The sequence below is a fragment of the Streptomyces sp. NPDC102274 genome (genome assembly GCF_044766385.1).
In the GTDB taxonomy this organism is placed as follows: domain Bacteria; phylum Actinomycetota; class Actinomycetes; order Streptomycetales; family Streptomycetaceae; genus Streptomyces.
This window is the reverse complement of record NZ_JBIWLW010000047.1, coordinates 1-48,482: the sequence shown is the minus strand read 5'-3', so window position 1 is coordinate 48,482 and position 48,482 is coordinate 1. Positions and strand designations below refer to the sequence as shown.

At 69.7% G+C, this 48,482-nt stretch carries 44 protein-coding genes and 2 pseudogenes; 31 read left to right on the top strand and 15 right to left on the bottom strand.

The window, feature by feature from the left end:
• The first annotated feature begins 493 nt into the window (after positions 1-493).
• From ACIRQP_RS37615 to ACIRQP_RS37595, 5 genes are all read left to right on the top strand, one after another.
• Positions 494-754, top strand: coding sequence for a hypothetical protein (locus tag ACIRQP_RS37615; protein WP_403898961.1), 261 nt, complete (start codon positions 494-496; stop codon positions 752-754).
• A gap of 71 nt (positions 755-825) precedes the next feature.
• A complete protein-coding gene (locus ACIRQP_RS37610) occupies positions 826-1,701 on the top strand; it encodes an endonuclease/exonuclease/phosphatase family protein (RefSeq protein ID WP_403898958.1) in 876 nt (291 codons plus the stop codon).
• A gap of 30 nt (positions 1,702-1,731) precedes the next feature.
• Entirely contained in the window at positions 1,732-2,616 is an 885-nt protein-coding gene (locus ACIRQP_RS37605; RefSeq protein WP_403898955.1) for an endonuclease/exonuclease/phosphatase family protein, read from the top strand.
• On the top strand, positions 2,613-3,326 hold the full coding sequence (locus tag ACIRQP_RS37600; RefSeq protein WP_403898952.1) for a DUF6302 family protein: 714 nt from the start codon (positions 2,613-2,615) through the stop codon (positions 3,324-3,326). The genes ACIRQP_RS37605 and ACIRQP_RS37600 overlap by 4 nt, the downstream gene beginning before the upstream one ends.
• Before the next feature lie 59 nt (positions 3,327-3,385).
• The gene (locus ACIRQP_RS37595; protein WP_403898949.1) at positions 3,386-4,639 is read left to right on the top strand and encodes a transcriptional regulator; all 1,254 of its coding nucleotides are present in this window, start codon (positions 3,386-3,388) and stop codon (positions 4,637-4,639) included.
• Between the two features lie 129 nt (positions 4,640-4,768).
• On the opposite strand, the gene ACIRQP_RS37590 is transcribed toward ACIRQP_RS37595, so the two are convergent.
• The 10 genes from ACIRQP_RS37590 to ACIRQP_RS37545 form a co-directional block, all read right to left on the bottom strand.
• Positions 4,769-5,872, bottom strand: a complete 1,104-nt coding sequence (locus ACIRQP_RS37590) for a class I SAM-dependent methyltransferase (RefSeq protein WP_403898946.1) — start codon at positions 5,870-5,872, stop codon at positions 4,769-4,771.
• 100 nt (positions 5,873-5,972) lie between these two features.
• Complete coding sequence (locus ACIRQP_RS37585) at positions 5,973-6,548, bottom strand: nitroreductase (protein WP_403898943.1); 576 nt, start codon at positions 6,546-6,548, stop codon at positions 5,973-5,975.
• Positions 6,545-7,819, bottom strand: coding sequence for a cation:proton antiporter (locus ACIRQP_RS37580; protein WP_403898941.1), 1,275 nt, complete (start codon positions 7,817-7,819; stop codon positions 6,545-6,547). The genes ACIRQP_RS37585 and ACIRQP_RS37580 overlap by 4 nt, the downstream gene beginning before the upstream one ends.
• 58 nt (positions 7,820-7,877) lie before the next feature.
• The gene (locus ACIRQP_RS37575; RefSeq protein ID WP_403898938.1) at positions 7,878-8,744 is read right to left on the bottom strand and encodes a dimethylarginine dimethylaminohydrolase family protein; all 867 of its coding nucleotides are present in this window, start codon (positions 8,742-8,744) and stop codon (positions 7,878-7,880) included.
• Between the two features lie 108 nt (positions 8,745-8,852).
• Complete coding sequence (locus ACIRQP_RS37570) at positions 8,853-9,287, bottom strand: GFA family protein (protein WP_403898935.1); 435 nt, start codon at positions 9,285-9,287, stop codon at positions 8,853-8,855.
• Complete coding sequence (locus tag ACIRQP_RS37565) at positions 9,287-10,117, bottom strand: DUF3865 domain-containing protein (protein ID WP_403898932.1); 831 nt, start codon at positions 10,115-10,117, stop codon at positions 9,287-9,289. The genes ACIRQP_RS37570 and ACIRQP_RS37565 overlap by 1 nt, the downstream gene beginning before the upstream one ends.
• Positions 10,114-11,430: a JmjC domain-containing protein gene (locus ACIRQP_RS37560; protein WP_403898929.1), complete on the bottom strand. Its 1,317-nt coding sequence runs from the start codon at positions 11,428-11,430 to the stop codon at positions 10,114-10,116. The genes ACIRQP_RS37565 and ACIRQP_RS37560 overlap by 4 nt, the downstream gene beginning before the upstream one ends.
• Positions 11,431-11,498: 68 nt before the next feature.
• Entirely contained in the window at positions 11,499-12,647 is a 1,149-nt protein-coding gene (locus ACIRQP_RS37555) for an inosamine-phosphate amidinotransferase 1 (protein ID WP_403898926.1), read from the bottom strand.
• A gap of 105 nt (positions 12,648-12,752) precedes the next feature.
• On the bottom strand, positions 12,753-13,799 hold the full coding sequence (locus ACIRQP_RS37550) for a fatty acid desaturase family protein (RefSeq protein ID WP_403898923.1): 1,047 nt from the start codon (positions 13,797-13,799) through the stop codon (positions 12,753-12,755).
• A gap of 136 nt (positions 13,800-13,935) precedes the next feature.
• Entirely contained in the window at positions 13,936-14,118 is a 183-nt protein-coding gene (locus ACIRQP_RS37545; RefSeq protein WP_403898920.1) for a hypothetical protein, read from the bottom strand.
• 498 nt (positions 14,119-14,616) lie between these two features.
• Here ACIRQP_RS37545 and ACIRQP_RS37540 point away from each other — a divergent pair, with 498 nt between their 5' ends.
• The 15 genes and pseudogenes from ACIRQP_RS37540 to ACIRQP_RS37470 all read left to right on the top strand — a co-directional run bounded on the left by ACIRQP_RS37540 (position 14,617) and on the right by ACIRQP_RS37470 (position 32,351).
• A complete protein-coding gene (locus ACIRQP_RS37540; protein ID WP_403898917.1) occupies positions 14,617-15,495 on the top strand; it encodes an amino acid--tRNA ligase-related protein in 879 nt (292 codons plus the stop codon).
• A gap of 29 nt (positions 15,496-15,524) precedes the next feature.
• Positions 15,525-16,397: a TauD/TfdA dioxygenase family protein gene (locus ACIRQP_RS37535; protein WP_403898914.1), complete on the top strand. Its 873-nt coding sequence runs from the start codon at positions 15,525-15,527 to the stop codon at positions 16,395-16,397.
• Between the two features lie 52 nt (positions 16,398-16,449).
• The gene (locus tag ACIRQP_RS37530; RefSeq protein ID WP_403898911.1) at positions 16,450-17,586 is read left to right on the top strand and encodes a hypothetical protein; all 1,137 of its coding nucleotides are present in this window, start codon (positions 16,450-16,452) and stop codon (positions 17,584-17,586) included.
• A 536-nt stretch (positions 17,587-18,122) separates the two neighbouring features.
• Positions 18,123-19,988: an ABC transporter ATP-binding protein gene (locus ACIRQP_RS37525; RefSeq protein WP_403898974.1), complete on the top strand. Its 1,866-nt coding sequence runs from the start codon at positions 18,123-18,125 to the stop codon at positions 19,986-19,988.
• Positions 19,989-20,055: 67 nt separating this feature from the next.
• Positions 20,056-21,531 (top strand): NUDIX hydrolase, encoded by a 1,476-nt coding sequence (locus tag ACIRQP_RS37520; RefSeq protein WP_403898908.1) that lies wholly within the window; start codon positions 20,056-20,058, stop codon positions 21,529-21,531.
• Positions 21,532-21,612: 81 nt separating this feature from the next.
• Positions 21,613-22,059, top strand: coding sequence for an HIT family protein (locus ACIRQP_RS37515; protein WP_403898905.1), 447 nt, complete (start codon positions 21,613-21,615; stop codon positions 22,057-22,059).
• A complete protein-coding gene (locus ACIRQP_RS37510; protein ID WP_403898903.1) occupies positions 22,056-23,090 on the top strand; it encodes a phosphotransferase enzyme family protein in 1,035 nt (344 codons plus the stop codon). Before ACIRQP_RS37515 ends, ACIRQP_RS37510 begins: the two co-directional genes overlap by 4 nt.
• A complete protein-coding gene (locus tag ACIRQP_RS37505) occupies positions 23,074-24,465 on the top strand; it encodes an MFS transporter (RefSeq protein ID WP_403898900.1) in 1,392 nt (463 codons plus the stop codon). Before ACIRQP_RS37510 ends, ACIRQP_RS37505 begins: the two co-directional genes overlap by 17 nt.
• A pseudogene (locus ACIRQP_RS37500) lies at positions 24,462-25,274 on the top strand (protein-L-isoaspartate O-methyltransferase); the annotation flags it as partial. The gene ACIRQP_RS37505 and the pseudogene ACIRQP_RS37500, both read left to right, overlap by 4 nt.
• Positions 25,275-25,908: 634 nt before the next feature.
• A pseudogene (locus tag ACIRQP_RS37495) lies at positions 25,909-26,031 on the top strand (GNAT family N-acetyltransferase); the annotation flags it as partial.
• A 182-nt stretch (positions 26,032-26,213) separates the two neighbouring features.
• Entirely contained in the window at positions 26,214-26,846 is a 633-nt protein-coding gene (locus ACIRQP_RS37490; RefSeq protein WP_403898897.1) for a M15 family metallopeptidase, read from the top strand.
• A gap of 38 nt (positions 26,847-26,884) precedes the next feature.
• Complete coding sequence (fxlM, locus tag ACIRQP_RS37485; RefSeq protein WP_403898894.1) at positions 26,885-29,092, top strand: methyltransferase, FxLD system; 2,208 nt, start codon at positions 26,885-26,887, stop codon at positions 29,090-29,092.
• Between the two features lie 140 nt (positions 29,093-29,232).
• Positions 29,233-29,991 (top strand): PIG-L deacetylase family protein, encoded by a 759-nt coding sequence (locus ACIRQP_RS37480; protein ID WP_403898971.1) that lies wholly within the window; start codon positions 29,233-29,235, stop codon positions 29,989-29,991.
• A gap of 55 nt (positions 29,992-30,046) precedes the next feature.
• Positions 30,047-31,192, top strand: coding sequence for an NUDIX domain-containing protein (locus tag ACIRQP_RS37475; protein WP_403898891.1), 1,146 nt, complete (start codon positions 30,047-30,049; stop codon positions 31,190-31,192).
• 181 nt (positions 31,193-31,373) lie between these two features.
• On the top strand, positions 31,374-32,351 hold the full coding sequence (locus tag ACIRQP_RS37470; RefSeq protein WP_403898888.1) for an endonuclease/exonuclease/phosphatase family protein: 978 nt from the start codon (positions 31,374-31,376) through the stop codon (positions 32,349-32,351).
• Between the two features lie 116 nt (positions 32,352-32,467).
• Here ACIRQP_RS37470 and ACIRQP_RS37465 read toward each other — a convergent pair whose 3' ends face one another.
• Genes ACIRQP_RS37465 through ACIRQP_RS37455 form a run of 3 tightly spaced genes read right to left on the bottom strand, consistent with a single transcriptional unit; the run spans position 32,468 to position 35,596 of the window.
• Positions 32,468-34,192 carry a hypothetical protein gene (locus ACIRQP_RS37465; protein WP_403898885.1) on the bottom strand — a complete coding sequence of 575 codons (1,725 nt, stop codon included), beginning with the start codon at positions 34,190-34,192 and terminating at the stop codon, positions 32,468-32,470.
• Positions 34,189-34,506, bottom strand: a complete 318-nt coding sequence (locus ACIRQP_RS37460) for a helix-turn-helix domain-containing protein (protein WP_403898883.1) — start codon at positions 34,504-34,506, stop codon at positions 34,189-34,191. Before ACIRQP_RS37460 ends, ACIRQP_RS37465 begins: the two co-directional genes overlap by 4 nt.
• A 4-nt stretch (positions 34,507-34,510) precedes the next feature.
• Positions 34,511-35,596, bottom strand: a complete 1,086-nt coding sequence (locus tag ACIRQP_RS37455; protein ID WP_403898880.1) for a tyrosine-type recombinase/integrase — start codon at positions 35,594-35,596, stop codon at positions 34,511-34,513.
• 276 nt (positions 35,597-35,872) lie between these two features.
• On the opposite strand from ACIRQP_RS37455, the gene ACIRQP_RS37450 reads away from it, so the two are divergent.
• The 6 genes from ACIRQP_RS37450 (at position 35,873) to ACIRQP_RS37425 (ending at position 42,457) form a co-directional block, all read left to right on the top strand.
• Positions 35,873-36,721: a hypothetical protein gene (locus ACIRQP_RS37450; RefSeq protein WP_403898875.1), complete on the top strand. Its 849-nt coding sequence runs from the start codon at positions 35,873-35,875 to the stop codon at positions 36,719-36,721.
• A gap of 47 nt (positions 36,722-36,768) precedes the next feature.
• Complete coding sequence (locus tag ACIRQP_RS37445; RefSeq protein ID WP_403898872.1) at positions 36,769-37,548, top strand: PIG-L deacetylase family protein; 780 nt, start codon at positions 36,769-36,771, stop codon at positions 37,546-37,548.
• 347 nt (positions 37,549-37,895) lie between these two features.
• Positions 37,896-38,420, top strand: a complete 525-nt coding sequence (locus tag ACIRQP_RS37440) for a 2'-5' RNA ligase family protein (RefSeq protein ID WP_403898869.1) — start codon at positions 37,896-37,898, stop codon at positions 38,418-38,420.
• Positions 38,421-38,533: 113 nt separating this feature from the next.
• Positions 38,534-39,637: a tyrosine-type recombinase/integrase gene (locus ACIRQP_RS37435; protein WP_403898866.1), complete on the top strand. Its 1,104-nt coding sequence runs from the start codon at positions 38,534-38,536 to the stop codon at positions 39,635-39,637.
• Between the two features lie 22 nt (positions 39,638-39,659).
• Entirely contained in the window at positions 39,660-40,016 is a 357-nt protein-coding gene (locus ACIRQP_RS37430) for a helix-turn-helix domain-containing protein (RefSeq protein ID WP_403898967.1), read from the top strand.
• Positions 40,017-40,234: 218 nt separating this feature from the next.
• Positions 40,235-42,457 (top strand): site-specific integrase, encoded by a 2,223-nt coding sequence (locus ACIRQP_RS37425; protein ID WP_403898863.1) that lies wholly within the window; start codon positions 40,235-40,237, stop codon positions 42,455-42,457.
• On the opposite strand, the gene ACIRQP_RS37420 is transcribed toward ACIRQP_RS37425, so the two are convergent.
• A complete protein-coding gene (locus ACIRQP_RS37420) occupies positions 42,454-43,059 on the bottom strand; it encodes a 2'-5' RNA ligase family protein (protein WP_403898860.1) in 606 nt (201 codons plus the stop codon). The genes ACIRQP_RS37425 and ACIRQP_RS37420 overlap by 4 nt on opposite strands.
• Positions 43,060-43,781: 722 nt before the next feature.
• Here ACIRQP_RS37420 and ACIRQP_RS37415 point away from each other — a divergent pair.
• The 3 genes from ACIRQP_RS37415 to ACIRQP_RS37405 all read left to right on the top strand — a co-directional run bounded on the left by ACIRQP_RS37415 (position 43,782) and on the right by ACIRQP_RS37405 (position 45,701).
• Positions 43,782-44,459 (top strand): restriction endonuclease, encoded by a 678-nt coding sequence (locus ACIRQP_RS37415; protein ID WP_403898857.1) that lies wholly within the window; start codon positions 43,782-43,784, stop codon positions 44,457-44,459.
• A gap of 38 nt (positions 44,460-44,497) precedes the next feature.
• Positions 44,498-45,241, top strand: coding sequence for a restriction endonuclease (locus ACIRQP_RS37410; protein WP_403898854.1), 744 nt, complete (start codon positions 44,498-44,500; stop codon positions 45,239-45,241).
• A 238-nt stretch (positions 45,242-45,479) separates the two neighbouring features.
• On the top strand, positions 45,480-45,701 hold the full coding sequence (locus ACIRQP_RS37405) for a hypothetical protein (protein WP_403898851.1): 222 nt from the start codon (positions 45,480-45,482) through the stop codon (positions 45,699-45,701).
• A gap of 172 nt (positions 45,702-45,873) precedes the next feature.
• Here the strand turns inward: ACIRQP_RS37405 and ACIRQP_RS37400 are convergent, their stop codons facing one another.
• Positions 45,874-47,265 carry an IS1380 family transposase gene (locus ACIRQP_RS37400; RefSeq protein WP_403898848.1) on the bottom strand — a complete coding sequence of 464 codons (1,392 nt, stop codon included), beginning with the start codon at positions 47,263-47,265 and terminating at the stop codon, positions 45,874-45,876.
• A gap of 171 nt (positions 47,266-47,436) precedes the next feature.
• Between ACIRQP_RS37400 and ACIRQP_RS37395 the strand changes: the two genes are divergently transcribed.
• Positions 47,437-47,820 (top strand): DUF6262 family protein, encoded by a 384-nt coding sequence (locus ACIRQP_RS37395; RefSeq protein WP_403898964.1) that lies wholly within the window; start codon positions 47,437-47,439, stop codon positions 47,818-47,820.
• Between the two features lie 326 nt (positions 47,821-48,146).
• Positions 48,147-48,482, top strand: a 336-nt coding sequence (locus ACIRQP_RS37390) for a transposase (protein ID WP_403898845.1), incomplete at its 3' end; no start/stop codon positions are given.

Here is a 48,482-nt window from a genome sequence, read left to right as displayed (position 1 = left end):
CACGACCGGGTCAAGATCCCCAACCCCAGCCGCTCCAGACGCGACACCAACACGAACGGCCCAACGACCTGCCTGCCTTAAAAGCAACGGCATTGGAATGCATGACCTGGGGGGTGGTGTCAGTGCGCCGTGAAGCGTTGTGAACTCGTGCGGAGGTGAGAGACCGTCGCCGCCGTCCTGTCGCAGCAGGGCGGAGAAGCTGGGGGCAGCCTGATCCGGGAGATGCCGGTGAGGGTGAGAGCGGCCCTGACAAAGCCGGGACGGGCCAGAACTGCCAGATGGTTCGGGTCCGGCAAGCGTGATGGAGAGGAGTACGAGAGGAACCAGCGTTTACGTCTCTCAACCCCCCGCCGGCAGATGAAGAAGCTGGATGAGGAAGCGCTCGCCGAGTACAACCGCGCCCGCCGCAAGTGGCACGCGAACCTCGGCCCTCTGGACACCTGGCAGATGCAGGCCCTGCACGAAGACCAGCACCAAGCCGGGAGGCGGACGAGTGTTCGTCGAGCTGGGCCACCACGCCGCCGCCGAGCTCGGTCAGCCCGGTGCGCTGGACGCGACGGCGAGCCTGTGGCGCAAGGACCAAGGTCACTGCAGCCGTATCGACCGGATGTACCGCACGCCCGATCTCGCTTCGGCCCTGCGGTCCTTGGAGGTCGTCGCCGACGACACGGTCGCCGAGGTCTCCGACCACGCCCTGGTCGTGGCCGAGTTCGACCGCGCGGCCTTCCGTCGCGCCCTCACCCCCGTCCGATGAACCCCACAGCTAGGTCCGAGCACCACCGCGAACAACGAACAGGGAGCAGCTGCCTGTGACCGATGAACTGCGTGTCGCCTGCTGGAACATCGAGCACAACGGCCGAGGCCGGCACGGAGCCGACGACCACCGCGAACTGGCCCGCGACATCCTCGCCGCCGTCCAACCGCACATCGTGCTGCGGGGAACTGACCCGTGCCTGGGACAACGGCAAGGCCGACCTGTACGCCGAGGCCAACCGGCTCGGCGGCCTCTTTCCGTTCATGGGCGCGCCGCGGGAGGGGGGCAGCCGCAACCCGGTCGGCGTGATGGTCGACCCCGCCCTGTTCCTCGTCGACGCCGAGTGCGAGCACGACCTGCCGTGGAAGCCGATCTGCAATCCCCGCGTCCGCCTCAAGGGGTGCGCGAAGCAGCTCGACCTCGCCTCGGCGCACCTGTGCCACTTCGACCCGGGCATGCGCGCGACCGAGGCAAGGAGGATTACCACCCTCGCCGACCACGGCCGCAGCGCGCTGGTCGGGATGGACGCCAACAGCTACCCGCACCGGACGGCGGACGAGTCCGTCGTGCTCCCGGACTGGGAGCAGGTCGAGGACCCGGTCCACTACCAGCACCGCACCATTGAGCGAGGCGGGCGGCGCGTCTCGGACACCCGTCCGGACGAGATCCTCTCCGGCGGCAAGCCGGTCTTCGTCGACCTCGGCCTGCACGCCGCAACCGTCCTCGGCCAGCCCGGAGCGCTTGCTGCCACGGCGAGTCTGAAGCGCACCGACCAGGGGCCAGCCCAGCGCATCGACCGGATGTATGCGACCCCCGATCTCATCCCGGCCCTACTCCACTTCGACGTCGTGGCGACCGACGAGGTGCGCGAGGTTTCCGACCACGCCCTTCTGGTCGCGCGGTTCGACCTCGCCGCTCTCCGCCGCATCCTCACACCCACCCGCTGACACCCCTGGGGGACGAACATGCTCATCAACGTGGCGATCTGCAATTTCGAGAACAACGGCGGCGGCGACCGCGCACTGTGGCAGCGGATGCACGACCGGCTGGGATCGCTCGGCCTGCATCTGCTCCTGCGGCAGGAGATGTGGGGCGCCCAGGACAACGGCAACGAGCTCGCGGACGCGGCCGAGGCCGTCCTGGGCATGGCCGGCCTGATCGGCCCCGAGTGCTGCACCGCCCTCTACCACGACCCGGATCTCTTCACCCCGGTCGGCGAGTTCCCGAAGACCGGCCCGATGTGGGTGCTCCCGCCGACCGTGCGCAGCCTGCAGCTCGCCGGCACGGCCCTCGACGCGGTCCCGCTGATCGTCGGCTCCTACCACCTCAACTACTGCTCCACCACCACGCGGCTGTCGGAGGCCGAGTGGCTGACCAAGTGGAACGACAAGTGGGTCAAGGTCGACGGCCGACGCGTCCACTACCCGGCGCTGCTCGGCGGCGACAACAACAGCTACCCGGTCCCGGGCATCCCCGGGGACCCGGCCCTGCCCGTCCTGGAGGAGATCCCCGACGAGCCCCACCGGGCGCACCGCTCCTACATCGGACCGGACGGCGTGCGCCGGATGGACGACCGACCGGACGACACCCTGCGCACCGGCGGTCTGCAGGACGTCGCCCGCCATCTCGCCACGACCGCAGCCGACACCACCGCGGTCGCGCCGACGATCGACGCCTGCGACACGCACGGGCCGGACTCGCGCATCGACAGGATCTACGCCAGCAAGCAGCTCCTGCCCGCCGTCCGTGCAGTCGAGGTCATCGACATGAAGGGCCTGTCCGACCACCACACGGTCGTGGTGCGCCTGGACCGGGACACGCTCACGGACATCCTCAACAACCCGATCACCCGGGTGGCGTGACCGATGTCCACCACGCAAGGCCCGCGCTCGGCATGCCCCGCTTCCTGCTCACGCGAATCGCCGTGCCACTTTGCCGCCCCTCGCCCGAGGAGTGCGCCGAGGAGTACGCCTGGTTCCGGGAACGCCTTGCTGACCCGGACCTCCTCGACTGCGCGGTCGGTGTGAAGGTGGACGGCGCCGTACTCCTCGCGGTGCCCGTCGGCGGCAGCCGCAGAGGCGGCTACTTGTCCGTCGGCACCGTGGCCAACGCCGTGCGCGTCCGGGCGGCCCTTCGGGGCCTGCCCGGGTTCCCCCGCGTCCGGCTGAACCTGTCCGTGCACCGCGATACCTGCCACACCGTCAACTGGGGGGCACGTCCACCCTGGGACGACGCGGCGCGCGGCAGGCACTTCGGGTACGCGCCGTCCGCTATCGACGCCTTCCTCCGCACCATCACGGCGCGGGCCCTGCAACCGGAGCGCGCGGAGAACGAGGCTGCCGTGCGCGACGCCTCGGCCTGGGAGCAGGACCCGCTGCTGTCGACTCTCCGCGACGTCGGCGGCTGCCTGGCCGTGATCTTGACGGGCGTTCTGATCTCCGCGTTGGTCACGGCAATCCGAGATGCCCGTCCACTGCCGGGCCCAGGCGCCGCCCCCTCATCCCCCGCGCTCGTCCCAGCCAGTGCAACCTCGAGGCCTTCCCTGACCCCACCGGGACGGGCGGCACGATGATGAGTCCGAGATCAGAGAATGCGGAGCGCAACGAGGTGTTACTCAGGCACCTGAAAACTTTGAACTGGTCGATCAGCGGCTTCGCGCGCCGGATCGCCATGCGCTGCGAAGCGATCCGCCTTCCTTACACGGTGTTCCCGAGCACCGTCTCGCGGTGGTGCAAGGGCGCGACTCCCGGTGCCGACCTCGCGGCCGCCGCGTGCCACGTATTGTCGGCAGCGCTCCACCGGACTGTGACGCCCGAGAGCTTGGGCTGGCCGTCCGACACCAGCCTGGTCGCGGCGCAGTCGTTGGAGTACCTGGATGTCCCCCACGCCGTGCGCATGCTGTCGAAACTGTGGGCCCTGGACGCAATGCGCCGGCGCAACGTCGTCAAGAGCGCGTTCTCGGCGAGCGTGTTCGGGCCCGCCTCGCGAGAGGCTCTTGTGATGCCGGCAGACGCCGTCATCGGTGGACGCGGGCCGCACAAGGTCACTGCGGCGGATATCGATCTGCTGGACGAACAGACCCGGCTGTACGGAAAGTTGGACTCCCAGCACGGCGGCGGCAAGTTCCGCGGTGTGTTCGCCTCCATGATGGACACGCACGCCACGCCGATGCTGAACGGGAGCTTCTCCGCGCGGACCGGGCGTCGGCTGTACGGCAGCGTGGTGGACGCGGTGCTCGCGATGGCCTCGATGGCCTATGACGATCAACTCCCTGGGTTGGCACAGCGCTACGACCTCCAGGCGATGCGGCTGGCCCAGGCGATCGGCGACCGCGCCCGCATCACCCGGGTCCATATCCACCAGGCCCGCCTGGCCGCCACGCAGGGCGGCCAGGCGGATGTGCTGTCTCACGCGCGCAGTGCGGTGCTGGCGGCCGACGGAACGCCCGCGCTGGTCAGGGCTTATGCGTGCGTGACCGAGGCTCGGGCATGGGCGCTCAACGGAAGGCCGGATCACGTCGTGGCCGCAGTGAAGCGGGCCCGTGAGTTCTTCAGCCGCTCTCAGATCGGCACCGGTCCGGCCTGGCTGGAGTGGTTCGACCGCCGCGAGCTGGAGGGGCAGGCGGCCTGGGCGTTCGCAGTGGCCGAGTTGGCTGAGCAGGGAGTGCAGGCGCTGAAGGAGGCGTCGGTCGTTCCCTCGGACCGGACTCGCGACACCGTCGAACTCCTCATTACCGAGGCTGAGTTGGCACGGCTGCGCGGCGATGCCGCCGAGCACGGGGTTCTGGCGCGGCGTGCCTCCCAGCTCTCGCAGCATCTGATGAGTCGGCGGCTCGCTGAGCGTCTCAGCCGACTGAGTGCCGACGAGCCGCTCCACGACTTCTGAGCCCTGGCGCGCCCGAATGTCCAGGCGGTCGAGGGTTCTACGGGCATAAGCCGCGGGCGTTCGGCCTGTCCTGGCTCCGGGCTCACATGTCGGCTCGTTCCGAACCGCGTTTGCGTCTGGTCCTGCCCATCAGCCTGTCGGGAAGAGGGTTCGATAGATCGGATGGGCCCTGAAGGAGCCTCCGTGATGCGGAGACGCCAAGGAGCCGTGGTGCTCCTGCCCGTCCGCGGTGTGCAAGGTGGCGGTGAGCTGATAGTCCGGATGAACGCCGTCGTCGCTGAGGGAAGCGGCGAAGGTGAGATCCAGGACGTCTCCGGGTACGACGGGCACCGGGCTTTCGAAGAGCGGCAGGTAGATGGTGGCCCAGTTTGTCTTCATGCGCAGGGCATCGAGCGGTTCTTCGTCCGGCAGACACCAGAGGTTGAGCCAGGTGAGCACGCCGTCCATGTGGCCGGGCCGCGTGATCGCCAAGCGCGTTGTCGTGCGCTGGTCCGTCCGCAGCTCGCCGTTGAAGTCGAGCACCTCAACGGACGCGCCCTCGGAGAGGAGCGCGCTCGCAGAGGGGCTTTCGACCCTGAGCCGTACGTCGAAGGGTGTGCCGTGCCAGTCGAAGATGCTCTGCAGGTACGGAAGGGATGCCTCGGCGAACGCGACCGGCTGTTCGGGGAACAGATCGGATAGGCCGACCGCTGCTGCCAGGGTCACCGCACGATGCGGCACGACCACGCCTCCGGGATCCAGGTGGCGGTTCCGGGCGTCGGCCAGGACGGCCGCCGCGCCCTCGGCGCCGGCCAGGGAGCCGATGATCTCCGCAACGCAGACGTCGGCTCTGGGCGCGAACTGCAGGTTGGTCGACTCGCCGAGCAGGAGCGTGATCCGGTCCTGTAGGTCGAAGGCCGACAGATTCACGGCCGCCTTGTGGAACGCGTCCTCTATGACCTCGATGGCCACCCCGCGCCGTGCTCCTGCCTGCACGCCTTCCCGCGCCCAGAGAAGGTCTTGTCCGGTCCCGATGTCCAAGATGCGGCTGCCCGGCGCCAGTTGAGACAGGGCAGCACGGAAGCGCTCGTTGCGTTCGTCATCGGTGGTCATGGTGGTGTAGAGGAACGGATCGTAGATGGGGTATTCGCCGACGCTCGGCCATAGGGCGGGGCGGCCCTCTCGCTCGGGTTCGGGGTCCACGCACACGCGCAGGGTGTGCCCGTGCGTCTTGATCTCCTGGATGTTGAGCATGATCCGCCTTTCGCGGTGGGTCTCAGCGTGGCTCGGCTCGGCTTGGCGCTGGGGTGTGGCTCTCAGGTCGTTCTGCAAGGCCGTGGGATGTGTAGAGGTCTCAGCCGTCGGCTACGTCGAGCCAGGTGATCTTGGATGTGGTGTCGAGCGGCAGTCGTTCAGCGGCGCCGCCGGACGTGGAACAGGTGCCGACGTACAGCCAGCCGAGCAGTTGCTCACCATCGGCGAGGCCGAGGTACTTGCGGACCTGGGGCGCCTGTACGCCCGCACCGGTACGCCAGATAGAACCCCAGCCGTGGCTGTGCAGGAGCAGCGACAGCGTCGTCACCATGCCCGTGGTGGCGGCCAGTTGTTCCCACCCGGGGACCTTCGGATGGTCGGGACGGGGGCAGTGCACGATCGAAAGGAGCAGGGGCGCGCGCAGCGGCTTCGCGGCGGCGCGGCGGGCCTGCTCCGGTGAGGCGGCGGCTTCGCCGAGCGCGTCACCAAGGCGGACCCGATCGTCTCCGGACACCGGGACCAGCCGCCAAGGCCGCAGTCGTCCGTGGTCGGGTGCGGTGGCCGCGGCCTGGACGAGGCGCTCCAGTTCGTCGCGGTCGGGCGCGGGCTCCGTCAGGCGAGCGGCGCTGCGTCGGCTGAGGACCGCTTCGAGAACCGGGTTCGGCGGCGGGGTCATCCGGCGATCCCCCTGGCGCTGTCGCGTTGCGGATCCGCAGCCGGGTTCGGCGGGGTCATCCGCGGGTCGTCGCCGGCAACGCGCCTGAGTACCGGGGCGGTGGCGGCCGTGGTGATGACGGTCATGATCACCAGGAGGGTGAACAGCTGCTCGGTGATGACGCCGCTCTGGAGTCCGATGCCGAGCACGACGAGCTCGGTCAGGCCCCGGCAGTTCATGAGTGTGCCGACCGCGGCCGACCAGCGCCAGTCGGAGCCGGTGAGCCGCGCGGCGCCGGCCGCGCCGCCCCACTTGCCGATGACGGCGACCGCCAGGATCGCCGCTCCCCAGCCCCACTGTCCGGCCGGCAGCGACGAGAAGTCGGTGTGCAGGCCGGTGTCGACGAAGAACAGCGGCAGCAGGAGCGGCAGGACGACGGCGCGGATGCGGGCGGCGCTGCGCTCGATGGCCGGAAGGCCGCGGGGTGCGGCGGCGCCGAACAGGAAGGCGCCGAACGCCGGGTGCACGCCGATCTGGTCGGTGGTGTAGGCGCTGAGGCACAGTCCGGCGAAGAGCAGGACCAGGACGAGGTCGTCCGAGGTGCGTCCGGCGCGCTTGAGCAGGGCGTGCAGCACGGGGCGCAGGAGGGTGAGGCCGGCTGCGAAGGCGGCGGTCAGGGCGAGGGTGGTCAGGGCCGACAGGACGGAGCCGGAGGTGGACAGGGCGACGACGGCGGTGAGCAGGCACCAGGCGAGGGCGTCGTCGGTGGCGGCGCAGGCCAGGGCGAAGGCACCCAGGCGCGTGTTCTCCAGGCCGCGGTCGGCGAGGATCCGCGCGAGGACCGGGAAGGCGGTGATGCTCAGGGCGACGGCGACGAACAGGGTGAACGGCAGCCGGCCGACCCCGGGGGGCGCGAAGTGCAGGTAGAGGGCCGAGGCCAGGCCGGCGCCGAGGGCCATGGGCAGCAGGACGCCGCTGAGGCTGACGGCGGCGACCGCGCCTCGGGCGGTCCCCAGGGAGCGGAGATCGAGTTCCAGGCCGATCAGGAAGAGGAACGCCAGGAGGCCGAGGTTGCCCATCGCGGAAGTGATGGGCAGGACCGAGGTCGGAAGAAGGTGGTGCTGAACGCTGGGGGCGAGCCAGCCGAGCAGCGAGGGGCCGAGCAGGATCCCGGCCAGGATCTCGCCGATGACCGGCGGCTGGCCGAGTAGCCTGACGGCGCGGCCGCCGGCCTGGCAGGCGAGGACCACGACCGGGACAGCGAAGAGCAAGGGCAGCAGCGGGTCGGACACGGCAGCTCCAGGAGTCGGGGACGTAGGGCCGCGCGGCGGCCGGGCGAAGTGGAGCGGATCAGGCGCGGGTCAGCGGCAGGGTGGTGCAGCGCAGGGAGCCGGGGATCCGGGTGACCTCGGAGTAGTCGACGGTGAGGACCTCGAGGCCGCGCGCAGCGAGCTGCGCGGCGATGCGGTCGCTGCCCGCGGCGACGACCACGGCGCCCGGTGCGATCGCCAAGACGTTGGCCTGGACGGCCCAGGCCTCGTCGTCGCTGACGTCGACCAGGTCGAAGTGCTGCTCGAACCAGCGCAGTTGGTCGGGCGGGAAGGCGCCGCGGTGGATGAGCGCGGTGTCGGGGGCGACGATGGTGAAGTGGTCGTCGAGGTGGACGATGCCGTCGACGGCGAAGCGGACCGGGCGAACCTCGCGCTCGACGCCGTGGTGGGCCAGTGCCCGCTGCAGTGCCCGGACGCCGGTGGGGGACGTCTCCTCGCCGAGGCCGACCAGGACCATGCCGGTGTGCAGCATGACATCACCGCCCTCGATGGTGCCCTCGTCCAGGTGGACGACGTGGGGGACGTCGGCGAGGAGCGGGGCGAGCGCATCGGCCTCGGGAAGACGGTGCTCGGAGTTCAGGCGTGCCACGACGAGAACGTGGTCGATGACGACGGCGATGTCGCGGGGGTAGTGCTGAGCCGAGCAGCCCGGCGCCTCGCCGAGGAGGGTCACCTCCGTTCCGCGGCTGCGCAGCAGGTGGATCAGGCCGTCCTGCTGGGCGCGGACGGTGGCCGGGGTGTACGGCCTCCAGGTGCTGGTGGCCTTCTGGCGGGCCAGGACGGGATGGACGTCGGGGCCGTCGAGGTCGGGGGTGACATCGCCGGCGTAGCGCATGGCGACGTGGCGCAGGGTGCCGTATTCGCTGGTGGCATGCGGGGTGAGCACGATGAGTCCTCCTGGGCCTGATGCTGGACGGGTCGGACGGCGCAGACGGTCCCAGGCTGGACGGGGGCCGGCAGGTCAGGCTGCCGGCCCCCGGAGGTCTCGCGTGCGTCAGCCGACGGGACTGTTCTGGGTGTCCGGGACCTGGGGCAGCCAGTGCACGGAGTTGTCGCGGAACGACTGGTTGACCGGGACGAGGTCGGGACCGGTGGTGTCGTCCAGGGCCGTGACGACGATGCCGAGCTCGGGGACGTCGCTGTCGATCGCCGCGAGGCGGCTGCCGCAGTCGGGACAGAAGCCACGCTTGGCCTCGCCCTCGAACGTCTCGAACCAGGTCGGCTCGCCACCCTCGCCGGTCCAGGTGACATCGTCCGGGGCGAAGCCGGCCCACCACATCATCGGCCCGCCGCCGAGCTTCTGGCAGTGCGGACAGCTGCACGTGTGCGGGTAGACGGCCTTGCCCTTGACGGTGAAGCGGATCCGTCCGCACAGGCATCCGCCGGAGCGCCCCTGGGCTGCGGCGACGATGTCGGGGGTGGCGTTCATCAGTTCATCTCCCGGGCACGGTGGGCGAGTTGAGCCCACCAGTGTGTCATCCCCTCGGCGATCGTCAGGAAGCCGTCGAGGGCCTGCGGCAGGTCGATGTGGAAGAGTTCACTCTCCTTGATGAACCTCGCCAGGCCCTCGATATGAGCGGCCTCGACGCTGAGGCCGCCGACCTGGGCAGCCTCGTGCTCGTCGTCGAGGTGGAGCTCGCAGTAGTAGTGCAGGGCCTTCAGCTCGCTGCCGCTGCGCTGGATGGTCAGCTCGCCGTAGCGGTTGGTGATGTCCCGCAGGATCTCGGTCTCGGCGATGGCCACGGCCTCGGTCGCGTAGTAGGCGCCGGCGATGTGGCTGGGCATGTGCGAGCCGACCATCCACTGGTGGAGGTTGACCAGTGTCTCAGTCTCGGGGGCGGGGACGTGGCCGTTGACCAGGAGCCCGAGGTCGGACAGGAGCGCGTTGGTGTAGAGCACGTAGTGCGCGGGCACCTTGCCGCGCTCGCCGCCCTCCTCCAGATGGTTGCGGCGCAGCTCGTGCGCGAGCTCGGGGCAGAAACCCTCCACGCCGGTGGCGGCCGCCCTGAGGAACTGGGCGTTGTAGCGGGCGAACACCGAAAGTTCCTCGATGTACATGCGGGCCTGGGCCTCGTTGAGCTCGGCGGCGCCGACCTGGTCGGCGATCTTCCCGTAGACCCAGTCGATCATCGGGGACAGATGCGCGGTGACCAGGGCGTTGCCGGAGGTGAACCGGCCGAGCAGAGTGCCGTGGACGGCGCTCTGCGTCTCGGGGTTCGTCTTGAGGTAGGCGTGGATGAGGCCGTTGTCGGGGGTCATGCGTCGGTGTCCTCCGTGTCGGCGGAGCGGGGGGTCAGGTGCAGGCCGCCGGTGGCTCCCAGGGCCCGGACGGCCGTGAGGAGTTCCTGGTTGTCGGGCAGGACGATCGTGGCGCCGTCGTTGAGCGCGGATACGGTGTCCCGGTCCAGGGCCGCGACGTCGAGGGCGATGCCCGTCTGGTGGCCGCGCAGCAGGACGGATTCGACGCCGTCGCCGTGGATGGTGGTTACCTGGTAGGGGGCGATCAGGGTGATCTCAGCGCCGGGCGTCACCTGCTGGGGGTCGAAGGCGTCCGCGGCTTCCTGGCGGGCGAGGTCGCCCTCGACCAGCTCCCAGCCTCCGTTACTGCGCAGCGTGGCCCACCGCTGTTCGGCGTGCTCGCGGGCCTCCCCGCGGACTCGGTCGGCGGCGACGTGCAGCAGGTTGCTGCCGACGGCGGACAGGCGCTCGGCGACGGCGCCGGGCCCCGCGGCCGAGTCCGCCATCTCGGAGGGCTCGTTGAGCGGGTCGTCGGGCCCGTCGCCGGCCAGTTGGGCGAGGACGTCGGGGATGATGCGGCTCTGCAGGATCTGCGCGTACGGGTAGGTGTAGAGCGGCATGGCCACCGAGACGGAGAACGTCTCCTGGGTGCCGACGTGGAAGACCCGGCGGGGCAGGAACAGCGCGTCGCCCGGCTCCAGCAGGAAGTGCTCGGCCTGCTCCAGCAGCGCCTGGTAGTCACCGAAGGTGGGCTCCTTGCCGCCGGTGAGCTTCTCGTACTGCTCGGCGGGCCAGCAATAGAAATGCTTGGCGTTGGGGCCGAGATGGATGAGGAAGGCGTCCTCGTAACCCTCGTGGATCCCGAAGGCGGTGCCGGCATAGTTGCCGGCGAAGGCGACCTGTTCGGCGCCGCCCAGCGGCAGACCCCACCCGTCGATGAGGCTCTTCAGGAAGGTGCCGAGGCCGGCGGCCAGGGTGGGGCTGACCGTCTCGAGGTTGTTGATGACCAGGCTGAACCGGTCGGCGCCGACGAGTTCCTGCATCCACGGCACGAAGGCATCCGCGTCCCCGCTCCAGGCGGTGGCGGTCAGCGCTTTGGGGAGGAGGTCGTCGCGACGCTCCTCGCCGACGTAGACGCGCGCGTGCGCCTTGATGTCGGCGCCGGCGGCATGGGCCCGGCGGATGATCTCGAACCCCGCCAGGACGTCCTCCGCGGTGGCCGCGATGGCAGGGATGATGCCCTTGAACAGGTAGGGCGTGGTTCGGGCGGCGGTGTGCTCGGGGAACGTGCCGGTCCAGAAGACATCGTCGGGCGGCCAAGCGTAGGTGTTCATCGGGATCTCCTGAAGGTCGGGCAGGCTGACGTGATCGGGGTTGCGCGAGAGGGCTCCGGGCCCCGGGGTCAGATGAGGTACTCCTCGGGGCCGCCGCGGCGGACGGTGTCGAGCGTGAAGCAGTGGAATCCGCCTCCGAACAGGCGCCGGTGGCGGTGGCGGACCGGGACGACGGTGAATCCGCGGCCCTCCAAGACGTCGATCAGCTCGGGGTAGAGGGAGTTGACGATGACGGTGTCCTCGTCGACGGACAGGAGGTTGATGTCCATGTACCTGCTGCCGATGGGGATGACGAAGCCGAGGTCGCTGTAGTCCGGGAAGTTGCTGTCGTCGGTCTCCGGCGCGTAGATCACGTCCCAGGACTGCATGGCCTCGGGCAGGTACTTCAGGTACTCCGGGGAGCGCAGCAGCATCAGGCCGGGGCGCAGCGGGACCAGGACGCTGTCGATGTGGTTGTCCGCCATGGCGTTCAAGCGGTGGAACCGCAGGTCTCGCAGGTTGTCCCGGAGCCAGCGCAGGGCGAGTTCGTGGTTGTGGTTGGCGACGTTGACCAGGACGTCGCGGCCCAGCCGCATGCACTGTGCGCCGTCGAAGACCATCTCCAGGCCCAGGCCCTCGATCACGCCGGCCATCTCGCCGTCGGTAGCGCGGGCGACGTCCAGACCCTGACGGGTGAAGTAGCCGGTGTCGAGGGAGTCGCGGGCCAGGGCGGGCCGGGGCATGCTCAGCCAGTTCGCGCCCCCCGCCTCGTAGTAGCGGTAGAAGACCGGCTTGAGCAGGTCGTTCTCGAAGGTCCTGGCGCGCACGTGGGGCGCGGTCTCCACGATGGTCTTGCCGAGGATGATGGTCTGGTCGCGGACGTTGAGCGGCGGGGTGGCCCGGGCGTCCCAGTGCGGGGAGCGGATGTCGACGTCCTTGCCCGGCGCCGCGGGCCGCAGGACATTCACCCCGCATCCGGTCAGGGCGTCGGCCAGGCCGGCGAGGTCTTCGTTGAGCTCGTCGACGAGCTGCGCGGGAATCGGCAGGAGCTCCTCCCCCGACGGGCTGGCGTGCCGGCCGAGGACGGGAGCGACGTTGTCGTAGAAGAACAGCCGCCACGAGGTGTCGGTGTGGTGGTCGGTGTAGTGCTCGGCGCGCCCGAGGACGACTTCGTCGAGCCGGGTGAACTCGTCGTAGCTGTTCAGGGCTGGCGGCGGGGCAGAGATGGGCTGGGGCATGGTGGGCCGCCTCCTCGGCGGCGGGCGACGGCGCTCCCTGTCCGGGCGCGCGTGCGTCCCGGAGGGTCAGTGCCGTACGGGTTCGGTAGGCGGGTTCGGGGTGGATCAGGCGGCCCGGGCATGCCGGTGCAGGGGACAGGCGGCGCTGGGCGCGGCGTGCAGGCGGGTGATGATGTCCTCGATCACGCACGGCTGGTCGGAGGTGGAGCGGCGGCGGAAGAAGTAGCCGGAGCACCAGGGCACTTCGTCCCAGCGCGGCAGGTGCGCCGAGGTCAGGGCGCGGGCCTCGGGCAGGCGCCGCCAGGGGATCTGCGGGCACCAGTGGTGGATGGGGTGGAACATGTCGTCCCAGTGGCCGCCGAGCAGGTGCCGGGTGAGCCAGTGGGAGGTCCAGCCGCGGGTCTGCAGGAGGACGTCATCGTTCTCGATCAGGCCGGCGTGGTTGCCGAGATCGGTGATCCAGGTGACGACGGGCCGTACCAGGACGAGGGGGAGCAGCCAGTAGATCAGGAGGTACGGCACGCCGCCCACGGGCCACAGCGCGGCGACGACGCCCGCCCACAGCAGGGCCCGGGCGGCGAGTGCCCGCTTGGTCTCCCCCGGCGCGCGGGTGACCAGGGTTAGCACGGCGGTTTTCGGCAGCCGCCACAGGGCGTTGCGCACGATGACCCGTAGGACGAAGGAGCGGCGGCTGGGCGCCTGTCCGGCGGCGCGGATGTTGCCGGCGCGGTAGGACTGGAACATCGGGTCTTCGCGGGAGCCGAGCTTGGCGTGGTGCACGTAGTGGCTGCTGCGGTACGGCTCGAAGCTCTCGCCGAGCAGGCCGGTCAAGAGGTAGCCGATGAGCCGGTTGCCGCGGCGGGTGGCCATCAGCTTGGAGTGCACGCATTCGTGTCCGAGGTTGGACAGGTGGCGCTGGCGGACGCCGATGTAGCAGATGGCGAGCAGTGGGCCGACGACGTGGCCGACGGTGTGGCCGGCGATCGCCGCGGCGGTGATCGCGACGAGGTCCCAGGCGACGTCCCACAGGCCGATCGTCGGGCGTCCGCAGAGCTTCTCCAGGTCGGCGATGAGCTGCTGCCCGAGGGCCTTGCGCACGGGGCCGGAGGCTCCGGTGCCGTTGCGGGTCCTGCCAGCGGCGGGGCTGCCCATCAAATCCTCCAGTCGATGCGGTGCGGGCGGGTAGGGAGGTGCCGTGCTCCGGCGCGCCCGTGGGCGGGCAGCGGACTGGCGAGCACACCGTTGGCGGGCGCGCCGGAGGACGACGGAAGGGTGGTTCAGCCGCGGGTCAGGCGGCGATGAGGGCGCCCGCGTCGGGGCGCATCCCCAGCTTCAGCACGGGGGCGTCGGGGCGCATCCCCAGCTTCAGCACGGGGGCGTCGGGGCGCATGCCGAACTTCAGCTCGGAGGCGTCCGGGCGCATGCCGGCCTTCAGGTCGGTGTCCGGGGTCATTCCGGCGGTAGCGGTCATGGAAGTTCTCCCTCTTCGGTCGCGGATGACCCGCGAGTCCGTGTGATCGGGCGATGGAGCTGCCGGGCCGCAGTCGGGTGATGTGCTGAACTGTCGGCTCGGCACGCCGCGGGCGCACGCCGGTGGAGGAAGTCGCGCCGAAGCACGTCCTCTCCAACCGTGGATGAGCGTTGCGTGGCGCGTCGCGCTGGGCGCTTGGCCAGTCACGCTAGGGCTGCGCCGGAGGGAGCCGCAACGGCTCTGGGCGTTGCGCCGGTTGCACGGGACCGTTGCGTCACCGTTGCGCGCACACATCATCTGAGCTGCGAAAACGCGGAAGTCTGCTCCTGAACGAGCGGCAGATCGGGCCCGTTGGACTCTGCGAGCCCGGTGGAAGGGGTTCTGCTGCTCGCGTCGCCGCGGCTAGCTTGTGGCCCCGCCAAGGAGCCGCGCACGAGGGTCCGTGGCACCCCGCTTCCCTCCATCTGCCGTCGGAAACACCGACCTTGAGGAGCACACGTGCTCAACCCCGTCGTCATGAAATCCGACCTGCTGTTCAGCCTCCGTGACACGCTCCGCACGGAGACCTTCGTCGAGGTGGTCACCCCGACGATGCGCAAGGCCGACCTCGGCACGGGACGCCGTCTCCCGGTCGACCTCGACGGGGGGCGGTTCCTGCGGGCGATGATCGGCCCGGCCCTGCGGGTGAACATGGAGCACCACCGGCGGGTCTTCGAAATCGGTCCGTGCTTCCGGCCCGAGAAGCCGGACAAGTTGCACGCGCCCGAGTTCCAGATGCTCGACCTCTACGCCGCCGACGAGGACTTCGAGTTCCTGTTCGCGCTCGCAGAGAAGCTGATCGTTCCACACATCCGCTACACCCCCCAGCGGGTCTCCGTCGCCGGCCACATCCGCGACCGGTTCGGCATCGACCTGCGCCATGAGCCCCTCGGTGATCTGCCCCTGCGGATGGCCGCCCACCTGACCCTGGGTGCCGATGTGCCGTTCAAGTCGGTGCTCGGGCAGTTCGTGGAGCGCGAACTGGAGACCCAGAGCAAGGACGCCGCGCTGTTCCTGACCGAGTACCCGGTCGGCGGGGACGAGCCGTGCGCCCGTCTCACTCCGGGCACGGCAGCGGTCCTCAACCGCTTCGAGCTCCTGGTCGACGGCATCGAGGTCGTTCACGGCTACGAGGATGAGCCCGACCAGGCCGCCTTCGTCCAGCGGGCCCGCGCGGTGGACCTGTACGACGACGAGCAGGCCCTGGCGTGGAAGGCGATCGACGCCGGACTCGTGCCGACCGGCAGCGTCGGGCTCGGCATCGGCATCGAGCGGCTGTGCATGGCCGCCACCGGCATCAAGGACATCAGCGTCTTCCAGCAGTCGGCCCAGTTCTGACCGCCATCACCGTCCGGAAAGGAGCCGCGATGTCCTTGTCGCTGCGCCCGCTCGACGACAACGGCTTCGGCGCAGTCGTCGACTGCAACCTCGCGACCGACGCCGAAGACCTCGCGCCTCAGCTGGCGCGAGCCCTGCACCAGCACCGGCTGCTGGTCGTGCCCCGGCAGCACCTGACCCACGCCGATCTCCTGACGGTCGCCTCCTGCTTCGGAACGGTGGACACGAGCGTTGACCGCCGGTACGCCGTCGGCGGCTTTCCCGGGCTGACCGTCATCAGCAACATCGTCGAGGGCGGCGAGCACATCGGCATCTACGACGGGGACGACGAGGAGGAGTGGCACACCGACAACAGCTTCAAGCCGGAGCTGACCGCCGCGACGCTGCTGTATTCGGTCATCACCCCCGAGCTGGGTGGTGAGACGCGCTTCGCCGACGCGACCCGCGCCTACGCCGACCTCCGCCCGGCGGTACGGCAGCGGATCGAGGGGATGCGCGCTGTGCACTCCATCCAGCAGCTCGGCGCGTTGCAGAGTCAGGCCAGCGGCGGGCAGTCGTCAGCCGCCGCCGGGAGCCTCGCCGGTCATGCGGAGGTCGAGCACCCGCTCGTCCTGACCCATCCGGTCACCGGAGCCCGCTCGCTGCTCCTCGGCTCCATGGTGATCCGCTGCGTCACCGGACTCTCCGACGAGGCCAGCCGCGCCCTGATCGACGAACTGCTGGAGCACACGACCAGTGCGCCGTACCTCTACAGCCACCGCTGGAGTCAGGGCGATCTCGTCGTGTGGGATAACCTCGCCACCCTCCACACGGCCTCCCCGTGCGACAGCTCCCGCCACTCCCGCCTGCTGTATCGCGCTGCCGTTCGACAGCCCGCAGCTTCGAGTGGCTCCGACGGATGACCGGCGGCGAGAACACGCTGTCTGTGCCTGTCGCCAGCCCTAGTGTTTGCCTATGACCGTGAAGGCCGTGAAGGTGCCCCTGAAGGAAACCGCCCTCAACCGCGAGCGCATCACCCAGATTGGACACCAAGTACACGGCGTATGCCCAGACTTCGACGCCGGCGCCTTCGTACGGGAGGTGATGGCCGACCTGCCCGGGCTGGAGCTGAAAGATCGCATTACTCGCACCAGCGAGGCGCTGCACACCCACCTTCCGGTCACGGGCACCGAAGCTCTCGACGTACTGCTGCGCTCACTGCCGCCGACTCCCGAAGCCGCGGGCGTGACGAACGACTTCGGGTGGCACACGTACTCGCCGCACTCCGACTTCGTCGCCCGCTACCTGTGCACCGGCGAGTACCTGGACCATGCTCTCGATGCCCTGGCGCGCTTCACCCGATACTTCTCGGCAGAGGTCGCCGTGCGGGACTTCCTCAACGGCTTCCCCGACGAGACGATGAAGGCCGTTGATGCCTGGTCCCGCGACGAGGACCACCGGACGCGCCGGCTGGCGAGTGAAGCCACCCGCCCCCTCCTGCCCTGCGCGCCCCGTATCTCCCTGCCCGTCGATGCGGCGCTGCCTGTTCTCGACCGGCTCTACGCCGACTCCAGCACGTACGTCCGTACCTCCGTCGCCAACCACCTCCACGACCTCGCCGCCACGCAGCCCGACGTCGTCCTGGCCACCCTCCAACGGTGGAAGGACACCCATAGCGCCACCGACAAGCACTTCGCCTTCATCGCCCGGACGGCCCTGCGGAGCAGACTCAAGAAGGGCTCGCCGGACGCCTACGCCTTCCTCGGCTACCCGCATGACGCACCGCTCGAGCTGACACCTCTCGTCCTGGAGCGCACCGAGCTGGCCGACGGCGACGTGCTCAGCTTCTCCGCCGCCCTCACAGCCACCGTGGCCGTCCCGGTGGATGTCATGTTCGTCATCTCCTCCATCACGCCCACCGGCAAGCCGCGCGAGAAGGTCTACTTCCTCAACCGCAACACCGTCCAGCCCGGCCGGCCGCTCTCTTTGGCCAAGCCGCACAAGCTGCGTTCGACGGCCACCACGAAGATCACTCCCGGCCCGTACACCGTCGCAATCCAGGTCAACGGCCGGCGCTTTCCCGCCGTGCCCTTCACGGTCGTCGCGGCATGATCCGCGAGCGGCCTTCTACCTGATCTGACCGCTCTCCACCAGGGCCGTGCCTCGTCCTCGCCACGGCAGCCATGCCCCACACCGGAACCCCAGCCACCACGGCAATCCCCCGAAGGAGTGACCCGGCCGCGTCGAACAAGTTTCACTGCCCGTCGCCGCACCCCGCCCGCCCCAACGGCCCGATCAGAACGTGTGTTCACGAAATGAGCCGTTACGGAGCCCGATCCGACGCGTTCTTAGAGCACCAGTGCCACTTCACCGCCCAGATGGAGGAACGTCATGAATCCCGCCCCCGCCCCCCTGCATCAGCCCTCTGGAATCGAACGACGGCCTGCCCTCGTGACGGTGCGCCGTGTTGACGACACCCGCTGCTCAGCACGTCTGGATACGGGGTGGGCGGCATGAGTGAGTCGACCGATGAAACCGCCGAGACTGTCCCGGGGCCGCGCCCCACCCCCCTTCCGCCCGCCCCGCCGGCTGAGTCACCGGAAGCTGCGCCGGCCGCCGGTGCGGAGCAGACCACCCCCGCACCGGAGATGCGGTACGTGGACCTGACCGGCAGCCGTGAAGCGGCCGGCCGCTCCATCCGGATGCGGGACATGGCCCGGCGCCTGCCCCAGCTGGTGCGGCGTTCGCTGGCACTGGCCTGGCGCGTCGACCGGAAGGCCACCACCGGTCTCCTGCTGTGCCAGACGGTCGCCGGCGTGATGCAGGCCCTGGGCCTGATCGCGATCAGCGGAACCCTCACCGCGCTGCTGACCAGCGGCGACGTCTACCACCGGCTCCTCCAGGCATGGCCGTCCGTGGCCCTGCTGGCGGCTGCGACCGGGGTGCGGGCACTGCTGGGGATCACCGTCAGTTGGCTCTCCTCCCGGCTGGGCCCGCTCATGTCGCGCGAGGCCGAGCAGATGCTGCTCACCGGCTGCGCCGAGGTGGAGCTGTCCGCCTACGACGACCCCGACTTCAACCGCGACCGCGAGGCCGCCGACCGCGGGGCCCAGGTCACCGGCGACCTCATCGACGAGGGCCAAGACCTGATCGCCTCGGCGGCCTCCTTCCTCGCCGGGGCCATCGTCCTCGCCGGGGTGAGCTGGGTGCTCCTTCCCCTCCTGGTCGCGGCCAGCCTGCCGCAGGCCCTCGCCCAGGTCAGCGCCGCCCGGGTCCGCTACCTGGCGAACCTCCGCAGCAACGGGGACAACCGCATGCTGTCGGTGCTGCGTTGGCACATCTTCACCCGCGAGGCAGCCGACCAGATCCGCGCCGGCACCATGGCCGACTTCCTGTCAGACCGGTATCGGCAGACGGTCTCCCGGATCAACCGCGAGGACCGGACCGCGGCCGACAAGGGCGCCCGCATGTCGCTGGTCGGTGCACTGTGCGGCGGCCTCGGATCGGCTGTCGTGTGGGCGGCGGTGGTGTGGCTGCTGGCCACCGGCCGCATCAGCGTCGGGCACGCTGGCACGGCCGTCTTCGCTCTGCAGACAGTGGGCCAGTCGGTGCGCGGGCTGGTCGCCGTCGGGGCCCGCGCCGTGCGTACCGGCCTGTACATGGACGACTGGACAAGGTTCCTCGACTTGGCCGGCGGCTACACCATGCGCCGCGGCGAGCACCGGCCTACGCCACCGGACGAGATCAAGATCAAGTCGGTCTCGCACCGCTACGCCGGGAAGGACCAGGACGCGCTGTCCGACGTCTCGCTCACTCTGCGCCGGGGCGAGGTCACCGCACTGGTCGGCTTCAACGGCTCAGGAAAGTCAACACTGTCGAAGCTGGTCAGCGGCCTGTACTTGCCCACGGGCGGACAGGTGCTGTGGGACGGCGTCCCCACCGACGATGCCGACCCGCAGGCGCTGTGGCAGCAGGTGGCCCTGGTACCGCAGGACTACGCGCACTGGCCGCTGACGGTGCGCGAGAACGTGACCCAGGGGCAGCCCACGGCCCGCGGTGACGCGGCGGTGCGTGAAGCGTGCGAGGCCGCCGACGCCGACGAGGTCGTCGACAAGCTCGGCGCCGGCCTGGACACCCTCCTGGCCCGCGAGTGGCTGAACGGGGAGGAACTGAGCGGCGGTCAGTGGCAGCGCATCGCGCTCGCCAGGGCGTTCTTCCGGAAGGCCGGGCTCCTGGTCCTCGATGAGCCGACCGCCAACCTCGATCCTCGCGCTGAATACAGAATCTTCCAGCGGCTGCGGGACCTGGCCCAGGACCGGGTGGTGTTGCTGGTGACACACCGCATCACCAACGTCGCCGTCGCCGACCGGATCGTGGTCCTCGACGAGGGCAGAGTCGTGCAAGAGGGCACCTACAAGGACCTCGCCGAACAAGAGGGTGGCCTGTTCCAGCAGTTGCTGTCCTACCAGGTCACCTCCGAGCCGGACGACGAAAGGCAGGGGACCCGCGCATGAGGGGCCCCGCCACCACGTACTCCGCCGACCCATCCACCAGTCCCTCCATGCTTCCCGAGGTGTTGACGTGCCGGTCACTCGCTCCCACATCCGCGCGACCGCCGAAAGCTATCTGGCTCGGCATCCGCATGAGCGAGAGTCTCTGGCCGGACTGTTGGCCATCGTGGACGGCCCTGACGACCCGTCCGACCGCGCAACTCTCCCCGGCCACGTCACCTGCAGCGCGGTCGTCATCGACCGCAACCGTCACGTACTGCACATCGGCCACAAGGTCACGGGGCTGTTGCTCACCCCCGGCGGTTACGTCGAGGCGGACCGGAGCCTCCTGGCCGCGACCCTGCGGGAAGTGTCCGAGGAAACGGGCATCCGGCCCGGGGACCTGTGTCTGACCCCGCAGTTCCTGGGCGCGCCGGTCGACATCGACGTTCACGGGATCGACGCCAATCCCGCAAAGGGCGAGCCGAGCCATCAGCACTTCGATTTCCGCTTCGCCTTCTACGTCAGCGCCGAGCAGCTGCCGCCGCTCAGGCTTCAGGATGAAGAGGTCTCAGGTGCCCAGTGGCTTGCGTTCACCGACGTCAGGTCCCCGACGCTGCGGGCCAAACTGCTGGACGCCGAGGCCGATGGGCTCGACGGCCGGCCGGAGCCCATCAACGTGTCGGCTCTGGTCCACGACGGCTTCGGTCGGTACCTGCTTCATCTCAGGGATCTCCGTGAGGGCATCTGGGAGCCCGGGGTGTTCGCCCTCCTGGGGGGCGGCCGCGAGCGGGGCGACCGGTGCCTGGAGGGGACCTTGCGGCGGGAGCTTGCCGAGGAGGCCCCCGGCCTTGAACCGGTGGGCCTGACGCCCTACGTGGTGGAGGAAGCGACGAGCGTCGACGGCCTCGCGGTCCCGATCGAGGTCTACACGGCCCGCTGGAGCGGGCACCCCGACACGGCGAACCTGCAAGAAGGCGTCCTCCTGCAATGGTTCACCCCCGACATGCTGGACCGGCTGTCCCTGAGCCCCGGCCTCGGCGACCTGATCCGACGGCACGCCGCCGAGCATCCCCCGGCCACCAACCCACCGGACCGCCTCCGTCCGCAGCGCGAAGAGGCACCGGAAGGGACCGAGCTCCACATCGTCGGCGTCCACCTTCACCTCCAGGACGAACACGGGCGGATCCTCCTCGGACTGCGACACCCCGACTCGGCATTCGCGCCGGACGAGTGGCACTTTTTGGCAGGGCACTGCGAGAGGGAAGCCGCCATCAGCTGCCTGGTACGCGAAGCCCAGGAGGAGGCCGGGCTGATCATCGAGCCCGGTGACGTCGAGCTCGTGCACGTGGTCCACCACGTCGACTCACCGACGGCGCGGGCACGAATCGCGCTCGTCTTCCAGGCCCGGACATGGTCCGGAACCCCGCAACTCCTGGAGCCCGACCGGTGTGTGGCCTGGAGGTGGTTCAGGCCGCAGGACCTTCCGGCACAGGTCGTGCCGTACACCCGCCAGGCAATCGAAGGCATCACCGCGGGCCGTCCGTACACCCAGACGGGCTGGTGAGCACCTGTGACGCTCCCAGCGACACCCAGTACTTCCTGGCCTGAACACTTTCTCGCGCACCGCGCCGGCCACGACTGCCCGATGCGCACCAACGACTGGACGGCCGACGACATCGGGTGGGGACTGCTGCTGCACCGCGGCGAGGTCTCCCAGTCCTACCTCTGGCGCTCCGGCCAAGTCCGGGGCTACTCCATCACCATCGTGACCGCGCGCCACGTCGCCGAGCCCACCCAACTCACCGGCGACGAAGCCGCCGCCTTCTGGCGCGACACCCTCACCCTGGGCCGAGCAGTTGAGGCGCACTACCAGCCCCTGAAGATGAACTACCTCCTGCTCGGCAACGCCATCCCCCACGCCCACCAGCATGTGGTTCCGCGACGCGAGGCGGGTGCGGACCCGGCGCCGGGCGGCCCCTTGCCCTTCGACGTGCTCGACTTCGGGCGCCAGGACGAGGACCAACTGCAAGCGGACGCCCGAGCGCTGCGCCGGCTGCTGAACGGCCCCGGCAGGCCGGAGGCGGGGCGATGAGCGCGCAGTCCGGCGTCATGGTCGTGGCGGGAGTCCTGGCGCTGCACTACCGCATCGTCCCGACCGACGTCTGCGAAGGGCCGTCAGGGACCGCCACGTCCAACTATGTGGCCACGGACGGCGACGGCCGCCGATGGTTCGTGAAGGCCTACCCGGAGCACGCTGGCCTGGGCGCCGAACGGCGCGCCCTGGAGCTGGCCGAATTCGCCGCGCTCGGCGGGGTCCCGGTGCCGGTGATGCGCCGCACCTTGGACGGCAATCTCATCGCCGTGGACGGCGGGTTGGCGGTATCCGTCGCCGCGTTCGCCGAGGGCGCCGAGACAGCGGGAGACGGTCTGTACGGCGCACGGTGGGCCGCCGTCGGCGCGACCGTGGGCCAGCTGCACCGGACTCTGGCGCGGCATCCGGATGGGCCGCCCCGCCGCGCCCCTTCCCACGAGATCTGCGACGTCCAGCGCGGCCGACAGCGCCTGGAATGGCTCCTCGCCCGCTATGCGGCCGAGCCCCCGGGTTCCTCGTTCAGAGCGTGGGCGAGGGACACCGCTCAACAACGGCTGGACGGGCTCCCCGCCGCGGCGGACATGCTCGAAGCACTGCCCTCGACCCTCGTCACGCAGATCGTCCACGGCGACCTGTCCTCCCTCAACCTGATGCTGGAAGGTGAGAAGGTCGCCGCGGTCATCGACTTCCGGCCGCCGGCGCACCGCAGCCCGATGTGGGAGCTGGGGCGCATCGTGCTCGATCCGCGCACCGTCCTGAGCGCCCCGGACTGGCCCGCAGGGCTGGCCACGGCCGTTGCCGCTTACCGGGAGACCAACCCGGCCATACCGGTCGAGGACCTCCTGACGGTGCCACGGGTGGCGGCCGGATACCTGGCCTGCTCGGTGTACCCGCTCTCGGAACCGCTCGACGACCCACCCGCGGTCACCCCTGAACTGGAGGCGTACGGGCGGGCCCGCCACAAGGCCCTGGGTGTGCTGTGCGCCCGCCTGGACGAGGCGGAGGAGGTGCTCCGTGACCAGCTCTGCTGACTCCCCCACTCAACTCCAGACGTCGCTGTGGCAGCACCGAAACTTCCGGACGCTCCTGATCGGGCAGAGCGCCAGCGTGACCGGCAGCTCGATCAGCTCGATGGTGATCCCGGTGATCGCCGTCCTGGAGCTGCACGCCACCACCTCTCAGGTGGCCTGGCTGGCGTTCCTGGGACTGCTGCCACCCGCGGTGCTCGCCCTCCACGCGGGGGCGCTCGCCGACCGCCACTCCAAGCAACGCCAGATGATCACCGGGGACCTGGTCAGTGCGGCCGCGCTGGCCACGGTGCCAGTGGCGGCTGCCTTCGACGCACTGACTCTGTCTCAGCTCATGGCCGTCGCTGTGGTGCAGGGCGCCGCGGGCGTGATGCATGACGCGGCGGCCATCAGCATCCTGCCCAGCCTGGTCGACCGGTCCTTGATCCAGCGGAGCAACAGCCGGGTCGGCGCACTCTTCGCCATCTCCGCGACCGGTGGCAGCAACCTCGGCGCCGCGCTGACCGCCTTGGTCGGACCGGCCCGGGCCCTGCTCGGAGATGTCCTCTCCTACCTCATCAGCGCTTGGTGCACCACACGCATCCGCACGCCCAAAGCAGACCGGCCTCGGGCTGAGGAGCGCCGGCTGTGGGCGGAGATCGGCGACGGCCTGCGGTACGTACGCGGTGATGACCAACTGCGCACCTTGACGCTGGTCAACGCGACGACTTCCTTTGCCCTCGCGCTGCTCAACACGCTGTGGGCGCTGTACTTGCTGCGCACCCTTGCGATGAGCACCACGGCGTTCGGTGTCGTGCTGGGGCTCGGCGCCCTGGGCGCGGCCGCCGGCGCGCTCCTCGCCCCGGGCATTGCGCGACGGATCGGGCCCGGTCCGATGATGCTGGCCGCGCTCGGGATCACGCCGGTGACCCAGATTCCGCTGCTGCTCGCCTCTCCCGGCCTTGGCTGGCAGTTCGTGATCGGTGCGGCGCTGTTCGTGCAGTTGGCGTGCGCCGGGGCGGCGGGCACCACCCAGCGGTCGATCCGTCAGATCATCACCGACTCCCGCATGCAGGCACGGATGCAGGCGGTGAGCACCTGGCTGACATCGGGTGCCCGGCCGGTCGGCGCGCTGCTCGCCGGCGCGTTGGGGACGTGGGCCGGTGTCCGGGCCGCCCTGGTCATCGGTGCCTTTCTGCTCACTGTGCCGCTCCTGGTCCTGGCCCTCTCTCCGCTGCGCGGCCTGCGGCAGATGCCCAGCACCCCGCCCGAGCGGGAGGAACCCGAGCCTGCCGAAGATCTCCCGCGCCCCGGCCCTCCGCCTCAGGTGCCGGCCCCTGGAGCGGCGGCCGCCGCAGATATCCGCCGTGAGAGCTCGTTGGACGGAGGCGCCACATGACGGACCTGAGCACCGGGGACACCACGCGAAGGCCCGCTTCCCCAGCTGCCCACGCTTCAGCGACGCCCACCACTGCAGCCCCCTTGCATACGGAGACGGCAGAAGTCACCGGGTCCGCGGACAGCCGCGGCACCCGGGGTGGTCGCGGTGCTGCTGCGGCCCGGGCGGCGATGGTCGCCCGCCTGGAGGAGGCCGGCGATCTAGCGGCCGGCCCGGTCCGCGACGCCCTCCTCATGCTGCCCCGCGAGGTGCTGATGCCTCAGGCGTACGTACGTCGCAGTGCCCCGGGCGAGGAGCCGCCGTGGTGGGATCTGCTGGACTGGTCGGCGCCGCAGGACCGCCCCGAGCTGCTCGGGCTGCTGTACGGCGGGGCCAGTGTGCTCGTCCAGCACGACGGGGAGCCGTTGCTGGGCCGGGTGCGCGGGACGCGGTCGGGGGCGTCGATCACGTCGATGTCGACGGTGATGGGTCTGACCGCCTCGCTGCTGGAGGAGCTGGATCTGCGTCCGGGTCTGCGGGTGCTGGACGTCGGGACGGGCGCGGGGGTGACCGCCGCGGTGGCCTGCAAGGTCTGCGGCGACCAGGGGGTGGTCTCCCTCGACCGGGACCGGCACCTCACCGACGCGGCCGCGGCCCGGCTGGCCGATCTCGGCTTCCGTCCGGAGGTGGTGTGCGGCTCAGGGGAACAGGGCGTTCCGGGGCGGGAGTTCGACCGGATCTTCGTGTCGTACACGGTGGAGCGAGTGCCCACAGCCCTCGTCGAACAGCTCGCTCCCGAGGGCAAACTGCTGGCGCACGTGACCAGCGCGTCCCCGTCGTGGCCCGGCCTCGCCGTCGTCGAGCGCACCGCCGACGGGCAGATCACGGCAGAGCTGCGGGCCGTGGAGTTCGCCCACCGGGCGGGACACGGCGTGGCGCGGATCTGGCTCACGCAGGAGTTCCGGCAGCGCATGGCCACCGAGCCGGGCACATGGACCCAGCGGAGCAAGCTGGCGCCGCCCGCGGACAGCGACCGCGGCTTCTGGCTGGCGGCCGACCATCTCCTCGGCGGGGGTCTGGTACGGGACTTCGGGTCTGAGCACCTGGTGATCGGCGCGCCCGGCTGCGGGTCCTGGATGCGCGCGGAGCCGGTGGGCCACCGGCGCTGGAGCGTCACCGTCAACGGGCCGCAGGACATCTGGAAAGAGACCAGGACCTCGCCGACCGGTGGCGGGCCGCACGCTCCCCAGACCGCTACCGCCTCCTTTTCGACGCGGACGGTAGGCAGTGGGCCGCCTCCGAGTGCGGACGCCTGTCCTGGCACCTACCCGCCCCCCACCCGCTCGATGAGGGAGCCACTTCGTGACCTACCCCGACGGGCCCTTTCCGGGCCTCCCACCGGAGCAGGAGGTGGGCGAGCGGCCCTGGGACGCGGTGGTGCGCGAGTGCCGGGAAGAGACCGGCATGACCGCCGTGGGCCCGCCCCGGCTGCTGGCCACCGTGTACGGGCAGCCCCGGGAGAGGCGTCCGTACAGCACGCTGCAGCTCGTCTTCGATGGCGGGCGCCTCACCGATGCACAGATCCGGGGCCTCACCCTCAACGCCCGCGAGCACGACGAGGCCCGCGTTCTGCCCCTGGCCGAGTGGGAGGCGTTGATGCCTGCCCGTGATTTCGTGCGGCTGCGCGCCGTGGAGGAGGCCCGCCGCACCGGCGTGGCCGCATACGTCGACACCTGGGGGAACGCGTGACCGCCAGCAGCATTGTCTTGATGTCCGACCGGAGGGTGGCCGCGATCCCCGTCCAGGAGTGCGGCGAGGTCCTCGTCGACGCCCGCGAGCACGGCCTGAAGGTCGACGACCGCAAACGGGACGCGGCGGGCGCCTGGGCCCACGTTCGGCAAGGCGTTCTTGCCCGGCTGCTGCACGCCCAGTCGCTGCTTCCCACCGGTGTGTTGCTGCTGTTCATCGAGGGCTTCCGGCCGCCGGCCCTGCAGCGTCGGTACTTCGAGGAGTACTCCGACGAGCTCGCACGCGCCCACCCGGACTGGCAGGCGGCCGAGCTCCGGGCGGCCGCCAGCCGCTTCGTGTCGCCTCCGGAGATCGCGCCGCACTCCGCCGGCGCAGCCGTCGACGTGACGCTGATCGACCACCGGGGCCGCGAGCTGGACATGGGAACGCGCGTCAACGCCTCACCGGAGGAGTCCGACGGCGCCTGCTACACCGACGCCCCCGGCCTCAGCGGCCGGGCCCGCACGAACCGGGCCACCCTGGGCCGTGCCCTTACCGCCGCAGGCATGTCCCCCTACCGAACCGAGTGGTGGCACTGGTCGTTCGGCGACCGGTACTGGGCACTGCAGACCCAGCGGCCGGCCGCCCTCTACGGACCCGTCGAACTGCCCTGACACCGACCAACCTGCCTTTCACCAACGAGGAGCGATCTGTGGGACTCACCCGGACTGACTGGTCCGAGCGCTACACCGAGGGGCGAGGTTTCCGGCGGCTCGGGGACGAGGAGAAGGGCCTGCTCGTCGAGCACGCGCCGGCGCCCGAGGGCGGCCGCGCGCTCGACGTTGGGTGCGGGACGGGCGAGATGTCCGTGTACCTTGCCTCGCTCGGGTACACCGTCGACGGAGTGGACTTCGCCGAGGGCGCCCTGGAGCAGGCCCGCACGGACCACCCCGACGCGGAGGTGCGGTGGCTGTGCCTGGACATCGAACGCGACGACCCCGCCCCGCTGGGCAACGACCTTTATGACCTGGTGGTGTTCCGCCTCTCGGTGGCCTTCTTGAACGACCGCACCCGTGTCCTGCACGCGCTCGGGCGCCGACTGCGCGAGGGCGGCACCATGCTGGTCATCACCCCGCTGGCCGCGCACACCCCGGCCGAGAAGCGGCGCATCGCACTGGACGAGGATGAGATCACCGCCCTCACCTGCGGCTGGACGAGCGTGCAGCGCATCGCCGCCGGCGACCTGGCGGCGCTGGTCCTGCGCGGTCCGTGTGCGGACACGGTCGCCGTGGAGCGGTCCGTGCCGGCCACCGGCTACGCCGTTGCCGGGGCGCTGGCTGTCGTGACCGACGAGCACGGGCGTGTCCTGCTCGGCTGGTCCAAACGCGGCATGTGGGAGGCTCCGGGCGGGAAGATCGACGGTGCGGAACCGCTGGACGGGGCCGGGGTGCGCGAGCTCGCCGAGGAGACCGGCCTGCACGCCACCGGCGCCAGCGTGGTGTCCATCCTCACCGACGCCGCCCAGGGAGTCCCGCGGGTGACCGCCGTGATCCGGATCGCCGGCTTCACCGGCGCCCTCACCACCGCGGAGCCGGACAAGTTCACCCGCTGGGAATGGCACGACCCCCACGGTCTCGGATGTCTCGGCCCGGTGTTCACCCCGGCCGCGAACGCACTGGATGCCGTCTGGCCCGGTGTCATCCCCGGCCTGCCGCCGGTCAACGCCTACCCGACCGCCGCCGAACCCCCGCCGGTACCCGGGGAACCGGCCGAAGCCGTCCGGCTGCGCCACCGCATGGCAGATGCCGTCATCGCCGGCGGCTGGACGTCCTCCGCCGTGGTCCAGGAGGCGCTGCGCATGGTGCCCCGGCACCGGTTCGCACCGGAGACGGACCTCAAGACCGTTTACGACGACGACCTGGCCGTCGTCACCCGCCGGGACGAGCACGGCCGGGCGACCAGCTCGGTCAGCGCGGCCTGGCTCCAGGCCGACATGGCCGAGCAACTCCAGCTGACGCCCGGGGCGGCCGTGCTCGAGGTCGGATCCGGCGGGTACAACGCGGAGCTGCTCGCCCACGTCGTCGGACCGGCCGGACGGGTCGTCACGGTGGACGTCGACCCGTACGTGGTGCACCGCACGCAGCGGCTGTGCGCGGAGGCCGGCAGCGGCCAGGTCACCGCCGTCCTGGGCGACGGTGGTCTCGGCGCACCGGGCCACGTTCCCGCCCAGGGGTTCGACGGGGTGGTGATCACACACAACGCGGCTGACGTGGCCCCGGCCTGGCGCGAGCAACTCCGTGAGGGCGCACGGTTGGTGGTGCCGCTGGAGATGGGCGGCTACACCCGCTCCCTCACCCTGGTCCGGCGCGGCGACGTGCTGCACTGCGAGCACTGGACGTACTGCGGGTTCGTGCGGGACCGCGGCGCCGCCGCCCGCACGGCCCCCGTCCTCCCCCTGGCCGACGGCGAGGTCACCGTGCGGTGGGAAGACGGTGAGCCCGGTGACACCGCGGGGCTTGAGGAGGCGCTGCGCGGGCCCCGGCGCGAGCTCACCACCGGCCTTGTGGTCCGGGGCACCTTCAATTTCGAGACCTTGCAGGTCTACGCCGCGACGACGCTGCCGGGGTTCTGCCGCCTGACCGCCCGGGAAGGTTCCGCGCTGGTGGCGCAGCAGGACGCAGCGGCGATGCTTTCGGACGGCTCCCTCGCCTACCTGACCTACCGCAAGGTCAAGGACGCCCCGGATCCGGCCGACCGTCTCACCGAGTTCTTCATCCACGCCTACGGCCCAGCAGCCGAAGAGGTGGCGGAGCTTCGCGGAGTGTGTGCGCGTCTGGGACCGCGAGGTGCGCGAGAGCGGCTATCCGCCGATGACCGTCCACCCGGCGGCAACGATCGACGACCAGCTGCCGCCCGGTGACGTGCTCGACAAGCCCAGCGCACGACTTGTCTTCCAGTGGCCGGGCCGGACCCCCGCCGGCGCACTGAGCCTTTCGGCCGCAGGGGGACAGCGTGCCTGACTCCGACGAGCTGATCCCCGAGCCGGCGGCGTCCTCCACGATGCCGTCCCTGCTCGGCGTGTTCGCGCACCCCGACGACGAGAGCCTCCTCGCCGGCGGTGTCCTCGCCCAGCACGCCGCCGCGCACGCGCGCACCGCCGTCGTCACCATGACGTGGGCGCCCGACAGCCCGCGGGCTCCCGAACTCGCCGACGCCTTGCGGGCGCTGGGCGTGGGTCCGCCCCGCATGCTGGGATACGGCGATGCCCGCAACCCGCAGGCGGCTCCCGGCCGTCCCCGGCTCGTCGACGCACCGCTCGACGAGGTGGTCGCCGCCTTGGTCCAGCAGATCCGCTCGTTCCGCCCCGACATCGTGGTCACGCACGACGCCCTGGGCCAGCTGACCGGTCACCCGGACCATCGCCGCACCCACCAGGCCGCTCTCCTCGCCGCTCAGGACGCGGGCCTTCCGCACCTTCACCCTGAAGCAGGGGAGCCCTGGCAACCGCGTGCCGTGTACTGCGCCACGCACCCCGAGTCCGGTGCCGGCGAACTCGGGCCGCTTCTGGAGGCCGTCGGCAAAGCCGTGCTCGCGGTGCCGGACGCGTACGCCACCACCACCGTCGACGTCACCCCCTGGCTGGAGCAGAAGTGGGCCGCGATCCTCGCGCACCGCGGGGAGGTCGCCCGCGAACGGCCACTGCCCGGCATCCTCGCCCGCCTGCCCGAGGAGACCCGGCGCGACATCATCGCGACCGAGTACTTCACCCGGCTCGCGACCGGACCCGCCCCGGATGGCCCCCACCGGCTCACCGCCTGACGGCGGCCAACCACCCCCTCCCGGGCCCGACCGGCCCCTTCTGACTCGGAGAGCCATGACGACCACATCCGTTCCCGGCGAGCTGCCCGGCACCGCCATGACCGACGAGGCGTACGGCGCTCTGCGTGCCTCGGCCGCCCTGTGGGTCGGCACGTCTGTGCTGATCACCAACCCCTTCGGCCAGGTCCTGGTCCAGCACGTCGACTATCGCGACACCTGTCTCCTGGCCGGCGGCGCCGTCGACAAGAACGAGTCCCCCGCTCGCGCAGCAGCCCGTGAACTGGTCGAGGAGCTCGGAGTCACCGCCACCGTCGACCGGTGCCTGGCCGTCGACTGGGTCTCTGCCGACAGCATTGGCGCGCCCACCGCCATGCGGTTTCCCGGCGAAATTCTGCACGTCTTCGACGGCGGCACCTGGGACGACGACCAGATCGGAGATATCCGTCTGCCGCCGAGCGAGATCACCGGGATCGAGTTCGTCGAGCCCGCACGGCTGCCCGACCTGCTCTCCCCGACCGACGCCCGACGCGCCCTGTCCGCGCTGCGAGCCCGGATCAACGCGGCCGGCACGGTACTCCTGGAAAACGGTCTCCCAATCGCCCCCACTGTCCTTGACCGCCTTGCCGTTCTGCAGACCGCCCGCCCCACTTACCGCTACCCCTGGCACCACGGACCGGCCCTGCACGATCTCACCGTCACCCAGGCGTGGGGGTGGCTGTTCGCGTCAGACGGGCGCGTCCTCGTCCTCCTCGAACCCGACACCGGAGCCGCCATCCTGCCCGGCGGCACACCCGAGGAGCAGGACCAGGGCGACTCCGTAGCAACCCTGCGTCGCGAAGCCGACGAGGAGGCAGCCGCCCGGATCGGGAGCCCGCTGATCCTGGGACACGTCACCGATCCCGCAGGTCGGCGCGGATACCTGCGCTACGCCGCGGCACTCACCGGCGTCGGTCCCGCACGGCCGGATCCGGCCACCGGCCACACCTACACCCGCGTCCTAGTCACCCCCGAACAGGCCACGGAACTCTTCGACTGGGGACCGGCGGCCGCCGACCAGCTCGCCGCCGTCCACCAGGCCCGCCAGAAGCTCGGTCTTCCCCGGGCGGCCCGCCAGCCTGTCACCGAACTCGATTCGGCAGAACCGTGGGTGGCCATCACCCACGCCCCCGATCCGCGCGCCCCACAGCCAGCTTCATCGTGATGTGCTCCCGGACCAATCGGCCCACCGTAAGCGCCTGTTGACCAGCGCTTGGCCACAGCACTGTGAGAACTCCCGGTCCGGGACACGGCTGGCCCCACGCCGCCACACCGACTAACCACCCTGGCCGGGCGCATCCGGCGCCTGGCTCATGGAACACCAGCCCACGACAAGGAGGGGAACCGTGCGGACGATACGTCTTGCCAACCTCAACGCGTACAAGCTCACTCCCGCCACCCGAGGCACCAGCTCTTGGAACGCCCGGGCGACCGCCATCCAGGAGATCGCGCCGGACATCCTGGCCCTACAGGAAGTCGTCGTCGACGAGAACACCACCAGCCGCGATTCCTGGGAGGACGAAGCGGCCGCGATCATCCAGGACCTGGCCGAGCAATGCGGCCTGACCGCCACCGTGGGGGCGAGCGACGGCCACCCGCACGGTACCGCCATGGCCGCGAACTGGCACCGGCCGTGGTGGACAGCTCTGATGTGGAACACCGACACCGTGAATCTGATCGAGCGCTCCTACCGCCCCTTCGGCGCGCCGGACTACTGGCACGGCTGCACCACGGCCCGCTTCGACGTCGGCGCCAGGGAGCCGATCCTCGTGGCCAGCTATCACGGAGACCCCTTCCGCCCCGACTTCCGGTACAACGAGGCGCTCCGGCTGAAGGGCACCTTTCGTACGACAGGTGGCGTCAAGCCCGGATTCTGTGTCGGCGACTTCAACTCGATCTCGGCCGCCGACGTCGATGACGGCGAGGGTGGTCGCCGGCACTACGACGCCGAGCCCTATGTCGATATGCGCCATGACGACCTCGAGTTCCAGGTGCAGGCCGGCACGATCGGTACGACGCAGTTGGCGGACCGGCGGCAGACCGAGGCGCTGCTGCGCAAGGGGTACATGGTCGATGCCGCCGCTCATCTCGGTGCTCCGTGGGAGCCGACGGTCGGGCACTGGGAGGATGGCCGCGGTGATCCCGACCCGTGGGGGCCGAGGCGCATCGACCTGATCCTTGCCAGCCGCTCCGTCGCGCCCGCGCTGACCGGCTACCAGGCTCACCGCAGTGCCGCCGCCGAGGAGGCTTCCGACCACCTGCCGGTCTACGTGGACTTCGTCCCCTCCAAGATAGTCCGAGAGTTCGCGAATTCTGAAGGGTGAACTGGCGTGGACTCACGGAACGTTGGCCCTGGGGCCCAAGGGTGAGGGCGGGAGTTCTGGAACCGGCTGGCTTACCGTACGCCGCGCGTACGGTGGCCGGCTGGCGCGACCGTGGCTCACGAACCCTCCGTCGCCAGGCCCGGTGGGTCAAGAGCGACGCGGTAGCGTTCGGCGCCGGCGATGCTCAGGCCGAACAGGTCGCACAGGCGGCGGACGTCGCCGGTCGCGACCAGCTCGTCGAGGATGCGGTCCTCGCGCAGAGCCTGGGCCGAGAGGCCGAGGATCTTGGTTGCCCAGACGTTGCTGGTTGGGCCGGTGTGGTTGGCCGTCTGCGCGTTGATGAACAGGTGCGCGTTGGCTGTCGTGGGCCACTTTCGGACGCGCAGATCGAGGTAGGCGGTAAGGCGGGCGCGTACCGGCGCGGCGAGAAGGATGGTGCGGTCCCCGCGGCGCAGCCGTCCGTCCTGGACGTCGGTGAGCAGCAGGTGCCGGAGGTCGGTGACCGTCAGGGCGTGGAAGGCGACCAGGGCGCCGAGTGCGGCGCGAACCGGGTTGCGGTCGTTCAAGGTGTCGGCGATGGCATCGCGGTCGACCGGCTGCGGGATGCCCGTGTTTCGCTCCTGGGAGATCCGGGCGGCGGGGTTCTGGAAGATCATCTGGTGTCGCTTGAGGGTGCGAAACAGGCTCCGGACGGCGGTGATCCCGTCGTGACGCTGCCACCCAGCGTCCGGAAGGACATCGAGCACCTCGTTGCGGGTGATCGAGCGGAGCGAGGCGTGGTTCGCAGACCAGGCACGGAGCATCGGCAGGACGCAGCGCACGTAGTGCCGAACGGCTGTGTGCCCGATGGGTCGGGAGCGGGGCGGCTTCCGGCTGCCGTGGTGGATCGCGGTGAACCAGACGTGTACCTCCGCCGCCATGTCCGCCGGCAATGCGGCGGTCTCGGCGTGGAACCACATCTCCAGGGTGTTGGGACGGTCGTCCTCCAGGAAGTCGGCCTCGGCCAGGATCGCGAGGGCGTGACGGGCGGGGAGGTTCACCTCGCGCAGTTGGACGACGGCGGTGGCCTTGATGGGGGCGCCCGGGGTGTCCTGGGTGCCCAGGAGAATGCGCAGGGAGCGTCGGACTGCCCAATCCAACTGGGTGTTCCAGCCCAGGCGTTGCCGGTACTCGACGGCACGCTGGTCGAGGGCTGCGGCCAGCACGGCGTCCGTGGGCTCGGGGAAGCCGCGGCGCTGCCCGGCCTTCAGGTCGCGGCGGACCTCGAACAGCAGCAGTTGCCGGTGGGTGACGGGCTCCACGGGGCGAGGCGATGCCGAGCGGGCGCGGAGTGCGGCGCGATGCTGCTGACGGGTCTCGATCGGCACGGACAGGCCGACCCGGCGGTCCATGTCGCCGAAGTACAGCTGCTGCCCCTTCCGGTTGCCGTCCTCAAGATCCATCCGGGCCTTGGTGCCGCGCTCGCGCTCGGCGAGCGCGGCTTGGCGACGGCACAGGCGGCAGGCGCAGTCCCACAGGGCCGCGGTGTGCCGGCAGATGCGGCACGCTCCGCGGTCGGGGTGCCGCTTGCGGAACATGCGGCAGGCGAGGCAGATACCGCGCGAGTGCTGATAGACGCCCCACGCCAGGCAGTCCGGGCAGGAGCTGGCGATCGTGGGGCGGCCGGGATGGCACCAGAAGCACAGTCCGGCGCTGTAGTAGTTCTCCGTCGTTCCGCAGCGTCGGCATGGCGGCGGGGCGTACGGGCCGCCGGGGCGGCAGTCGAAGCAGTAGCGCGACCGGTTGGTCGCAACCGGCTTGGCCCGACAAGTCGCACACGGGCGCGGTGTCGTGACCTTCATACGGGCGGTGCGGTGCGGTTGCGTCCGAGCCTGGGCACGACGGACGGCCCGTTGGCCGCCTGCTGCTCGGGCTCGGCCGGGCGAAGGGCGGCGACCTTCTCCGGCTCCCGGATCAGCAGGTCAGTCGGCTCGCACTCCAGCACCGCGCAGATCACGTCCAGGTCGTCCAGCCGGATCGTGGTCGGGGTGCCGGTCCACAGCCCCGACATCTTCCCGGCGCTGATCTCCAGCCCGGCCTCCGCCAAGCGGCGGCGCATCTCGGCGGACTTCCAGATCCCGCGCTCCGCGGCCTTCATCCGCAGGTTCCACTGCACAAGTTCACCTTCCTTCGGTCAACAGCCGGGCAGCAACACGGTCGTTGGCGCTCGCCCACGCCCGTTCAACGTGCGCGTCGTGGACGTGGATGTACCGGGTCGTGGTGGACAGCCATTCGTGTCCGAGGACCTCTTGGATCGCCTTGAGGTCCATGCCGCGCATGTAGAGGGAGGAGGCGCAGAAGTGCCGCAGCCCGTGCGGCGTGAGCCGGCCCTCCCAGGCCGGCAGCCACAGGCCGACCGCCTTCGCGAGCCCGTTGCGCAGTGCGTCGTCCCCGATCCGGGCGCACATCCCGGTGTGCGGATCGCGGCGCTCGCTGGGCAGGAAGGGGGCATCGGGGTTCGTCCAGTCGTCGTCGAATTGGTGGCGGACGTCAGTCAGCCACCAATTCACCAGGGAATCGACGGAGTTGATGGCGGAGACCATTCGCGGCTTCGGCCCCCGCCGGCGACTGCCCTTGCCGTGGCGTACGTGGAGTTTGCCGTACTCACCGAGGTCGGGGCGCCAGTACCGCAGGTCGAGCATCCGCGACTCGTTGATCCGCAGGCCGACCCTGCGCCAGAGCGAGGCCGCCATGTAGTCCCGGGCCGCAGTCAGGTACTTCCGCGCGGCCGGCAGCGACTGGCCCCACTGGGTGAACAGCCCGTCGACTTCCAGCTCTGTCGGCGGAACCCGCCCGGCGGCGAAGTCGGGCTTCGCCGGCCGGTTGTAGTCGTCGATCGGCTGCTGGACGGCGACGCCCAGCAGCGCCAGAACGTCGCCCTGGTACCGCTCGATGAGGAAGTCGTAGAACTGCGCGATCCGGTTGGCCTTGGTGTACACCGTGCCCTTGGCCAGACCCATTTCCTTGCGCTGCCGCGCGAGGAAGCGGTCCGCGTCCTCCGGCCCGGCCGTCCAGACCGGCCGCCCTAGGAAGCGGGCGAACTCGAACATCACCGTGCGGTCCGAGTTCAAGGTCGAGTCGGCGACGCCCGCGCCGAGGCAGGCGAGCAGGTACTGGTCGAGGATCTCCTGCTCGAAGTCCTCGATCTCCTGGGGCGTCTGCAGCTGACGCGGAACGCCGAGTGACCGCACCACCGCCAGGCTCATCAACACCTCCAGATCAGGAGATCCGACCGTGCATCGAGATTCTCAGCAGACCGTCAGGATTCCCGACGGAACGTCATCCTTTGCGCTCGATGGAGTGAACCCGTCCCGGCCTGCACCTGGGCCCGGCCTCGGGCTGTGCTACACCGCGCAACTGCCCGCGATCCACGAACTGCACCTCGGCAAGGTCAGCGCGCAGTCGTAGCCCCTTTACCCGTCGCCGCACCAATGCGTGCTGACGACTCCACCCACAACACGAAGACGATGAAAGGCAATCCTGTGCAGATATCGACTGGTCAACTCTCCGGCGGTGGCCGCCCATCCGAGGACCGCATCCTCATCAACACGGACTCCACCCTGGTGGTCGTCCTCGACGGCGTCTCCACCCTCACCGATGACACACCCCGTGGCGGCTGGTACGCCCAGACCCTCGGCGAGGAGATCATCGCCGCGCACGGGCGCAACCAGCACCTCGATCTGCGCACCACGCTCAACGAGGCCATTTATGCGGTGGCCCACGAGCACAAGCTGGTCTGCCGTTCCTCGCCGGCGGCCACCGTGGCGATCGTGCGTCACCGCCCGGACGACCACATGGTCGATGGGCTCGTACTGTGCGACACGCCCGTTGTCGTCGAGCAGCGCGATGGCTTCGAGGTGCTGCGCGACGAGCGCCTTGAGACCCTCGTCCGCCTCTCCCCCGACCGCGAGGTCATGTTCGAACAGTTGCAGGCCGGGCGCGGATTCCAGTCTCCGGAGCACCGCCAGGTGGTTAAGCGACTGCGGGATCACCAGATGCAGCACATCAACCGGACCGGTGACCCGCTGGCGTACTGGGTGGCCGAGGCCGCCACGGAAGCCGCCTGGCAGGCCGTGGTGCGCTCCTGGCCGGTCTCGGACATCAAGCGCATGTGGGTCATGACGGACGGCGCCCAGGCCGGTGTCGAACCCTACGGGCTCTGGTCCTGGGACGCGTTCGCCGACGCCTGCACCGGCCTCGGGCCGCAGCAGGTGGTCGAGACCATCGACGCCTACGAGCGCAACGACGACGCGGACGGGATCAAGCACCCCCGCTACAAGGTGGCCGACGACAAGGCGCTGGCCTGCATCGACTTCGGCACGCAGCGATGAGTGAGCGGCACACTGCCAGGCAGAGCGCCGCACGGGCGGTCTTCCACATGACCGACCCCGGGGCAACCGTACTGGCCGTGCACGCTCACCCCGACGACGAGACATGGGCCACCGGGGCCGCGCTCTCGACGCTCAGCGCGCTCGGCTGCACTGTGCATCTGCGCGTGGCCTCCGGCGGCGAGGCAAGCGAGCCCGGTCAAACAGAGGTCGCCGCACGCACCCGCCGCGCGGGCCGCCTCGCCGGCGCGACCGCAGCCCTCGGTGTACATCAGTGGGACTGGCTGGACGAGGGGCGTTGGATCGACACCGCTGGCCGCCCGTCGCCACGGTCCCTGACCAGCGCACGGGTCGAAGACCTATCCGGTGCCATCGTTCAGCACATAGCCGACATTAACCCCGACATCGTGCTCACCGTTGGTGCCGACGGACTAACCGGACACCCCGACCACATCCTCATCCACCAGGCGGTGCGGCACGCAACGGCCCACCTTTCTGTACCGGTAACGGTGTTCGGAGCGCACCTGCTGCGCAGTGACATCGCACGCGGCCGTGAACTACTGCGGGCCGAACTGGGAGACACCACCATCGGGTCAGGACGGTGCACCGGATCCACAGCCCACAAGAAGCTGCGCACGCTGACCGCCACCGCTCAGGCAGCCTCGGCACGCCGCACTGCAGTGGACCACTACAGCGAGGGACTCGGCACGGAGCGACTGGCCGACCTCCTGCCCACCTACCCCGGGCGTGGTGATTCCCTGCTCCTGCGCGGTGTGCACGACGCCATCGGATGGGGCACCGAGCGATATTGCGCATACGGCACCACTTGAGATGAAGCGCCGGAGAGGCGATCGAGGGCGGGCCGGCTCCCCGCCCACCTCAGACCGACGAGCAGCACTGATCGACCATCGACTGCTCGAAGTCCCTGGCCTCCTGCGGCGCCCGCGGGCGCCGCAGGAGGCCAGGCGAGCGCAACGCCGCAAGAGCCATCGACACCCTACAGATCAGGAGATCCGACCGTGCATCGAGATTCTCATCAGACCGTCAGGATTCCCGACGCAACATCATCATTTCCCCTCGAAGGGCTGCACCTGCACCGACCTGCGTTCTCGCTCGACCTGCGGCTTCGTAACGACGTAGAACTCGCGGGACTTCAGGCAATCAGTGAGGAGCGGTGATGCGGCGCTTCATGGGCCCGAATCGGCTGTGGGGCAGCGAGGACGGGCCGGAGGAGGACTGGGTCAAGCCGCACGTGCTGTGGCTGCCGCAGGACGAGCCGCGGGTCCTCGACTACTTCGGCCGGCTGCGCGAGATCGTCGCCCGGTTCCCGGACGTGATCACGCCGATCGCGGACGAGGACTTGCACATGACGATCCAGTCCGTCCGGCAGCTCAACACCTCCGGTGTTCGCGTGGACGACGAGCAGCTCGCGGCTGCCGCCGCCGCGGTGCAGAGACAGCTCGATGACGTGGACCCCTTCCAGATCCAGATCGGCCCGGCCCGTGCGTCCGGCTCCGCGGGCATCGTGGAGATCTGGCCCGAGGACGGACTGGCGGACCTTAACCGTCGTGTCCGCGAAGGCCTGCTCGCGGCCGGAATGGTCCTCCCGCCGGCCGAGGAGCACTTCTGGTGCCACATGTCGTGCGGGTACGGGAAGCCTCGGGAATTGCATCAGATGGGCGCGTTCGCGCTGACCGCCTGACCAGCTAGCCCCTCGATCTTACTCGTAGCGCACCACGCTACAACCGCCTCACCTGCACACATTGCCACGCGATCCCTTCTGATGCATGATTTGCGCGTCAGGAGGGATCGTTCATGATGCGACAGCCGAGGGTGGAGCTGGCCGGATCGGCCAATCTGGAACTTGTCTCGGGCGCGCTTCGGTTCCGGCCCGAGGACACCGTGTGGGAGGCGATGCTCAGTGGGTGGCGGGCGCAGCAGCAGGCCCGCAACCTCAAGAAGGGCACGTACGAGCCGCGCGAGAAGATGGTTCGCGTCTTCCACACCTTCACGAACGAGTACCCGTGGCTCTGGACTCCTTCCCACATGGATGAGTGGTCGGCTTCGCTGACCACGGAGAAGGGCCTCGCACCTTCGACAGTGCGCGGCTATCAGGGCACGGTGCGACTGTTCTCCGAATACCTCATCGACCCCCGGTACCACTGGACGCTGGCCTGCGAGGAGCAGTTCGGGACGTACCCCGTGGCGATCGCCCACGAGTGGAACACGATCCCGCATCTCCAGGGTTACGAGGGCGATCCCGAAGCTCGTCCGTTCAGCCGTGACGAACTCCAGCGGTTCCTCGACTACGCGGACGACCAGGTGGAGCGGGCGATCCGCAGTCGGCGCAAGGGTGCGCTCGCTGCCTACCGAGACGCCACCCTGTTCAAAGTCATCTATGGGTGGGGACTACGGCGGACCGAGACGTCGAAGCTGGATCTGGTCGATTTCGGCAGGAACCCGAAGGCGCCACGGTTCGGTCGGTTTGGGACGCTCAACGTCCGTTACGGCAAGGCGAAGAAGGGCCAGCCACCGCGCCGGCGGAACGTCCTGTCGGTGATGGACTGGGCGGCCGAGGCGGTCCAGGACTACGTCGAGAACGTCTGGCCGCAGTTCGGTTTCCCGGACCATCGGGCGCTGTGGGTCACCGAACGCGGAGGCCGACTGCGTCCCGGCTCGATCAACGACCGGTTCGAGGAGTACCGCGACGCCCTGAAGCTGCCGAAGGAACTCACACCCCACTCGCTACGGCATTCTTATGTCACACATTTGACCGAAGACGGAGTAGATAGGCGTTTTATCCAGCAGCAGGTTGGCCACGAGTGCGACAGCTCCCTGGCCATCTACACGCACGTCAGCGATGACTTCATGAACACTTCTCTGCAGAATGCCCTGGCTCCGGCCTTCGCCGGGGTGTGACGACGAGGAGATGGACACCGCGATGACCGCCGCCAAGCTCGACTACCAGTGGCACTTGCGCAAGGTGATGGCCGAGCGCGGGATGTTCTCGACCACCGACCTCACAGGACCGCTGGAGGAACGCGGCATCACGCTCTCGTCGAGCCAGGTCTACCGCCTCGTCGTCGAGCGGCCCGAGCGGCTCAGCCTCAAGATCCTCATGGCGTTGCTGGACATCCTGGACTGCCGGATGGACGACCTGATCGAGCCCGTTCGTGCGGCTGGCGCCGGGGCCCGCCCGAAGAAGGCGGCGTCCGGCGGTAGTTCGGCGGAGCCTCCGGCACCGGGGCTGGGCGGCCTGCGGCCCAAGCGGGCCAGGATCACCGGCGGTGATACGTGACAGCAGCCGCCGCCCACGAGCAGGGCGCGGAACCGGAACGCGAGCCGCTCGACGAGCTCGTGGATGTCCTGTGCCGGGTGGAGACGTCCCTCGATCGCGGGGTCGTCCGCGCGGTGACCGCCGACGTTGTCCGGCAACGCGCTCGGCAGCGTCGGCTTGTCGTCGAACTGGACACGGCCCCCGATGTGCTGAGTACCGGGAAGCCGCCTGCGGCCATCATGGTCGGCAAGCTGCTGTTTGCCCTGAAACGCGCGGGCGCCGAACAACTCGCTGCACCTGTCTGCCGGTTGTGCGGGCGCGAGCCGCGTGTCCTCACATTCGCGGGACGCGAGTGGGGATGTTCGGTTTGCGTGGCGACCCCGAGCCCGCGTGTGGCGTGTACGCAGTGTGGTCAGGACCGGGAGGTCCATGGCCGGGATCGCCACGGTCACCCTTACTGCCAGCGGTGCTTCGTCGAAGACGATCTGACAGCAGCACTCGCGCAAGTAGTGATCGGGATTGACTCGGCGGTGACCCCCGAGGCGGTCACCGAAGCCCTGAAGCGTGCGGATCAGCGCCCAGTCGGGCGCCGCCAGATCACAGCCGCTGTCATCGAACACCCGGAGTTGCTCACCGGCGAGGGCGCTTCGGCACCGGTCCAGGGAGTGTTGCGGTTCATCGAGGAACTACACGCAGCCGGCGCTCGGGCGGTGGTGATTCCGCCATGCCCCGCATGTGGACGGCACAAGCCCTTGAGACAGCCTCTCGGCGCGGTGCGCGTGTGCGGCTACTGCGCCGCGAAGGCACAGAGTTGCCTCTGCTCGCGCTGCGGCAAGACGAAGCCGATCAACCACCGCAATGAGGACGGGACTGCCCTGTGCGAGCCCTGCTGGTCCGGTGACCCCCGCAACCGGCAGATCTGCGTCGGGTGCGGCAACCGACGCCGCGTGTACGGACGCACCGATGCCGGACCGGTCTGCCTGCAGTGCCGGCCCCGGCCGGAACGTACGTGCTCGATCTGCGGACGGACGGGCCGGGGAACCATCTCCCGCGCTACGAGCAAACCCCTGTGCGACCTGTGCAAAGGCCGCTGGATCGTCTGCTCGGGATGCGGCGACAGCGGCATTGTCCGCGGCGGCACCCTGAAGGAGCCGCTGTGCGCCCGCTGCGTCAACCCCGACCCGGACTTCTGGAAACGCTGCCACGTCTGCAACACGACCTGGCAACTCACCACCGCCCCCTGTACCCGGTGCAGCCTCGACGCCCGCCTGCGCAAGGTCTTCGCAAACGACAACGGCACCATCGCCCCCGAGTTGGATCTGCTCCGCGAACGGCTCGTCCAGGTCGACCACCCCAACTACGCGATCACCTGGCTCAGGAAGGCAAACGTCCAGGCGACCATCACCGCGCTGGTGCGCGAGCAGCCCGACATCACCCACACCGCACTCGACGCCATGCCCCCGAACAAGACCCTCGACCACTTCCGCTCCATGCTCGTCTCCGTCGGAGCCCTGGCGTTCCGCGACGAAGGGCTGGTGCGTCTCGAACGCGAAGTGAACGAGACCATCGCCGGATACGCGGCCGGTGAGCACCCGCGTGCCCTGCGCGGGTTCATCGACTGGCACCTACTCCGCCGGCTGCGCGGCCGGCTCAAGGACCAGCCCGCCAGCATCCAGCAGATCCTGAACGTCCGGACCCACCTGGTGGCGGCCAACGCCTTCCTGCGCTGGCTGGAGAGCCAGGGCAAAACCCTGAGCAGCTGTACACAGGCGGAAGTGGACCGCTACCTGAGCAGCGCACCCTCGTACCCGAAGCACTGCTCCGCCTTCGTCCGATGGGCCGTACTCCGACGTTATGCCCGTGCTGGCACCAAGGCCCCCGCGACGCGCTGGACGGGGCCTGCCGGTCCACACGACCAGGACGAACGATGGTCCGTCGCCCGGAAACTGCTGCACGACGAGACCATCCCCGCCGCCGACCGCGTGGCCGGCCTGCTCGTGCTGCTGTACGCGCAGACAGCCAGCACCATCAACCGCCTGACCACCGACCGTGTCACGCAGAAGGATGGCCACGTCCTGCTCAGCCTCGGCGCTCGGCCCATCCAGCTGCCGGCGCCGCTGGACAGCCTCATGTTGAACCTTCTCGCATCGCGAGCCGCCAACACCCTGATCCGCCACGAAGGAGACTGGCTCTTCCCCGGACGCTCGGCGGGCCGGCCCATCCACGATTCACAGCTGCACCGACGGATGAACGCGATCGGCGTGAAGTCGCGGCAGGCCCGAGGCGCCGCCTTGTTCGCGCTCGCCCAGCAGCTGCCTGCAGGGCAGTTGGCCAAGATGCTCGGGGTACACGTCAGCGTGGCCGTCACCTGGCAGCGGGCGAGCGGCGGGGACTGGATGGCCTACGCCGCCAGCGTGGCCGCGCGCTCCGCCGCCCGCGCTCGCCCGCCGGAGGACAGCTAGCCGAACGGGACCTCTTCGACGACGTCCCAGGTGTAGTAACCCTTGTCGGGGTGCTGGTACTGGTTGACGAGGTGAACCCGGTCGATCGTGATGTCCACGCGCGGGGGCCGCAGAGCCCGCAAGGCCCCGTTGAGTTGCCGATCGGCGAAATCTTGGCGGGCATACGACAACGATGCGTGAGCCCAGAACCGAGCCTCCTTGGCCCTGAGCTCGATTCCGGGCACCTTCTCCATCGCCGCGCGGACGCGGCCGTTGAGCGCCGCCATCCCGTCTTCCGGGTAGACGGCGACCGTGACGGCGGTGATGCCCGGCCACACCGGGCCGAGCTGGATCTGGAACGGTTGCATCCCGGCGAGCTGGTCGCGCAGGGTGCCCCGCAGCTTGTCTGTCTGACCGTCGTCGAGCGCGTGATGGATGCCCTGGACCGTGGAGTGCAGCCACTCCTCAGGGATCACGCCGAGCTTGTCGCCGTACTCGCTGAGCAGCTCGTGGTGGGCGCGGGCGTACTCACGAAATTCCGGATACTCGCTCAGCAGCACGAGAACGTGAGGGAAGGGGCCTCCGCCCTGCCAGATCTTCTTGGGGACGAAGAAGTTCTCCAACGCCGTGCTCCTGTCGTCTCGCGCGGATTCCGCTCCGGACGGTAGCGGCCAAAGGCGTGGCGCGCGGGGCGTTCACGAAACATTCGAGATCGGAACAGCGGTACTTCCGGCGGCGTGCCGAAGCACCTTTCCCGGCAGGCCGAAAAGCGGTGGCCAGATCTGGTATCGGGCACTGATCGACACGCCATTTTCACGCCAAGTGCGATCCACCCTCCAGGAGCAATTCCAGAGCGCCGGCCCAGGTGAACTACCGGCAGCCGCAGGCAAATCGCTGGGATGCGAGGGCGCGCAAGTCAGGCGACGCGGCCGAAGGATACGGGAAACTGCCAGGTCAGAGGAGATCCGCTAACGCAACTCAGCGACCTACACGGAGGTTGGAACGGTGTTGGCCGGATCGTGATCGATGCGCCTTGGCCCTCGTGATGATCCATCAGTTTTTGTCAGTGCCCGCTGATACACCCATATCAGAAGGGCAGCATCTTCAAGTTGCCAGGTCGCAGGAGGGGGAAAGGCATGCCGCCGGAGGGATTTCACGAGGTCCGTCGCCACATCCGCAGGAATCCACGGCCACGTGGAAAGAAGCTGGGCGGCTGGACGATCGCGGGGATCGTCGCCTTCGTCTGGCTCTGGGGACAGGTCTTCGGGTTCGCCAGCAGCGACAGTGCAGCCGAGACGGACAAGCCTTCCCCCACGCCTTCGGTGTCTGCATCACCGAGCCGGTGATGAGCGGCATGCGGTTTCGTGCGCCGCGCGGCCGACGCGAACGGGTGGCGGCGGTCATCGTCGCCCTGGCTGTGGCCACCATGCTGGTGCAAGCCGCCACGGTGCTGTGGCGCGCGGCAGTGCGCGAGTGGCCGCTCACCGTCGCCGCGGCAGCGGCGGTCCTGCTGGCTGTCGCCTGGTGGCAGGTGAGTCGATTTCGTCTACGGCGGGCCCAGGCCGCACTCCTCGCGGTCCTGCGCCTCCCGCTCGTTCGGATCGACGCTCTCAGCGATGCGGAGTTCGAGTTCGCGCTGCGGGATCTCCTCATCCGTGACGGCTGGTCGGCACAGCAGGTCGGGCAGGCCGGCGACCAGGCGGCCGACGTCATCGGCCGGCATGCCCAGCGCGGGCGGATCGTGCTGCAGGCCAAGCACACCACCGTCGGCGGGAAGGTCGACTCGAAGGTGATGTATCAGGTCAAGGGGACCGCCGGGCCTGTCCACAAAGCCGATATCGCGGTCGTGGTCACCAACGGAGGCTTCACCCGGGACGCCAAAGCATGGGGCGAGCGGCACCAGATCCACTGGGTCGACCGCGAACGGCTGCGGCAGTGGGCCGAAGACGGAGTCCCGCTGCACACCCTGCTGCGACTGCCCGCCCGTCGGCCACGCAGGACTGCGGTACGACGGGCCGCGTAGCGCGAGCCACCGGCTGTCAGGACAGAGGAGGGGCAACGGTGTTCAACGAGGACGGGTCACTGGACTCGGTGCTGAAGGGCATCATCTGGCTGATCCTCGGCGTGGCCATCGCCAAGGTCGCCTGGAAGTGGCTGACGGTGGACGCATGGAACTGGGTGCGTGAGGATGTGGGCGGCTGGTTCAGTGAGGACGTGTGGGGGTGGCTCATGGGGCATCCCTGGTGGTTCGCGCTGATCATCCTGGGCATGCTGGTGCTGCTGTGCTTCGTGGTCTTCTCTGACCGGGGCGGCTACGTCGCCTACGGCGATGTAGCCGATGACAGCCCGGTCGAGAGCAGCGACAGCGAGACCGGCAGTGCGGCGCCGGAGGTCTTGACCTTCCGGATGAAGCAGCTCGCCGCGATGAGCGCGGACGGTTTCGAGCAGGCGTGCGCCGACCTGCTCGCGCGGGACGGGTTCCGGCGCGCCCGCCGGGTTGGCGGATCCGGAGACCTGGGGGCGGACGTCGTGGCCTGGGACGAAGACGGCGACAAGATCGTTTTGCAGTGCAAGCAGTACAGCGGCACCGTCGGGTCCGAGGCTGTGCAGCGATTCAACGGCACCGCGGTGCCCGAGCATCACGCGAAGGTGGCCGTCATCGTCGCCCTGAACGGGTTCACCCGGCCCGCGACGGACTTCGCCCGGCGTCACGGGATCGTCCTCGTGGGCCGTCCGGAGCTCAAACGCTGGGCACACGGCGAGCATCTGTTCGCTGCCGTGGAGGAGGAGCACTCGCCCGCGTAGGCACGGCGTGACGTGTGGACGTTGGTTCAGAGGCTGAGGGCCTCGGCGTAGACGACGTGCAGGCGTTGGCGGAGTTCGGGGTCGGCGATCAGGGCGAGGGCCTGGGGGTGGTTCCCCTTCCCGGCTCAGGGCTGCTGGGTAAACTCATGGCCGCGGTCCGGCCGGAGTTCCGCGTCGATGTGTTCATCCCTGCTCCGGGAGAGCTGATCTTCGGTCTGGGAGCCTGCCGGGTTCCCGAATGTCCACGGCAGCCCCGTACCCGTTCGTCACCACCCCCGAATTCCTGCCACAACACCGAGAACAGCGCCAGCAGTTGCTACAGATCGTCTCCGCCGCCGAGGCCCGCGGCCAAGCACGGGTGGTCGAGATGAACCAGCAGGTCCTGGGCAACCTGGAGCAGATCATCACCACCTTGGAATCCGATCCCGATCAGCCGGAGGCAACTGCAGATGCGAGCTGACCTCGATTCTTCGGTGGGGTTTGGTCGTTGAGCGGCCCGGCAGTTCGCCCGTAATGTCCCTCGCCGTGTGAGAGTGGGCCGTCGCGTGTCGCTGCGGGGTGCGCCGGGTTCCACGGGCCCGGAGACTGCCTGCCTTCCTCCTCTCGGTGTGCGTTGGGGCGGAGGCTGGTCGTCAGGTGGCGGCGGTCAGGTTGTTGATCCGCTTCCAGCTGGTCGTGAACGCCGTCGCCCAGGGCCAGGTCCGTTCGATGCGCAGGTGACGGCGGCGTGCGTGGTGGGCGAGCCGGGCGGGCAGGTGGTAAAGGCGGAAGCGCATCGTGTCCGGCTCGGCGTCGGCGAGGTCCGCCTGGTCGTGGAGGGTCAGCAGCCGCAGCCAGGCGTCGAGATCGGCGGCGAGGTTCGCGGTGAGCATCCAGCTCGCGTTCGTTTCCCAGGACTTGGACGGCAGGTTCGCCAGTCCCATCGCCCTGTTGGTGCGCACGCAGTCTTCGACCTCGGCGTGATCGCGGTGCAGGACGTCGAGGAACTGCACTTGGTGGGTGCCGGCGATGTGGCCCATGTGCCGGATGTTCGTTGCGGTGATCGAGTAGCGCCAGCCGGTCTTCTGCTCGAACGCGGTCAGCTTCCCCAGGTGCCGGCGGGAGGGCTTGACGCGGCGGACGATCAGCCGCATGCCCTTGGGCCAGCCCTCACGAGTGTTCAACCCGGTCAGCTCGGCGACGAAGTAGCCCTCTTGGACCTCGCCGTCCTGTCGCAGGGAGGTTTCCCAGGCGGCTTCGGGGAGGCGGGCGATGGCGCGTTCGTCCTCGGGCGTGATCGTCCAGCCGACGGTGTAGCGGACCGTGCGCCGCGTGGTGTTCAGCGCCTGAAGACGCTTGAGCAGGCCGTGCGTGGCACCTGCGCCGTCGACCCGCACCAGGATCTTGGCCTGAGAGGAGCGGGGTATCTGTGCGAGTGCGGCATCCAGCACCCGCAGGTGATCGGCGACGGTGTTCGCGCCGGCGTTGCCCTCCCTCAGCTCCATCGCCAGGCACTCGTCGGTGTTGGCCAGCCACGCGGCCAGCGGGTGGAAGCCGAAGGTGCCCTTGAACGTGCCGGCGGCGCCCTGTTTCCTGGAGGCCGCGGTGATGATCGTGGCGTCCATGTCGAGCACGATCCAGCCCTTCAGATGCCGCCCCGCGACGGTCAGATACGGGAAGCCGCCGGGCCGCAGGTGCAGCAGCGTCCAGACGTGGCGACGCACCCTCTGTCGTACCTTCGCGATCTGTGCGCGCCTCGTCTCGTCCGTCGTGGACAGCAGCCGGTGCAGCGTGGAGTCCGACACCGCCGGTCCGAACAGGGAGCCGTGGTGGAGCTGGAACTGCTCGGCCTCCAGCACATTCGTGGCGCCGAGCGCGATCGCGACGACGAGGCCGACGAGCGCGGTGGCCCGGTCCCGCCACGACGAGGCCGTGCCCGATGGCAGCACTCCCGCCAGTGCGTCGCTCAGGCCGACGCGGTCGGCGAGCTTGCGCAGCAGCACCGCCCCCGCATGCCCGACCAGCCCTTTCCCATCGGCCGTCACAGACAGACCGCGGTCCCACCCTGTACGCTCGCTCACCAGAAAGGTGCCCTGACTCCTGCGCCGGATTCGATCTAGACACTCGCATCCTTGCAGGTCGGCGGTACCTTTCTGCTGTCAGGGCGTCAGATCGACCAATTCCGCTGAAGAGCCGGGGCTGACAACAGCCAGCACATCGTCGACGCCGCCCGCCGCCGAAGCGAGTACACCCGCTCCAAGGCCGTTCAGGCACTCCGCGCTCTCGATGCCGCGGGCGAACCAGTCACGTTCGAGACCGTCGCGAAACGAGCGCAAGTTTCCCGCTCCTGGCTCTATGCTCAGCCGGACCTGCGAACGGAGATCGAGCACCTGCGGGCAATGCTCGGTCGAGATCCCAGGTCTAGGATCCCCGCACGCCAACGCGCCTCCGATGCTTCCTTGCTACGGCGGCTTGAGGCCGCCAACGACCGCATCCGGCGCCTCACCAAGGAGAACCACCAACTTCGCGAGCAACTCGCCCGCGCACTCGGCGAGCGACGCGCTGCGACAACGGGGCCAGTTCTTTCAGGTCCTTTATAGTTGTGAGGCATGCTTGTCGAAGTCCCATGCGAGCATCCAAGGAATTCATGGATGTTTTGCAAATCAGGGTTGCTACCCCTGATGTAATTCCTTTACACGAAATGGAGTTCCTACCTCTGCAAGGGCAGCGTCCCTTACGCCAGCCTGCGGAGACGGGCGTTACCTCGGTTCACCCGAACCGAGGTAACCCGCGACCGGCCCACTCCGAGGAAGATCGCAGCCGTCTGGCAGTGGGGGATGGACCCCGGACTAGGGCGTGTATTGGGTCGTGATCAATCTGTGGGTTTCGCTCTCGTGGAGCGGGAGGATCGGGTAGGCCGGTGTGTATGACACGGCGGCAACTGACGGATCAGGAGTGGGAGTACGTCGAGCCGTACCTGCCGATCGGCGAGTACGGCCCGTATCCCGCGCGGCTGCGGCAGCAGTTCGAGGGTGTGATTTGGAAGTTCCGCTCGGGAGCGCAGTGGCGTGAGATGCCTGTCGAGTTCGGCGCGTGGTCCACCGTGCACAACCGCTTCCGGCAGTGGCGGGACGCCGGAGTCTTCGAGGCCCTGCTGGAAGAGCTGATCGCGAAGGCAGCCGCGCGGGGCGAGGTGGACCTCTCCCTGGTCAGCGTGGACTCCACCACGGCCCGGGCCCACCACGACGCGGCCGGCATGCGT

What these genes read in the sequence shown, in the direction of transcription:
- ACIRQP_RS37590 (WP_403898946.1), bottom strand. Translation starts at nt 5,872, where the DNA reads ATGCTCAACATCCAGGAGATCAAGACGCACGGGCACACCCTGCGCGTG.
- ACIRQP_RS37585 (WP_403898943.1), bottom strand. Translation starts at nt 6,548, where the DNA reads ATGACCCCGCCGCCGAACCCGGTTCTCGAAGCGGTCCTCAGCCGACGC.
- ACIRQP_RS37570 (WP_403898935.1), bottom strand. Translation starts at nt 9,287, where the DNA reads ATGAACGCCACCCCCGACATCGTCGCCGCAGCCCAGGGGCGCTCCGGC.
- ACIRQP_RS37565 (WP_403898932.1), bottom strand. Translation starts at nt 10,117, where the DNA reads ATGACCCCCGACAACGGCCTCATCCACGCCTACCTCAAGACGAACCCC.
- ACIRQP_RS37560 (WP_403898929.1), bottom strand. Translation starts at nt 11,430, where the DNA reads ATGAACACCTACGCTTGGCCGCCCGACGATGTCTTCTGGACCGGCACG.
- ACIRQP_RS37555 (WP_403898926.1), bottom strand. Translation starts at nt 12,647, where the DNA reads ATGCCCCAGCCCATCTCTGCCCCGCCGCCAGCCCTGAACAGCTACGAC.
- ACIRQP_RS37550 (WP_403898923.1), bottom strand. Translation starts at nt 13,799, where the DNA reads ATGGGCAGCCCCGCCGCTGGCAGGACCCGCAACGGCACCGGAGCCTCC.
- ACIRQP_RS37545 (WP_403898920.1), bottom strand. Translation starts at nt 14,118, where the DNA reads ATGACCGCTACCGCCGGAATGACCCCGGACACCGACCTGAAGGCCGGC.
- ACIRQP_RS37535 (WP_403898914.1), top strand. Translation starts at nt 15,525, where the DNA reads ATGTCCTTGTCGCTGCGCCCGCTCGACGACAACGGCTTCGGCGCAGTC.
- ACIRQP_RS37530 (WP_403898911.1), top strand. Translation starts at nt 16,450, where the DNA reads ATGACCGTGAAGGCCGTGAAGGTGCCCCTGAAGGAAACCGCCCTCAAC.
- ACIRQP_RS37525 (WP_403898974.1), top strand. Translation starts at nt 18,123, where the DNA reads ATGCGGTACGTGGACCTGACCGGCAGCCGTGAAGCGGCCGGCCGCTCC.
- ACIRQP_RS37515 (WP_403898905.1), top strand. Translation starts at nt 21,613, where the DNA reads ATGCGCACCAACGACTGGACGGCCGACGACATCGGGTGGGGACTGCTG.
- ACIRQP_RS37510 (WP_403898903.1), top strand. Translation starts at nt 22,056, where the DNA reads ATGAGCGCGCAGTCCGGCGTCATGGTCGTGGCGGGAGTCCTGGCGCTG.
- ACIRQP_RS37490 (WP_403898897.1), top strand. Translation starts at nt 26,214, where the DNA reads ATGTCCGACCGGAGGGTGGCCGCGATCCCCGTCCAGGAGTGCGGCGAG.
- ACIRQP_RS37480 (WP_403898971.1), top strand. Translation starts at nt 29,233, where the DNA reads ATGCCGTCCCTGCTCGGCGTGTTCGCGCACCCCGACGACGAGAGCCTC.
- ACIRQP_RS37475 (WP_403898891.1), top strand. Translation starts at nt 30,047, where the DNA reads ATGACGACCACATCCGTTCCCGGCGAGCTGCCCGGCACCGCCATGACC.
- ACIRQP_RS37465 (WP_403898885.1), bottom strand. Translation starts at nt 34,192, where the DNA reads ATGAAGGTCACGACACCGCGCCCGTGTGCGACTTGTCGGGCCAAGCCG.
- ACIRQP_RS37455 (WP_403898880.1), bottom strand. Translation starts at nt 35,596, where the DNA reads ATGAGCCTGGCGGTGGTGCGGTCACTCGGCGTTCCGCGTCAGCTGCAG.
- ACIRQP_RS37445 (WP_403898872.1), top strand. Translation starts at nt 36,769, where the DNA reads ATGACCGACCCCGGGGCAACCGTACTGGCCGTGCACGCTCACCCCGAC.
- ACIRQP_RS37440 (WP_403898869.1), top strand. Translation starts at nt 37,896, where the DNA reads ATGCGGCGCTTCATGGGCCCGAATCGGCTGTGGGGCAGCGAGGACGGG.
- ACIRQP_RS37435 (WP_403898866.1), top strand. Translation starts at nt 38,534, where the DNA reads ATGATGCGACAGCCGAGGGTGGAGCTGGCCGGATCGGCCAATCTGGAA.
- ACIRQP_RS37430 (WP_403898967.1), top strand. Translation starts at nt 39,660, where the DNA reads ATGACCGCCGCCAAGCTCGACTACCAGTGGCACTTGCGCAAGGTGATG.
- ACIRQP_RS37425 (WP_403898863.1), top strand. Translation starts at nt 40,235, where the DNA reads ATGGTCGGCAAGCTGCTGTTTGCCCTGAAACGCGCGGGCGCCGAACAA.
- ACIRQP_RS37415 (WP_403898857.1), top strand. Translation starts at nt 43,782, where the DNA reads ATGAGCGGCATGCGGTTTCGTGCGCCGCGCGGCCGACGCGAACGGGTG.
- ACIRQP_RS37405 (WP_403898851.1), top strand. Translation starts at nt 45,480, where the DNA reads ATGTCCACGGCAGCCCCGTACCCGTTCGTCACCACCCCCGAATTCCTG.